Consider the following 57671-nt stretch of genomic DNA (forward strand, 5'->3'; position numbering starts at 1 on the left):
CGATCAACCGTGTTACTAAAGTGACAAAAGGGGGACGTACATTCAGTTTCGCTGCTATCGTAGTGGTAGGAAATGAAGATGGTATAGTAGGCTGGGGTCTTGGTAAAGCTGGTGAAGTAACGACAGCTATAGCTAAAGGAGTTGAAGCTGCTAAGAAAAACCTTATCAAAGTTCCGGTACTTAAAGGAACAGTACCTCACGAGCAAGTTGCCCGTTTTGGAGGATCTGAAGTACTTATTCGTCCGGCTGCTCCCGGTACAGGGGTGAAAGCAGGGGGTGCGATGCGTGCCGTGCTAGAGAGTGTAGGTGTAACAGACGTATTGGCAAAATCGAAAGGTTCGTCAAACCCTCACAACCTTGTGAAGGCTACTATCGAAGCTTTAGGCGAGCTGAGAGATGCATACACTGTAGCTCAGAACAGAGGTATTTCTATGGAAAAAGTGTTTAAAGGTTAATTTGCAAAGAAAATTATTATGGCAAAGATTAAAGTTAAACAAGTTAAGAGCAGAATCAAGTGTCCGAAAGACCAAAAATTAACTTTAGACGCTCTTGGGCTGAAAAAGTTGAACCGTGTAGTAGAACATGAAGATACACCTGCTATCAGAGGGATGATCAACAAAGTACACCATTTGGTTACTATTGTAGAGTAATTTAGTTTATAAGATAAAAAATATAAAAATATGAGTTTATCAAATTTGAGACCTGCTGAAGGATCAACTAAAACCGGAAAAAGAATCGGACGTGGTACGGGTTCAGGATTAGGTGGCACTTCCACAAGAGGTCATAAAGGAGCTAAGTCCAGATCAGGTTATTCTAAGAAGATCGGATTTGAAGGAGGGCAGATGCCTATCCAACGCCGTTTGCCTAAATTCGGATTTAAAAACATAAACCGAGTAGAATACAAAGCTATCAATCTGGATGTATTGCAACGTTTGGCAGAAACTAAGAACCTTGCTAAAATCGATATTCAGACATTGATCGATGCAGGCTTTATTTCTTCCAATCAATTAGTGAAAATATTAGGAAACGGAGCCATCACTACAAAGGTAGATGTTGAAGCTCACGCTTTCTCAAAAACAGCAGAAGCTGCAATTCAAGCAATAGGTGGAACAGTAACTAAACTGAAGTAAGATGGGATTAGTAAAAACACTGGAAAATATATGGAAGATTGAGGATCTTAGAAAAAGACTCATGATTACCTTCTTTTTCGTGGTGATCTATCGCTTCGGAGTTCATATCGTTCTGCCAGGAGTAGACCCGGAAGCTCTTAATGCCCTTCAGGCTAAGACTTCAGGGGGTATTCTGGACATATTGAACATGTTCTCGGGAGGTGCATTTGCTAATGCATCAATTTTTGCATTGGGTATTATGCCTTATATCTCTGCTTCTATCGTTATGCAGTTGTTGGGTATGGCTGTGCCATATTTCCAAAAGCTACAACGTGAAGGAGAAAGCGGGCGTACCAAAATGAACCAGTACACACGTTATCTGACAGTAGCTATTCTCCTATTCCAGGGGCCGGCTTACCTGTTGGGTGCGTTGGGTGCAGCAGCTCCTACTTCATGGGAATTTCTTATTCCTTCAACCATTATTTTGGCCGGAGGTAGTATGTTTGTTCTTTGGTTAGGAGAGCGCATTACAGATAAAGGTATCGGAAACGGAGTCTCTTTCATCATTTTGGTGGGTATTATAGCCCGTCTGCCACATGCGCTTATCGGTGAATTTTCTTCACGTCTGGCAAGCCAGGGAGGCGGATTGGTAATGTTCCTTGCAGAGATTGTGTTCTTGTTACTTATTATTTGCGGTGCAATTCTGTTGGTACAAGGTACACGCCGTATACCAGTACAATATGCAAAAAGAGTTGTAGGAAACAAACAATATGGAGGTGCACGTCAGTATATACCATTGAAGGTTAATGCTGCTAACGTGATGCCGATCATCTTTGCTCAGGCAATTATGTTTGTGCCTATCTCTATTGCGGGATTCTCTACCGAAAAAGGCGGATTCTGGGGTTCATTTATGGATCATACCAGTGTAGCATACAATGTTGTGTTTGCATTCCTAATCATTGCTTTCACATGGTTCTACACAGCTGTGACTATAAACCCTGTGCAGATGGCTGATGAACTGAAACGTAATAACGGATTTATACCGGGTATCAAGCCTGGGAAGAAAACAGCAGATTATATCGATTCTATTATGTCTCGTATAACATTCCCAGGATCATTGTTCCTGGCTATGGTTGCTATTCTTCCTGCGTTTGCCAGCTACTTTGGTGTGAGTCGTGAATTTTCACAATTCTTTGGAGGAACATCATTGTTAATCCTTGTTGGGGTTGTGTTGGATACATTACAGCAGATCGAAAGTCACTTGTTGATGAGACATTATGACGGTTTATTGAAATCGGGAAGAATCAAAGGTCGTTCTGGTTCAATTGCAGCATATTAAGGAGGTTATAAATGATATTTCTGAAAACAGACGAAGAGATCGAATTGATGCGCGAAGCCAATCGCCTTGTAGGTATGACCTTGGGCGAAATGGCAAAGCATATAAAACCGGGTATCACTCCGGCTCAATTAGATAAAATTGCGAAAGAATTTATACAGGATCATGGAGCCAGACCTTCCTTCTTGGGATATAAGGGTGCTCCGGGCGCTGTGGATTTCCCGGGTGCGATTTGTGCTTCAGTTAATGAACAGGTTGTGCATGGATTTCCAACAGACTATGTTCTTAAAGACGGTGATATTATTTCTGTCGATTGTGGTACGGAGAAAAACGGATTTTGCGGCGATTCGGCCTACACATTTTGCGTAGGAGAAGTTGCCGAAGACGTGAAGGCTTTGCTCAGGGCAACGAAAGAAGCACTTTATAAAGGAATAGAAAAGGCAGTAGATGGTAATCGCATAGGCGATATCGGTGATGCCGTTCAGACATATTGTGAGAAGCGTGGTTATTCGGTCGTTCGTGAACTGGTAGGACATGGTATAGGGCGTAAGATGCATGAAGCACCTGAAGTTCCTAACTATGGCAGACGGGGTACAGGTCCCTTACTTAAAAAGGGGATGTGTATAGCAATAGAGCCGATGATTAACATGGGAAGCAAGAATGTTGTTTTCGAAAGCGATGGTTGGACTATCAGAACCCGTGATCGTAAACCTTCGGCCCACTTCGAGCATACTGTGGCTATTCGTCAGGGTAAAGCTGATATTTTATCAACATTTGAATTTGTAGAAGCTGTTTTAGGAAATAACGCAATTTAAAAACCTTTTATTATATATATGGCTAAACAGGCAGCAATAGAACAAGACGGAGTGATCGTAGAAGCACTATCAAACGCGATGTTTCGTGTCGAACTTGAAAACGGACATGAAATAACAGCGCACATCTCAGGAAAGATGCGTATGCACTATATCAAAATACTTCCGGGAGATAGAGTACGTGTGGAAATGTCACCCTATGATTTATCAAAAGGACGGATTTCATTCAGATACAAATAAAAAACAAACATATGAAAGTAAGAGCATCATTGAAGAAGCGTACTGCTGATTGCAAAATTGTCAGAAGAAAAGGACGCTTATACGTTATTAACAAAAAAAATCCTAAGTACAAACAACGTCAGGGATAATTTATTAATTTTGCAAATTAATCGAAAAAATATATGGCAATAAGAATAGTTGGTGTCGATTTACCACAAAATAAAAGAGGCGAAATAGCCTTGACATACATTTATGGTATCGGACGTAGTTCTGCTAACAAAATCCTTGCTGAAGCAGGAATAGACAAAGATGTCAAAGTAAAAGACTGGAATGATGATCAGGCAGGTAAAGTGCGTGAAATCATCGCTGCCCAGTTTAAAGTAGAAGGGGACTTGCGTTCGGAAGTACAGCTTAATATCAAGCGATTGATGGATATAGGCTGTTACAGAGGTATCCGTCACCGTATTGGTCTACCTTTGAGAGGTCAGAGTACTAAAAATAATGCCCGTACACGTAAGGGTAGAAAGAAAACTGTTGCTAACAAGAAAAAAGCTACAAAATAATTAATTTGATATGGCAAAGAAAACAGTCGCAGCGAAAAAGAGAAACGTTAAAGTGGATGCTACAGGACAAGCTCATGTACATTCTTCTTTCAACAATATCATTATTTCGATTACAAACAGCGATGGCCAGGTAATCAGCTGGTCTTCGGCAGGGAAAATGGGATTCAGAAGTTCGAAGAAGAACACCCCGTACGCAGCTCAAATGGCAGCATCAGATTGTGCTAAAGTTGCATTTGACTTAGGATTGAGAAAAGTAAAAGTGTATGTAAAAGGACCGGGCAACGGACGTGAGTCTGCTATCCGTACTATCCATGCAGCAGGAATAGAAGTGACAGAAATCGTTGACGTTACTCCACTTCCTCACAATGGATGTCGTCCTCCAAAACACAGAAGAGTTTAATCAAAATTTTAAATTTGGAACTTAAATTGTGATTTTGATTGCAAGTTAACCCTCTCTGTAATCGCGGCTGCACAATTTCAGCTTTCATCAATTATTAATTAGAAAAGAAATGGCAAGATATACTGGACCAAAATCAAAAATCGCCCGTAAATTCGGAGAGCCAATATTCGGACCTGACAAAGTTCTTTCTAAAAAGAACTATCCTCCCGGACAACACGGAAACGGAAGGAAGAAAAAATCGTCGGAGTACGGTATTCAATTACGTGAAAAGCAAAAAGCAAAATACACATATGGTGTGCTTGAAAGACAATTCCGTAATATGTTTGACAAAGCACTTTCATCACGTGGTATCACAGGTGAAGTGTTGCTTCAAATGTTGGAATCAAGATTGGATAACATCGTTTTCCGTCTTGGAATAGCACCTACGAGAGCAGCTGCCCGTCAGCTTGTATCTCACCGTCACATAACTGTTGACGGCTCAGTCGTGAATATTCCGTCTTATACAATCAAACCGGGACAATTGATCGCAGTTCGTGAGAAATCAAAATCTCTCGAAGTAGTAAGCGAAGCATTGTCTGGGTTTAACCATAGCAAATACCCTTGGATCGAATGGGATGCAGCATCTATGACAGGTAAGTTTCTTCACCTGCCAGAGAGAGCAGATATCCCTGAAAACATTAAAGAGCAGTTGATCGTAGAGTTGTATTCTAAAAATTAATTAAATTCATGGCTATATTAGCATTTCAAAAACCGGATAAAGTATTGATGTTAGAAGCGGACGATTTCTTCGGAAAATTCGAATTTCGTCCCTTAGAACCCGGATATGGTATTACCGTTGGTAATGCTTTACGCCGTATTCTGCTTTCATCTCTTGAAGGTTTTGCTATCACTTCTATAAAAATCGACGGTGTTGAACATGAATTTGCCACCGTACCGGGAGTTATAGAAGATGTTACAAATATCATTCTGAATCTGAAACAAGTACGTTTCAAGCAGATAGTAGAAGAGATCGAAAACGAGAAGGTGAGTATTACAGTCTCAGGTGCCGAAGTATTCAAAGCTGGAGATATTGGAAAGCATCTGTCAGGATTTGAAGTATTGAACCCTGACTTGGAAATCTGTCATTTAGACAAGAACGCAAGCTTCCAAATCGAATTGAATATTAACAAAGGCCGTGGATACGTACCTGCTGATGAAAATCGCAATCTGTCCGACGATGTTAATGTTATAGCTATTGATTCTATTTATACTCCCATCCGTAATGTGAAATACTCGATAGAAAATTATCGTGTAGAACAAAAAACGGACTATGAGAAACTTGTTATAGAAATAGCAACCGACGGATCTATTCATCCAAAGGATGCATTGAAAGAAGCTGCAAAGATTCTTATCCACCACTTTATGTTGTTCTCTGATGAGAAGATTCTCCTTGAACAAAGCGAAGTAGATGGAAACGAAGAATTCGATGAAGAAATTCTGCATATGCGTCAGCTGCTTAAGACTAAGTTATCTGATATGAACCTTTCGGTTCGTGCCCTTAACTGTTTGAAGTCGGCAGAGGTAGAAACGCTGGGCGAATTAGTGCAATTCAATAAGAATGATCTTCTTAAATTCAGAAACTTTGGTAAGAAATCACTTACCGAACTTGATGAACTATTGGATAGCCTGAGCCTGTCTTTCGGTATGGATATTTCTAAATATAAATTAGATAAAGATTAGTAAGCGACATGAGACATAATAAAAAATTTAATCATTTAGGGCGTACCAGCTCACACAGAAATGCCATGCTGGCTAATATGTGTGTATCTCTGATCATGAGCCCTAATAAACGTATCTTTACGACCGTGGCCAAAGCGAAAGCTTTGAAGAAGGTTATAGAGCCGATGATTACAAAATCGAAAGAAGATACAACACATTCGAGACGTCTGGTTTTCCAGGATCTTAAAATAAACAGCGATCAGACTAAAGCTGCCATAACTGAGTTGTTCCAGAACATATCTCAGAAAGTAGCTGACCGTCCGGGAGGATATACCCGTATCATCAAAACAGGTAATCGTTTGGGTGATAATGCATCTATGTGTTTTATCGAATTGGTAGACTATAACGAAAACATGTTGAAGGAGAAGAAAGCTGCATCGAAAGGTAGAACCCGTAGATCTAAGAAAGCTGCTGACCAACCTGAAGGCGCTGCGGCTCCTAAAGCAAAAGCGAAGGATGTAGTTGCTCCTGAAGCACCGGTTGTGGAAGAAGTAGAAGCATTAGAAGCTGCTCCGGGATCTTTGCCTGTAGTAGATGAAGTGGCTCCTGAAGCTCCTGCTACAGAAGAGAAGCCAAAGACTGAAGAATAAGAGGTTAATACTCTTGTTTATATAATAAAAAAAGTATCCTGATCAGGATACTTTTTTTTGCTTAATAAAAGCTAGCTCTTTTGTCGAATTATTGTTTTTAGAACATCACATAAGTAGCGAATGTGAATGTGAAGCCAAGTAGTTTGTAAAACTCTGTGTAAGGTTGGGAAGTCTGTCTATTCGCTAGTAGATATTTTTACTACTCTACAATTATAAGATGGCTAAATATGTAAAACGTTGCATAACGAATTAAAAAAAAATGAATAAATATTGCAAAGTTCTAATGTGTATTATCTAATTATTTATTAATGAGTATTTTGTGTGTTGTAAAAAATAATCATTTTATTGAAAATTTTACAGAAATACTTTCTCCGCTTTCATCAACAGCTATCAAACGGTGCTCTCCCTTAGCCGGACTATATTCCATTTTGTGGAATCCTTTCGTCTCTCCGATATATTGTCCATCCAGATGCCAAAATACCCGGTTTTGCGAAGAACGGTGAGCCAGTTCGAATATTAATTGGCCGGGAGTGCCATCCAATTGCTTGGGTAAGCTAATGATTGCATTCGGGAAAGGATAGATAAACTCCATCAATCTTATATCAGAGTCTTCCCTGCATTCGGGTGAATATGCAGGCAACGGACGGTATGCCGGGTGTTGCTCTTTGTAATACCATTCCCACGACGGAGGCAATATAAACCATGAAGTATGGATAATGCCTCTTTTACCTGCGCATTCGTCGTATACCTGATACTTCATATCTTCGGACAGATGTACCAATTTGTGGTAAGGGCAAACCGCACCGTTCAGTCCTTTTTTGCTTACCCATACCGTATCGGTTTCTGTATCGGGACAGTTCATGCTTTTCAGGCAGCCGCTTTCGTGGCATATTTCAACTCTTACAAGATCATTTTCCGGTCTGGCAAACCAGCGGCTTTGCGGCAGGACGTTGAATATATCGAACATCACCATACCTGCTGTGCGCGCACCTGTAAGTCCCGGACGGCCTTCTCCGTCGGAGTTTCCCACCCATACGCCCACAACGTATTTGGGGCTGATACCTACTGCCCACCCATCGCGGAAACCAAAACTGGTTCCCGTTTTCCAAGCTATTTTTTGTATAGAAGGGATAGAGCGCCAGTCTATCTCCTCGGGGCGGTTTACGTTTGTCAGAGCTTCGAAGGTTTGCCAGATAGCTCCTGCTGAAAATAATGGAGCAGGACTTCGATCTCCCTTTTCGTTATTATTCTCATTAAAAATATATGAGGGTTGCTTCATATCATAATACCGGCCTTCCTGGTTGAATATATTGAGCTGTTGGGCCATTTGCAGATACATGGTGCTGATGTCCCATAACTTGCCTTCTGCGCCTCCTAAAATGAGCGATAGGCCATAGTTGTCAGCAGTCCGACTGAGTGTGGTCATTCCTGCCCGTTTTAGGAGGTTGTAGAATTTAGGGACGCTATATTTGCGTAGCGAAACTACAAACGGTACATTGAGCGAACGGGCAAGCGCCTCAGAAGCATGTGCAGCTCCATCGTATTGCAGGCTGAAATTCTTTGGCGCAAAGCCATTCAGATTGATCGGTACATCGGGTAAGAGCTGATCAGGTAGTAGTTCGCCTTCCTGTAGCATCGCACAATATAGAAATGGTTTCAGTATACTCCCTGTACTACGTGGAGCCTGTATCACATCTACCTGATTAGCCGATGTGCTTTTTTCGAAGTCTACATTGCCGCAATAGGCCACTACCTCATTCTTTTCTACGTCGAATACTATAGCTGCTATATTCTTTATCCCGTTTTGTGAAAATTCGGCGTTCCACCGGCTGAGAACAGATTCGATACGTTCTTGTTGCGATTTGTCGATAGTAGCTGTTATATGCTTCCCTCCCTGTTCTTTATACAGGCGGGTAACAAGATGTGGCGCTACCTGTGGCAGGGGATGTGGCTGGAAGGGCAGGGGTTCGGATATCGCCAGCTCGTAATCCACCTTATCCAGTATTTCCCGTTGGTACAACAGCTCCAACAACCTGTTTCTTTTAGTAAGCAATTTGTCTCTGTTTTTACCAAAGTGCATCAGGGTAGGAGAGTTGGGCAGTACAGCAAGGGTGGCTGCTTCTGCCCAGGACAAAGTCGCCGCCTGATGTCCGAAATATCGCCACGACGCAGCCTCTATACCTACTACATTTCCACCCATAGGAGCATGTGAGGCGTACAGGTTAAGTATTTCGTTTTTCGAATATGAGAATTCGAGGCGGGTGGCGAGGATCATCTCAATGAATTTTTCGCCAAAGGTTCGGCTTTCTTTACGTGAGAGACGGATAGTCTGCATGGTTATAGTACTGGCACCGCTTACAATCCGTCCGCTACTGATGTTCTGTTTTATAGCACGGGCCAGAGCTAATGGATTTACGCCCCAGTGACGGTTGAAATGCCTGTCTTCGAATTCTATCAGACAGGTCTTGTATTTATCAGGTATGGAATCGGACGTGGGGAATCGCCATTGCTGGTCGTTGGCGATACGTGCGCCCAATAACTCTTCGTGCTTGTCCGAAACCACCGTGCTGTATGGTACATGGAACAGTGGCGATGGCAGACAGAATATATACCATACAAGTAAGACAAGGCACAGAGGAATACCGATTTGGTATTTCTTCTTTGCTCTCTTGTATCGTTCCCATTGGCGGATAAGGAAAGATTTTATAATTTGTAGGTATTGCCTTGCCATTCTTTCTATCTTTTTTCGATTCTTCTAATTTGTTAAAAGTTGACAAACTTGACACATTTTGTACAATTTGGAAGCTGTTATTTTTTTTAATTGTTAATTCAAAACTTTACAAAGTTGACACTTTTTACACTATATTTAATTGTTACTTTTTCTGTTCATTATTGTCTAATTTCCACTGATTATATTATAGATAAAGTTAAGTAAGAATATTACGATTGTAGAACATTCATTTTTTTATCTAACCTATTTAGAGTTAATATTCTGCAAATTCCATATACTTTACTGTAAATGTACAAAAGAAAAGAAAAAGATAAAATGTTTTCTTACTTTTGTATATTCATCAGATTTTGCGGATGGGAAAGGAGTCTTCAAGCTTTAGTATTTGGAAAATACTTGTGCCTACATTTATAGGCATGGGGGTTATCATCTATATGTTCAGCCGTGAATTTAATCTGGATGATCTCAGACAAATCACAATTACGGAACATACTATTTTCTGGATTTTTGTTGCTTTCTGTTTTATGTTGGGGCGCGATACCGGCTTTGTAATCCGTTACCGTTACCTTACCGAAAAGCAATTGTCGTGGAAACAATGTATCAAAGTTACCCTATTAGCCGAGTTTGGAACAGCTGTCACCCCTTCCGTAGTAGGGGGGTCGAGTATGGCTGTGCTATTTTTGGCAAAAGAGAAAATACCGGTCGGGCGCAGTACGGCAATGGTATTTGTGACTTTGCTGCTCGATGAGATGTTTTTCGTAGTCACCTTCCCTATGCTTCTGATATTTATCCCTTTCCATACCTTGTTTGCCGACAATACCGCTTTGGGCTCGGGGGTGTTGGTGCTTTTCATTGTTGCTTACATTATCAAGATGCTTCTGTGCACGTTACTGATAGTGGGGTTATTCTTCAAACCTCAGGCTATTCGTTGGCTGATAATAAAGATATTCAGGCTACCCTTTCTTCGTCGTTGGCACAAAAGTGCGGTTAAAGCCGGAGATGATCTTATTGTAAGCTCAAGGGAGATAAGAGGAAAGGCTTTTTCATACTGGTTTCCGCTGATAATGGCTACTATCTTGTCGTGGAGTTCACGTTATCTGGTAGTGAATGCTATTTTTATGGCATTCTTTCAGGTGCATGACAATCTGTTGATTTTTGCCCGTCAGTTTGTTATGTGGGTTGTTATGGTAGTTAGTCCTACACCCGGAGGAAGCGGGTTTACGGAATTTATATTCAAACAGTACCTGAGCGAATTTATACCATTGGCAGGTGTAGTACCTGTTATAATCCTGCTGTGGCGGCTACTTACTTACTACAATTACCTGTTTGTAGGTGCTGTAATTGTACCGGGATGGGTGAAGAAATCGTTTGGAAAGAAAGAGGATTGATTATATGAGCAACAGAAGGAACAGATCGACCAGAGGAATATTTACACTATGTTTAATAGCTGCATTGCTTTATATATCTTACCAGCGATTCTGGTATACGGAAGAAGAAAAAATAACGATGTTTTATGAAGATAACAGATTCTCTTTCGAATTGCTAAAAGATAAGATATCGACATCAAGTGAAGATGAAGATCTCAGAATAATAGACTCGTTGAAAAAGAAATTATCGGTGCGAAGATATTGGATAACATATGATACGGAGGATACTGCTATAATTCATTTGAATGTTGATTTTGAGAATTATATTCCTCCATTCGAATATCGATATTGTGTAAAAGGCCTTGAAGAATCAGAAAATAAAGAAGGTCCGACCTTAAAGAAATTGAATGATAACTGGGGTATATTCAGATGATATGAAAAAGAGTCTTTGTATATTATTTTCCTTGCTTTTCTTTATCGGCAGTCTCACTGGGCAGACTGTTGATACTATTGAGGTATTCAGTAAAAAGATGGAAAGGGATATAAAGAATCTGGTCATTCTTCCTGCCGGATATAACAGGCAGGACACCATAAAATATCCGGTACTCTATCTTCTTCATGGTGTACAGGCCGATCATACCTCATGGACGAAGGTTATAAGGAAAGAATTGCCTGATGACGTAACCAAATATAATATGATAATCGTATGCCCCAACGGGGAAAATAGCTGGTATCTCGATAGTTCGGTAAACCCTGCTTCACAATTCGAAACATACATAACAAAGGAACTGGTAGAGTCGATAGACAATAAATACAAAACAATACCCTCATCCTTGGCTCGTGCCATATCGGGATTCAGTATGGGCGGTTACGGGGCTTTGCGTCTGGCTATCCTTCATCCCGGTGTTTTCGGTGCATGTGGGTCTATGAGTGGCGCTGTGGATTTCCGTCCCTTCCCAAAGGTATATAAACTGAGTAGCCAGTTGGGTGGTTATGCCACAAATAAAAAACGATGGGATGAAAATGTTATTATCAACATGACTAATAAACTAAAGCCAAAAACTTTATCTATAATTATCGACTGTGGATTTGAAGATCAATTTCTGTATGTAAACGGACAGCTCCATCAGTCAATGCTAAATAAAGGTATTCAGCATGAATATATTGTAGAATCCGGAGGACATGACCGTAAATACTGGAACAAAGCTATTGTAAAACAACTACAGTTTTTCTTCGGCTTTTTTAATAAGAGTAACTGATAAACCGAATAACTAAATAATCTAACAAAAATGAAAAAACTATTTACAACTTTAACTTTGCTGGTAGCTATAGCCTGCCTGCCATTGTTTTCGCAAACAGTAGATACCATTCAGGTATTCAGTCCTAAGATGAATAAGACTATCAAAAATGTAGTCGTTCTGCCGGAAGGATATGACAAGAGTAATCCCGCGAAGTACCCGGTTCTTTACCTTTTGCATGGCTATGGAGGACGATATGACACGTGGGTAAACGGTACTAAAAAGAGTTTGCCTCAGGATGCTACGCGTTGGCAGATGATCGTGGTTTGCCCCGACGGGCAGAATAGCTGGTACTGGGATAGCCCTGTTGATCCGTCAATGCAATTTGAAACATATGTAAGCTCCGAGTTGATTAAGTATATAGATGAACATTACAATACTGTAGCTTCGCCAAAAGGGCGCGCTGTAACGGGTTTCAGTATGGGTGGTCATGGCGGCCTGTGGCTTGGAATCAATCATAATGATGTGTTTGGTGCATGCGGTTCTATGAGTGGAGGGGTAGATATCCGTCCTTTTCCCAACAATTGGGAAATGAAAAGCTGGCTTGGAAAATATAAAGAGAATGAAGAGCAATGGAATGAACATACTGTTATAGACCAATTGTATAAGATAGAGCCGAACTCACTGGCCATTATAATAGACTGTGGCGTGAATGACTTTTTTTATAATGTAAATGAAGAACTGCACAAGAAAATGTTGTATATGAATATTCCTCACGATTATATTGTACGTCCGGGAGCACATACACATGACTACTGGAACAATGCCGTGGATTATCAAATGATGTTTTTTTCAAAATTCTTTGGACGGAAATAACTATCTTTGAGCTTTAATCATATCAAATCGCTAAAGATTGGGATGAAAGATGTAATTATAGTCGACAGGCAGGATATCACACGTATTGGGATAGAAACCCTTATAAGTGATACCAACAAGGCATCATCTGTTCAGGTCGCCGACAGTAAGGGCGATCTGGTAAAGATGCTTACAACTACCCCCGATGCCGTTGTGATACTGGATTATACACTCTCCGATTTTGGGAGTGTGGACGAACTGCTAAATGTAGGCTACAGATTTTCTCAGTCCCGTTGGCTGTTGTTTTCCGAAGAGTTGAGTTATGACTTTCTCCGTCGCCTGATTATGAGCAGTGAGTCGTTTAGTGTCGTCCTGAAGTCATGCGAACTGGATGAGATAAATATGGGCTTGCTGCATATATTCCGTGGCGAACGTTTTATCTGCGGACGTGTTACGAATCAGCTTTTGCAAAGCCAGAAGCCTGTGACCGAATCGCTGGATCATATTCTTACTGTTACAGAGAAAGAAATACTCAAGGAGATAGCATTAGGACGGACTACGAAAGAAATAGCATCTAACCGCAATCTTAGCTTTCATACGATCATCACCCACCGAAAGAATATTTTCCGTAAACTGGAGGTAAACAATGTGCATGAGGCTATTAAGTATGCTATGCGTGCCGGACTGGTAGACCTCGCCGAATATTATATCTAGTCAAAGGAAAGATAAGGTGTAAGCCTTTTGATATCATCGTCACTAAATTCTTCAAGCAAGCGCAGGCGTTTTAGTGATTCTATCCTGCCTTTCCTTTCTCTGATGTCCACAATGATTTTAGCTTGCTTATAATCTATATAGGGATGTCTGATCAATTCGTTGAAGTCTGCCGAGTTGACTTTCATCTTCTTTACTTGGGGTATAAGTGTAATGTAAGGCATAATTTTGTCATACAATTCATTATCCAGTCCCCAGACCTCTTTCAGTTGTGTGATATCAGCAAAGCCTCCTAACAGGTTGCGATACTTGACTATCCGGTTTGCGAATCCGGTTCCTATCCCGGGTATCTTTTTCAGCGATGTGGTGTCGGCAGTATTAAGTTCTACAGTTCTCCCTGTCTCTAATTTTTTCTGATAGGGATAGTCCGATGCTTTATCTTTATTTTGCTCAGAGGGAGTAGAAACTGTATTACTATATAGAGTATCAGTATTTGTTATTACTCGTACTCCGGAAGGTTTAGCCTCTTCTTTATCTGCTTTTTGTTGTGGTCTGGTAAAAATATATATCCCTCCCGTAAGGGTGATAAGGACAAGCAGTAATATAATGGCGACTCTGTCCCGTTTCTGAAAGTATAAGTAGTCTTTCCAGTTCATCAAGGTTATTTATGTGTTGGAACACCAAAAGTAATAAAAAAAGTCTACGGATATGGCTCCCGTAGACTTTCCTTAAATTTTATATATCGGATATATTATAACCCTCTTTCGCTCAGATATCTCTCAGCTTCTATCGCCGCCTGACATCCTGTACCTGCGGCAGTAATAGCCTGGCGATAGTGCGAATCGGCTACGTCACCCGCTGCGAATACCCCCTCTATACATGTTTTAGGTGTACCAGGTTCGGTAAGGATATAACCTACAGAGTCGAGGTTAAGTTGGTCTTTAAATATATCTGTATTCGGTTTGTGACCAATGGCAAGGAAGAATCCGTCGATCTTGATATCAAATTTTTCTTCGTTTGCTTCTCCCTGATGTTTTACTATATGGGCTCCTTCAACACCGTTTTCACCGAATAGTCCTACAGCATTACACTCAAACAAAATTTCTATCTTAGGATTCTGCATTGCCCTGTCCTGCATTACTTTCGATGCGCGGAGATAAGGCTTGCGTACAATCAGATAGACTTTTTCTGCCAGTCCGGCCAAATATATAGCTTCTTCGCAGGCTGTGTCTCCTCCACCTACTACGGCTACCACTTTCTTGCGGTAGAAGAATCCGTCGCATGTTGCGCAGGCAGAAACTCCCATTCCTGCATATTTTGTTTCATCAGGTAATCCGAGATATTTAGCACTGGCTCCGGTAGCGATAATTACACTATCGGTTTCTATCACTTTTTCTCCATCGATAGTTACTTTACGGGGGTAACTGGTGAAATCTACAGATGTGGCAATTCCAAAACGAATATCGGCGCCAAAACGTGTAGCCTGCTTTTTCAGGTCTTCCATCAGTTCGGGGCCTGTGATACCCTCCGGATAACCGGGAAAATTCTCCACTTCGGTAGTTGTGGTCAACTGTCCTCCGGGTTGTATTCCTTCGTAAAGTACAGGTGATAGGTTTGCTCTTGATGCATAAATAGCAGCAGTATATCCTGCGGGACCTGAACCGATAATCAGGCAACGTACTTTTTCGTTCATGTTGTGAGATTTATATGTTTTGTTTATATTTAATGCAAATGTATAGAAAATATTTATTGACTCAAAGCTTATCTATATCATATTTTTTATAGTATGATAAACAGAATCTATTTATCTTAAATCGACAATTTCGGCTCTGGGAAAGTCCTTTTTATGGAACTGGAATACATCATCGTTCAAGTTGCTCCCCGCTTGGTAATTCTTAATAGTAAGTATGTTTTCTATACCGACTTTATCGGTGACTGTGATCTTTGAGAAGATATTACTTGCTTTATCTATTAATACGGCTATTTTAGTAAAATCTCCACCCTTTTTCTGAGGTATCAGTTCTACCTCATATAATGATTTGCCGTTCATCCTTTTTTCTCCTTTATACGACAGGTTAAATCCTTTTTTATATATATTGAATAACACCGAAGGGCTGATTGCCTGCAATTCTTCACCTGTAGGATTACTTATGTTCACCTCTTCGGTATCTTTTATATATACCCATTGGGTTGTTCCATCAAACCATGTAATGGCATCAGGGATTTCTATCCTGAATTTATTACCCTTCATAAAAGCTTTGCCATCATAACTGTGCATTGACTGAGCTTTTGTGTCTTTCGAATCCAGTGTGAAAGTTGCTGTAACAGCGCCTGCTTTATTATATGTTTCCGATGCTTTGTCTAATATCTCACGGGCATTTTGTGCAGATAATCCTACTGTGAATGTGATAAGGATAAATAATGCGAATAATTTGATTTTCATATCTCGTTCTGTTTAGTATACAAATATAGACAATTAATAAACAGAAAAGTTTAAATATAGCGGAAAGCAATTAGGAATTGTTTCTGAACAATTTTATACTACAATGATTCAACTACCGATTGGAATTATCTTCTAATTAAATGCACTCAACTTCTGTTCCAGGCTATACTCATCGGCAATCAGTACATCACGGGCTTTGCTGCCTTGTGTAGGGCCTACGATACCTGCAGCTTCAAGCTGGTCCATAAGGCGTCCGGCACGGTTGTATCCGATAGAGAATTTCCGCTGAATAAGTGAGGTTGAACCTTGTTGGTGTACGACTATCAGGCGTGCAGCTTCATCAAAGAGCGGATCACGGTCGTTAAGATCTATATTGCCTATTTTATCTTCTCCGCCTTCACCCACATATTCAGGTAATTCGAAAGCATGTGAATATCCTTGCTGGTTACCGATATACTGGGCTATTCCTTCTACCTCCGGAGTGTCTACAAAGGCGCATTGGATACGGACCAGATCACTACCTTGTGAAAAGAGTAAGTCTCCACGTCCTATCAGCTGGTTTGCACCGGACATATCCAGAATAGTACGCGAGTCTATCTGTGATGTAACACGGAAAGCCATGCGGGCAGGGAAGTTGGCCTTTATTGTACCCGTGATGATGTTTGTTGTCGGGCGCTGGGTGGCAATGACCATATGCATACCTACTGCACGAGCTTTCTGTGCTATACGGGCGATAGGCATTTCTATTTCTTTTCCGGCGGTCATAATCAGGTCGCCAAACTCGTCTATAATGATAACCAGGTATGGCAGGAAGCGGTGACCTTTCAACGGGTTCAAACGGCGCTTACGGAATTTTTCGTTATATTCTTTTATGTTACGCACTCCGGCATTCATCAACAATTCGTAGCGGTCGTCCATCTCCTTTGTCAGAGAGTTAAGGGTCTGGGTTACTTTGCTCACATCTGTGATAATGGCTTTTTCTGCATCAGGCAATTTTGCCAGATAGTGCTTCTCTATTGTAGAGTAAATGTTGAATTCCACCATTTTAGGGTCTACTAATACCATTTTCATCTCGGCCGGATGTTTCTTGTAAAGCAATGATGTGATGATGGCATTCAGCCCTACCGATTTTCCTTGTCCTGTAGCTCCGGCAACCAGTAAGTGCGGCATCTTGCAGAGGTCGAACATGAATATCTCATTAGTAATGGTTTTACCCAAAGCAACAGGCAGATCGTATGCGCATTCCTGAAACCTGCGGGAGGCAATCACCGACTGCATGGATACGATTTGCGGGTCTTTGTTTGGTACTTCTATCCCGATTGTGCCTTTACCCGGCATTGGTGCAATGATGCGAATACCTAAGGCTGATAAACTCAGGGCTATATCGTCTTCCAGATTACGGATTTTCGAAATTCGGACTCCGGCTTTCGGTACTATTTCATATAATGTGATTGTAGGTCCTACGGTTGCTTTGATAGAAGTGATTTCTATGCCATAATTTTGCAGGGTAGTTATAATCTTGCTCTTATTGGCATTCTGTTCTTCCATGTCCACTCCTTTGCCTGTGGTGTCATATATTTTCAGCAGTTCGGTAGATGGAAAATGGAAGTTGGACAGGTCTTTCGTCGGGTCGTAGTCCTCCATCTCTTCACCTTCGGGCAACATATCGGTATCTCCATCGAGGGCCGGTAAAACAGGTTCTGCTGGTTTTGGAGGATGTGTCTCTGTATTTCTTACTGGCTGAATAAATTCTTCATCTTTCGGTACAACAATCTCGAAGTCCTGATCTATTTTTACAGTTGTCGCAGTCTTTTTTGGTTTTGTATTTTCTATTGTGCGTATTTCGGAATCTTCGTCAAGGATATCTCTATTGTCTTCATCTTCAGTAGCCTTGTCCTCTTTTTTTCTTTTAAAGAAGCTAAACCAGCTTTTCTTTTCTTTCACAGGTTCTTCTTCCTCTATTTCTTCTTCATAGAAATTTTCAAGTTCAGGATCTATATCCTGTGCTGAATTATTTTTCAACGGATTTTTGAACAGCCCCCGGAAAAACTCCATAGATGCCTTTTTAGTAATAATGAGGAATATAATCAGTAATAAGACGATAATCATCAGTACGCCGGGTATTCCCAGTGCGGCTTCCAGGGTTTGTTCAATGTATTGCCCGTGTGCTCCGCCCCATATAATATGGCTGTCGGGGAAAATCCGGGATAAGGTAAAGGCACTTGTTATAGAACCCCAGATCATGGCGAAAGCCATAAGCAGGAATGTACGGATGGCGGATATGTTTATTACCCGCATCATTTTTAGTCCCATCAGTATAAAATAGACAGGGATCAGTAATGAAAAAATCCCGAACCACTGGTTTATAAATTTCTCTGCTATAAAAGCGCCGGCAACACCTGTCCAGTTGGATATCTGTTGCTTATGGGATATGAGGTCGAAGAAATATCTGTTTACAACCTTGCTTTGGTCGGCGGCTCCGGTAACGAAGAATGATACCTGCCCCAATAATATATATGCTCCGATAAATGCAAGGCATACGCCTAACAGGAATCTGGTGCGTTCTTTTTTTATAAACTCTAAAAATTGAGCGCCTTTACTAGGGGTTTTCTTTTTCTGGACTGTTTTTTTAGCCATATGGTGAAGTGAGACGAATACTCTTTATCTCTTTAATTTTTTGTAATAATATAGAACACAAATATAACGCTTTTTTAGAAAGGAACGACGCAGCCTTTTTTTATCTTTTGTAAAAGAATTTAAAATTAAAAGAATACAAAATTTATAATATCTGGTACTTTTTTATTAAAAAAGCGAATTTAAATTAAACCTTTTCTAATTAATAGAGTCAGACATGTCAGGTAAATAAAAATTAGATATAAGGAAATAATGAAAAGGAATATTCCCCTGCTTCTCTTTTTGTGCATGTTTTTTCAATTGAGTGTACAATCCCAGACGATAAATATAACAGGGACCGTATTTGATGACGGTACCAAAGAAGAAATTGAATTGGCGAGCATCCGTGTGCTGAATGTAAAGGATAGTGCTTATGTGACAGGTGCCGCTACGAATGCAACAGGAAAATTCAGTGTAGCTGTAAAACCGGGGAACTATCTGGTTCATGTTTCGTTTCTTGGCTATCTGGAGCAATATTTTGCTGTAAATACAAGGACGAAAACCGCAATAGGAAATGTATATCTGAAAGAAGACGGTATTTTGTTGAGTGAGGCCACAGTAGAAGCCAAAGCTCCTGAAATAATTATAAAGGGGGATACTGCAGAATATAATGCTGCGGCATATAAGGTACAGGAAAGTGCGGTGTTGGGCGATCTTATAAAGAAAATACCCGGAGCAGAGATAGATTCGGATGGTAAAATAACCGTAAACGGAAAAGATATATCCAAGATTCTTGTAGATGGAAAAGAGTTTTTTAGTGAAGATCCTAAGACCGCATCCGAGAATTTACCGGCCAAAATGGTAGAGAAATTACAGGTACTGGATCAAAAATCAGATATGGCCCTACTTACAGGCTTCGATGATGGTGAAGAGCAAACTGTGATAAATCTGGTAGTAAAGCCCGGAATGAAAGAAGGAGTGATGGGTACGGTATCGGGGGGATATGGAAATAAAGACCGATACGAAGCTAATGGATTTGTCAATGTGGCCAGAGGGGACAACCGTCTTTCGGCTCTGGGCAATTTCAATAATAATAACAATGCCGGCGGTGGCGGTGGCGGCGGACGTGGCTGGGGAAACAACAGAGGACTCACCGAAACAACAATGGGAGGAGTGAATGTTGCCATGGAGCCTTCCAAGAAATTTAAGTATGACGGTGATGCCCAGTACAGGGGTACTGATAATAATGTGGAAACGACAAGCAACACGACATATACAAGCAGTGATATGATTGAAAATAGGACTTCGTCGCAGAACAACAATAATAAGAACATGAATGGCAGGTTCAAGTTTGAATGGGCACCCGACAGCTTGACTAATATCATATTTCGCCCCAACCTTTCATATTCGAAATCGAATCAGTTTTCTATGAGTGAGTCGGAGCGTACAACTGCTTCCAGCGAAAAAGATAACTTCCGCGCTAACTCGGAATCGTCATCCGATGGGCATACCCTTCGGTTGGATGGAAATTTATTGGTAAACAGAAAATTGAATAGTAAAGGGAGATCTGTTACAGTAGAACTGTCCGGCGGATTGTCAGATGGGGATACAGATGGTATCACTTATTCAATAACGGATTATTATAATGCAGGCGAATCGAGAATACAGGATCAGATCTATAACCAAAAAAATAATAGTTACAACTGGCGTGCACGGTTATCTTATCTGGAGCCTATCGGACGTAATAATTTCCTGGAACTGGCCTATAACATAAGAAATACTCATTCCGAAACGGATAAAAAAACATATGAGAAGGATGCTTCGGGAAAATATACGGTTATAGCAGAAGATTATACCCGTAATACAAAAAATGATTTCCTTAATCAGAATATATCGTTAAACTTTCAGGCCCGCCGTCAGAAGTATAATTATACTGTTGGCGTGGGGTTGGAGCCATCGCGTTCCCAAACTTCCGTTACACAGCCAAATATGGAGGAAAATAGAGACAGGGCAAGGAATTTTGTGAATTTTGCTCCGCGTCTGGAACTAAATTATTTGTGGGATAAACGCCATAACCTCCGGATAAGATATAATGGACAAACCAGTCAGGCATCAACAGATCAGCTCTATGATGGTATCATCTCACAGAGTGCAACCGATACTACTCGGGGTAATCCTAATCTGAAACCAAGTTTCGAACACAGGTTGAATATACGTTATCAAAAATACATCCCGGAAAAAGCATCGTCGATAATGAGTTTTGCAGATGTGAGATATACGACGAATGCCATAGCAAGTATTACACGTATCGGAGAGGGTAATAGCCGGAATACTACTTATGAGAATATCGATGGAAATATGACGGGACGGCTCATGTTTATGTACAACACTCCGTTGAGGAACAAGCGCTTTTCTATTAATACACGTACATTCGGTAACTATAACCGTGATAATACATTCATATCGGATCGTGACGGGGGAGACCCTCAAAAGAATACGGCCAATACATATAGTATCAGTGAAGGTCTTGGGTTAAAGTTTAACTCTGATAAATTTCAATTCAATATCAGAGGTAATATTTCTTACGAGAATACCAGAAATTCCTTGTCATCTACACAGAATGAATCGCTTAAAAATCAGGAGATTTATAATTATGGCGGAGGGGGTGATTTTTCCTGGTATCTGCCATATAATTTTGTCCTTGAAAGCGATTTGAACTATTCATCCAATTCGGGATATACCGGAGGCTATCAGGAAAATTCATGGATATGGAATGCTTCTCTGGCCAAAGAGTTTAATATAAAGATTAAGAAAGAATCAGGAGCTGTCAGCCTTCCGGCGACTTTACGCTTTAAGATATATGATATACTTCAGGATCAGAGCAACATCTCCCGTAGTTCGAATGCCAACAATATAACTTATAGTACTTATAATACTATTAGCAGTTATTTCATGGTGGGGCTTACTATTCGTTTCCAATCCTTTAAAGGCGGGGCGAAGAGCAGCGATATGGAAGGTCCTGGTGGAGGACGCCGATTTGGTCCCGGTGGAGGTAGAGGTCCCGGTGGCCCGATGTTCTAACTATATAATCAAATCCGTAACAAATGTTGCGGATTTTTTAGTTATAATATTTTTCTATTGCATATATATAATACCTATATGTAGGTATTGTTATTTCTGTATATACCTAGTAATGGTGATTGCCCGGAAAGTCCGTTTTTTTTAGCTTTGCACCTCAACTAAAAAGCTATTTATCATTATACCGCAAATTAATGCGTAACAGTTATTCGTTAACAGTCAGTAAGTTTGGTTTATTGATTGTAACCGTATTATATCTGGGATCTATCAATTTCTTTCATCATATCCATAAGATTGATGATACTATGATCCTCCATTCGCATCCCTATAAAAAAGGGTGTGATGGTAAACCGGCGCATACGCATACAAAAACAGAATTACAATTAATACAGCATTTATCAGCATTTGAAGTAATAGACTTATCGGCATCTATTGTCGACTTAAGTATTCCTTTTGTTAAACCGGTCGTACTTCTTGCATATTCGAGTGCTGTACTTCATTTTCAGTATCATAGCGGATGTTTTCTTCTGCGTCCCCCTCCTTTTTTATAATCCGGCATCCGGAACCAGACTTTACTTTTACAGATACTGATTAATTTAAAAATAAAAGATGAAAAAACATATAATAGTATTATTTATGCTAATACTGTCTGCAGGAGTAATGCAGGCTAATCTGGTGCGTACCGACGCCAATATTTTCGGACATGTGGTTAATAGTAAGACGGGGCAACATATTTCGTATATTAATATTATCCTTAAAAATACAACAATAGGGGTTGCTACAGATGCAACCGGACATTATACGTTGAAGAACTTGCCCGAAGGAACATTTACGGTGGTTGCTGAAGGTATCGGGTTCAAGCCTCAGGAAAAAGAAGTGGAACTAAAGCGGGGGAAATCGATAGAGGTGAACTTTGAAATAGAAGAAGATGCACTGAATCTTAACGAAGTTGTTGTTACAGCAGGCCGTACTTCTCAAAAAAGGACTGAAGCCCCTGTGATAGTAAACACTATCAGTACCAAGATGCTGGAAACAACTCAGTCGGTCGTATTAGGAGAAGGTTTGAATTACTGCACAGGGCTACGTTATGAAAACGACTGTCAGAATTGTGGCTTTTCCCAAATACGTATGAATGGCATGGAAGGTCCTTATTCCCAGATACTGATAAACAGCCGTCCTATATTTAGCGGGCTTGCCGGAGTTTATGGTTTGGAACTGATTCCGGCTAATATGCTGGAACGTATAGAAGTTGTACGTGGCGGAGGCTCGGTACTTTATGGGTCGAATGCTATTGCCGGAACAATCAATCTGATACTGAAAGACCCGAAAACGAATTCGTTTGAAGCCGGATTTAATACCTCTCTGATTGGTACAGGTATAAGTGGCTCTAATGGCCCGGCAGCCGATTATAATGCAACAATGAATGCAACTCTGGTTACAGAAGATCATAAGACCGGAATTTCGGTATTCGGCAATATGCGTGACCGTAAAATGTTTGATGCGAATGATGATAGTTTTTCCGAAATAGCACCAATGAAAAACACTGTTATTGGTACCCGTATATTTCATCGTCCCGGATACAGGAACAAAATAAGCCTCGACTTCTTTAATATCCGTGAACAGCGCAAAGGAGGGAATAAACAGGACTATCCTGATCATGAACGTGATATCTCGGAATCGGTGAAGCATGATATGGTGACAGGGGCATTGACCTATGAGCAATATCTGCGGGAGAGTGACCTGCTTACTGTATTTGCCTCGGGACAATATCTGGACAGAGACTCATACTATGGGGCTAACCAATCGTTAAGCGACTATGGTAATACAAAAGATAAAACATTTAATATAGGTGCTCAATATAAGGCTTCGGTAAATGATATTTCAACTCTCATAGGAGGAGTAGAACACACAGGTTCGCATCTGACTGATAAGAAGCTGGGATATCCTGAATACAAGGTGAATGATGACGGTGAAATAGAAACAACGCATGTTCCTAATCGTATCGTGTCCGACCAGTCACTTTCTACTACAGGTGCTTTTGCTCAATATGAGATAAAGGTAGGAAAAGCAAAGTTTCTGGCCGGAGCACGTATAGAACATTATTCTATCAACGATAAACAAACAGATAGTGACAAATCGGGGACTGTGCTTGTACCTCGGGCAAGTGTAATGTATGACCTTACAGATTATCTGCAAACCCGTCTCGGTTTTTCGAGAGGTTACCGTGCTCCGCAAATATTCGATGAGGATCTTCATATCGAGACATCGGGTTCGCGTCAGGTGATAAATAAGAATGATCCGGACCTGAAACAGGAAAACAGTTCCAGTTTTACTTTGTCTTTCGATTTCAATAAAAAGTTGGGAGGGATCAATACCAATATCCTGATAGAAGGCTTTTACAATAAATTGCATAACCCCTTCAGGAATGAAATAGGTGAACCGGATGAGAATGGTACAGTGATATATACCCGTATCAATTCAAAAGATGGGGCGTCGGTACAAGGTTTGAATCTGGAACTGAAGGTAATGCCATCGGATAAGCTGAGTGTGAGTGCCGGATTTACGATTCAATCCAGTAAGTATAAGACAGCTGAGGAGACCTTTGGAGAAAAGAACTTTTTCAGAACGCCGGATACATATGGTTTCTTTACTGTGGATTGGGAGTTTGCACGCAATTTTGGTGTGTCTGCAACAGGTAATTATACAGGTAGGATGTTGGTTCCATATTTTGGAGTTGATTTGCCGGAGGGAGAGGCCCGTGATGCCGGGGAACTGCGCAAGTCAAAAACATTTTTCGACGCAGGTCTTAAGTTTCATTACGATATGAGAATAACAGGTGGTGTGACAGTTGAATGGTTTGCCGGCATGAAGAATATATTCAATTCTTATCAAAAAGACTTTGATAAAGGTATCGACCGGGATCCTTCTTATATTTACGGACCAAGTTTGCCTCGCACTGTGTTTCTCGGATTTAAAATAGGTAATTTACTATAATCAATCGTATATATTTAAATGAAAATAAGGTTGCTAATTGTTGGCAACCTTATTTTTTATTTTCTAGAGGATTTATTTCTGAGTAAGTAGCTCGTCTTTGATCTTGTTATCTACTGTTTCTTGCTTTATTGATAGGAACTCGTTGCTATCATTATATATGTATGTGTAAATGCTTGATTTATTAGCCCAGTCTTTTTGCTTGTTATTCCATTTCGTGATGGTTATAACACTCGCTTTGTCAGACTTGTTATATCTGTATTCAAACTTAGCAAGGTTTATCCATCCGCCTTTATCATTCCATTTTTGTATTGTTCTTTCCAGAAGTCTGCCTTTTTCGTCATAGAAGTAAGAGGTTTTCTTGAAAGGGATGGAAGTTTTGTCATCAAGCGTAACATATTCTTTCTTTACGCCTAATTCATTATTTTCCATATTACTGTAAGTTATTACGTCTTTGGCATTAAGATTCATTATTGAAACTAATACTGCGAATACTGAAGTTAAAATAGTTGTTTTCATAATTGTATGTTTTATAGTTATAATTTGTATCTCTTGTTCACAATATAATATACCAATTCTGTGCCAAAATCTTTAGATTGCTGATATATAAAATGTTATATGATTGGTTGTTTTTTGTACTGTAAATATTTTTTACATAAGTGTCCATTTTTGATACAATTCAGTTTTTCTATCTGTCAGGGAAATAAGTAAGGCTACCTTCTCAGGCAGCCTTACATTGTTGTTGTTTTAATCCTAACTTATTTTTGGGTAATGAAGTTATTATCGTTATTCGCCCTGTTTTGTATATTGATTTGTTCTAAAGAGAGAAGTTCATCATTTTCATCATATATGTGGGCAATGAAAGATGATTTGCCTGCCCAGTTGCTTGTTTCTTTATTCCATTCGGTGTAAGTCAAACCTGATACTTTGTTTGCGCTTGTGTATTGGTATTCATATTTAGCAGTGTTTACCCATCCCGTTTCATTGTTCCATACACTTACGGTTTTTTCAGTTATATTACCCTTTCTGTCATAAAGGTAGCACCCTTTGCTTTCGGGTTTCGAAGTTTCTTTGTTTATGGTAACATATTCTTTCTTTACACCTGATTCATTATTTTCTACATTGCTGTAGGTTATTACATTTTTAGCACTTAAGTTCATTGTTGAAACTAATACTGCGAATACTGAAGTTATAATAGTTGTTCTCATAGTTGTATTATTTATTGGTTGTTGTAATTACTATTGTTATCTGGATATATTATGCTGTATATTTATTTTTGAGAGATTAAGTTGTAAGCGGTCTTATTCTCTACCTGAATTTGTTTTGTAGTCAGAAATTCGTCTTTGTCGTTATATATATGAACGGTAATATCGGATTTTTCAGACCATCGTTCATTGTTTTTGTCCCATTTTGTATATGCTACATAGGCTACCTTGTTCGCGTCTCCATATTGATAAGAATATGTTGCTGCATTTTCCCATCCGGTATTCTCATTCCATACGCTTACTGTCTTTTCTACGATATTGCCGTTTTGGTCGTAGTGGTAGTATTCTTTGCTTTCGGGCTTTGAAGTTTCTTTATTGATAGAAACATATTCTTTCTTCACTCCAAACTCTCCGTTTTCTACATTACTGTATGTTGTTACATTTCTGGCATTAAGATTCATTGTTGAAACTAATACTGCAAATACTGAAGTTAGGATTGTTGCTTTCATAATTGTATGTTTTAAGTTATTTGTTTATTATTCTATTAGTGTATTAGATTACTAGTACACTGCAAATCTAAGATGTATTTTTGAGTTGACAAAACTTTTCGGTCACTTTTTTTTAGAAAAATGAAAAATATTTCACAAAATACTCACAAACAGATCGTTGTGTTTTGATTTTTTGTTCAGGGCTTAAATGTTAGGTAGATCGCCAGTGAAAAATAGGGGGGAGTCTTCTTATGGGCTGATAATATATTGATACAAATTGGTGTTTGAGTTATAATGATATTCAAAGATTCTTTATCTCTCTTTAATTATATATCAAAAGGGCAGACACACTCCGTCCTCCCGTTCTTTTGAATATCGGTTGGATCAGTGTGAATTATAATTTCTTATAGATTATAACATCCTGTAATGGATGTCGAAGGTTCTTTAAAATTAGTATACAGATTGCATTATCATTGCAAGCCCTGTATTTCCTGATTGCGGGCTTGTACTTCCAAAGGGGGAATTTGTCGTTGCAATTGCTCCTGTTTCTTTTCCAAGTCGGTGATTTCTGTTGTCATAGTACGTCTTGCTTCCTGCGAAGATTTGCCGTAAGCGCTTCTCAGGTTATCCAGCTTTTCAGATATAGATCTCAAATCTGATTTCATCTGTACTACCCGGAAATATGTGTCGCGAGCGGTTTTATTTTTAAAGTCGGCAAGTTTGTAATATGTATTTTCGTCATTGATTACAAATTCAAAGTCACGTACTACTTTGACCTCCTCTTTAGGCGCTTTTCGGGCAAGAGCGATTAGTTGCGAATAATTTTGTCCTTTCAGCCATGTATCTTTTATAGATGTGATACGAGCCCTGCCGGCCATATATTTTTCATCCTCGCTTTCTACGATTTTCACGGTCTTGTTCGGGATAAAGGTATAGATACATACTCTGCCTTCGGGTTGGAACCTGTCGGAGGCAAACCATCCTACCCCTTTCTCTTCATCCACCACCATCATATAATCATTGTAAAGTGAGTTAAATGGCATATTCAGGCGTTCGGGAGCAAGATAGGTATCGTTATTCATATTGTATCGCGAAACAAACAGGTCATATCCACCCAGGCTGTCGTAATCCTTTGCTGCGAAATAAATAGTAACCCCGTCGGCCATCACATAAGGATAATTAAGGTCGCCTGTCAGGTTGAAGTTGGTCGCCGAGAGTTTCTTCTCATTGCCATACTTGTCCAATAATTTCTCCATTGAATATAAAGTATACGAACCGTTCTTCTCAGGTTGCGCATAGTATATTTTTGTTTCCTTTTCGTTAAAATAGACAGTAGACTCTACCCGTTTGTTGGAAGTAAAAACCTTATCAAAATAATCGAGGCGTCCCGAACTGTGGCTCAGCTTGTAGGCTGACAGGAAGCTCGCTTTATCGACTACCACACTGTCTATTATCTGTATATCTTCAGTGTTGGAAACCACACGGTTCAGACGCGACATCTCTTTGCGCTTCTCTTCGAGGCGGGCACGCGCATCATCATCTTTCTTTTTCAGCATAGATTCATACTTATTGAAAGCTTCTGTAGCTTCGGTAAACCTGAACTCATCAGTGTACAGTTGTCCCAGATAATAGAACGAATCCTGTATCCTTTTTTGTGATGCAAGTAACAGGCTTTTTTCTGCCTGTACTCGGTCGCCTCCTGTTTCGAACAGGCATACTCCGTACCAGTGGTTAATATTAGCGTCGTTGGGCTTAGCCGCATATTCCGTTTCGAATACCGGCAGAGCCTTTGCGTATTCCCCTTTCAGGTAGAGATCTTTTGCTTCCGCCAATGTTTGGGAAAACGCAGCAGATAAGCAACAGAAGGAAAGCACTATATAAATAAATACCGATTTCATAAATTGACTACTGATTATTAATGGTTTCAAAGATAAGAATTTAAAATTATAAGATATTATAAGTGATGTATAGAATTTAACAACGTGTTCTGAAACTATATCCTGTTTTCATCACTTTAATTGCCGAAATAATAAATAGATATGTAATCTTTGTTATCAAAATTTGAGTTACTTTTGCGTCGCAAAATATTAACGCTATACAATTATGAATCTTGCCGGCTTATATACTATATTATTGTTGATCGTATCTAATGTATTTATGACCTTCGCCTGGTACGGGCATCTGAAAATGAAAGAATACTCTTGGTTTGCCGCACTCCCGCTTTTGGGTGTGATACTTATCAGTTGGGGTATCGCATTTTTCGAATACTGTTTTCAGGTTCCGGCAAACCGTTTGGGCTTCCAGGGTAATGGAGGGCCTTTTTCTCTGATGCAGCTCAAAATTATACAGGAAGTTATTACCCTTACTGTTTTCGTTCTTTTCAGCACACTGGCGTTTAAGACCGAAACTTTCAGATGGAACCATATACTGGCTTTTGTCTTCCTTATTGCGGCGGTATATCTTGTTTTTAAGAAGTAGAATCAATCCGATCTCTTATTACGCAGGATAGACAGCACAACCACAACACCCATAATACCGGAGACAACGAACCCGAGAAATCCCAGTATAGATACTCCCCATGCAGTGGGCGGCATACCCGCCAGCACCAGTATGGCCGATCCGATTGTCGATGCCGATATAATCATGGCCACTACCAGATGACTGATTGTATTCCGTATATCGTTAAGGCCTCGTAGCTTGTGCGTAATCTCCAGTTCATTATTATTCACCTTCTGTACTAGTGAGTGGATATCTTCAGGCAATTCTTCGAGCCTGTCGCCCATATCATACAGCTTATCCAGTACTTTATTTGTGAGGTGCTTAGGTGTAAGCCTTTGTTTCATCAGCTTTATGCCATAAGGCTTTACATTTTCTATAATATTAGTCTCTATGCCAAGTTCGCGGCCAATACCTTCGAGAAGAATAATTCCTCTTACCAGCAGGTAGATATATTCAGGCAGGATTGTCTGGTTCTCATTCAGCAGTTTTGAAACGGTTTTTGCCAGTTCCGCCAGATTTAATTCTTTTACGGAAACATTATCCATAATATAGAGCAGCTCATATAGATCCCGTTCCAGCTGCGCCTCGTTCTTTATACTATACTTTACAGCGACTTTCTTTATAACCCTGATAAGCCGTTTTACATCTTTGCGTAAAGCATATATGACGAAATCGCCAAGATATTCTTTATCCTTCGGCAACATCTTGCCAACCGAACCGTAATCTATAAAGGCTATCTGCCCTGTAGGTAAAACGAAGATATTTCCGGAATGAGGGTCGGCATGAAAAAATCCATAGTCGATAATTTGCTTCAGATATAAATCCACAACCGTTTCGGCTATTAGTTTCATATCCAGTCCGCTCTGCAGAATTGTCTCCTTGTCCGATATTTTTATCCCCTCAATAAATTCCATACACAAGATATTGCTGTTGGAAAGTTCCTTATAAGTAAAGGGTATATAGATAGCGTCGTTTCCCTTAAAATTATTCCTGAACTTTTCTATATTAGCCAACTCCTGAGTAAAAGACAATTCGGCGATCACGGATTTCTCGAATGTACACACAATATTGTATAAACCGACTTTGCGTGCGGCATCATAATACTTTTCAAAGATGCGCGCCAGATCTTTCATTATAAGGATATCGGCCTCTATCTTCTCCCTGATTCCTTTTCTCTTTACCTTGATCACCACTTTTTTCTGTTCTTTTTTCAGTACTGCGGTATATACTTGCGAAAGCGATGCCGCGGCAATGGGGTCGGAGTCGATAAATTCAAATATATCGTCGGGTTCTAAAGACAATTCTTCTTTTAATATTTCATATATGTTTATATCTTTCACCTGTACCTGATCTTGTAGTTTCTGTAGCTCTATGGTCAATTCTTCGGGTAACAGGTCGTCACGGTTACTCATCAATTGTCCCAATTTTATATAGGCCGGGCCTAATTCCTCCAGTACCATCCTTATCCGTTCATAGATACTAAGCGAAAAACTCTCCTTTCGCTTTTCGCTATGCTCTATATATGCATCAGGGATCAGCTTTTTAATGTCGGTTTGTGTGACAAGCGTCTCGAACCCGTATTTTGAAAGGATGGCTGCTACTTGCGCAGTTCTTTTTATTTTTTTTATATTATCCATAAATAGAGAAAGTTAGACTGGTGAGAATACAGCCTCTAAGTTAATAAGTTATTTTTTAGAAAGCGGTTTCTTTTAAAAAGGAATAAGGTCAAAAATGTGAAAACAGGGAATTGTATTCTTTAGCCGTATAGTGCTAAAATCTGACACATCTGACACTTTTTTCGTTTTTTTGTTTTGTCATGTTCAATTGTCCACTCAATAAAGGTAACACATGTAACACCTTTTGCTATTTTTCGTAGGGGTACCCTTGTGGGTACCTGCCTTTTCCAATACCGGGCAACCACAAGGGATTGCCCCTACAGCTTCCGAAAAGGTAACAAAGGTTACACCTTTTTCTCTATTTTCTATCTGTCGACTTTTACCATCGTCTCATCGGATTTGTAATCCGATGATTGTATAACCGCGGATTTTAAATCCGCTATTAATAACTTTTGGATTACAAATCCAAAAGAACAAAGGGATAATCTCTGACCCGTATAAAAGACAAAAGGTAACACATGTAACAACTTTTACAGTAAACAGTCAACAGTTAACAACTTGTATCTTGTATCTCGTTTACTTGTATCTTTTTTCAAAAGGTAACAACCAACGGCCACAGGGGCGAAGCGTATGTAAAGCTTACACAAAGAGCAATTAATAATTAGCTTTTACCCTCTCTGTAGCCTCCCATGAGGCAGGATTGTTAAGTTCTAATTTTTTATACTCTCTGCGTCATGTTGAACGGAGTGAAACATCTCGTTTCTCAGGGTCGAGATCCTTCGTTCCACTCAGGATGACAGCAGAAAATAACAGAACAAAGTAGAGAACTTAACAGTCCTGCCCTTCGGGGAGAATTGAATTGCAAATCGACGGAGTTAAAACCGGCAGAGCGAAGCGGTGCTAATGGATGGGCCAATCAATACTTCAAAGAACTACAAGCTAGCAGCTAAACTAAAGGTTAATAGCTTACTATATAGATAAACTATTTCAAAAAAAATAAATTTCGAGGGTTTACCCTAAAAAGGAATTATATTTGCACCCAAATTAAAATCTATGAAAAAAGATATACTTTGGAAAGTAAACCGTTTCGATGAGTTTATGATAAACGAATTATATGACATACTACATCTTCGGTGCAAGATATTCGTCGTAGAGCAGGATGCCCCTTACCTTGATGTAGATTACAAAGATCAAAAAGCTTTGCATCTGCATGGTTATGTTGATAATAAGCTGGTTGCCTATTGTCGCATATTCAAAGCAGGCGATTATTTCGACGAGGCCAGTATCGGGCGGGTAATCGTAGCAGAGGAATACAGAAAATACGGTTATGGAAAAGACCTGATGAAAAAGGCTATCGAACTGGAGGAATCTGTATTTGGTGAAACAAAGATCACAATATCCGGGCAATTGTATCTGAAAAAGTTCTACGAGAGTCACGGTTTCAGGCAAACAAGCGAGATGTATCTCGAAGACGGCATACCGCATATAGAAATGAAGAAACAATAAAATCCTTGCCAAAAATATTGGAATTTAATATTTTATCCCTAAATTTGCAGCCCGAAAATAGAAAGGAGGTTTAATGATCTTTTGAACAGAACATAATTAGTTTATAGTCAGATGCTGCTTGCAGAGCAGTGTTCAGAAGATTGTTATACAAAAGCCGCCTATTATAAAAACAAATGAGGAAAGCATGCCTCACTAATTAAATTGCATTAAACAAAACAAAAAATAAATAAAAAATAAAACGACAATTATGATCATTGTACCATTAAAAGAAGGCGAAAATATTGAAAAAGCCTTGAAGAAATTTAAAAGAAAATACGAAAAAACAGGTGTAGTAAAAGAACTTAGAAGACGTCAGGAGTTCCGTAAGCCATCAGTGGTGAAAAGAGAGCAAAGATTGCACGCTGTATACGTTCAGGCAATGCACCGTTCGGAAGAATAAAATACTATTGTCTTTTCCGCATAAAATTATTAACTTCGTCATTCAGGATTCAAATTCGGACAGATGATGTTACTAATTGACAAATATAGCAGATATCTCCGTTATGAAAAGAACTTCTCTTTACATACGGAGATTTCTTATTCTACAGATCTTCATCAGTTTGTAGGATTCCTGCAAGAACATTTTCCGGAAGTGGATGTGAAAAGCGTAGACAGCGACATTGTCCGCATGTGGATTGTATCGCTTATGGAGGCAAAGATCGCTGCGCGGTCAGTAAACCGTAAGTTGAGTACGCTTAAATCGTTCTACAAATATTTGTTACGTATAGGCGAAGTTCCGGCAAACCCGGTAAAGAAAATTACCGGACCCAAAACACCAAAGCCCATTCCTTCGTTTGTGAACAATGGAGATATGGAGAAAGTGTTGGAGGAATCAAACTTCGACAACACATTCGAATCGCTCCGTAATCATATAATGATCGAATTGTTCTATGTTACAGGTATTCGCCGGGCAGAGTTGATCGGGCTGAAAGATATTGATGTCGATTTCAGTGCCGAAACAATACAGGTGACGGGCAAGCGCAACAAACAACGCCTTATCCCTTTCAGTGATGGGATGAAAACGATACTCGAAGGGTACCTGAATGCAAGGAATCGGGAAGTGGGAAACTTATCCGGTTACTTATTTGTTAAGAATGATGGGCAGCAGCTCTACCCAATGCTTGTGCACAGGATCGTGACGGAAAATCTGAAGCAAATACCGACTCTTTCAAAAACGAGTCCCCATGTGCTTCGCCATTCATTTGCAACCGGCATGCTAAACAATGGAGCGGATATAAATGCGGTAAAAGAATTATTAGGGCATTCAAGCCTTGCGGCTACAGAAATATATACACACACTTCATTCGAAGAATTAAAGAAAATTTATAACAAGGCTCATCCGAGAGCCTAAAAGTAAAGGAGGAAACATTATGAACATTGCAATTCAGTCAGTGCACTTTGATGCAAGCACACAATTAAAAGAGTTTATAGAAAAGAAATTATCGAAACTGGATAAATTTTCTGACCTGATTGTAGATGCTGAAGTAATACTTAAAGTAGTAAAACCGGAAGTTGCGAACAATAAAGAAGCATCAGTAAAATTAAATATAAAAAGCGGGGAGCTCTTTGCAAATAAGACTGCCGACTCATTCGAAGAGGCCGTTATGCAAAATATAGAAGCCCTCGAAAAACAGATACTCAAAGTAAAGGAGAAAACGCAAGCCAAATAATAACAAACATTTATCGATCCGCTTTCTATTCAACGGATAGACGAATATGTACCAAAAGAAAGAACTCGGGAAAAATAAATACATAAAGTATTGTTATTCTAAAAAATAATTTCTAATTTTGTCGCCGTTTCGCTATTAAAAGTCGTAATGGCGGCAAAATTTGTTGTTATGCCTCTTTAGCTCAGTTGGCCAGAGCACGTGATTTGTAATCTCGGGGTCGTTGGTTCGAATCCGACAAGAGGCTCAAGGTATAGAAAAAGAAGTTCTTGTAAACTTGAAATAACTTAAGAGTTTATTGATAAAGCTTCCCGGTTCTCTTCAATAAAAAGGTCAACTCCTTATAATGATATAAGGTAAATTGAAGAGAAAGTTCTTTACTGTTTATGCCAATGTAGCTCAGTGGTAGAGCACTTCCTTGGTAAGGAAGAGGTCACGGGTTCAAGTCCCGTCATGGGCTCTGGTTTATTTTAGTGAATTTATTCAATAGAATTAAATATATACATTTAACTAAATAATAGAAGATTAATTATGGCAAAAGAACATTTTAACCGGGCGAAACCGCACGTAAATATCGGTACAATCGGTCACGTTGACCACGGTAAAACTACTTTGACTGCTGCTATCACTAAAGTATTGGCTGACAAAGGTCTTTCTCAAGCTCGTTCGTTCGATTCAATCGACAACGCTCCTGAAGAAAAAGAACGTGGTATTACTATCAACACTTCTCACGTTGAATATGAAACAGCTAACCGTCACTACGCTCACGTTGACTGTCCCGGACACGCCGACTACGTAAAGAACATGGTTACTGGTGCTGCTCAGATGGACGGTGCTATCATCGTAGTTGCTGCTACTGATGGTCCGATGCCTCAAACTCGCGAACACATCCTACTTGCACGTCAGGTAAACGTGCCTAAGTTGGTTGTTTTCATGAACAAATGCGATATCGTTGAAGACGAAGAAATGCTAGAACTAGTTGAACTTGAAATGAGAGAACTTCTTTCATTCTATGAGTTCGACGGCGACAATACTCCAGTTATCCGCGGATCTGCTCTAGGTGCACTTAACGGTGTTGAGCCTTGGGTTAGCCAGGTGATGGAACTAATGAATGCTGTGGATACTTGGATTCCACTTCCTCCACGCGATGTAGACAAACCATTCTTGATGCCGGTTGAAGACGTGTTCTCTATCACAGGTCGTGGTACAGTAGCAACAGGTCGTATCGAAACTGGTAAAATCAAAACTGGTGAAGAAATTCAAATCATCGGTCTTGGAGCAGAAGCTAAAAAATCAGTTGTTACAGGAGTAGAAATGTTCCGTAAGATCCTTGACGACGGACAAGCTGGTGACAACGTAGGTCTATTGCTTCGTGGTATCGACAAAGAAGAAATCAAACGTGGTATGGTAATTTGTCACCCAGGTAAGATTACTCCTCACACTAACTTCAAAGCTGAGGTTTATATCCTTAAGAAAGAAGAAGGTGGACGTCACACTCCATTCCACAACAAATATCGTCCTCAGTTCTACCTGCGTACTCTTGACGTTACTGGCGAAATCACTCTTCCTGAAGGAACAGACATGGTTATGCCTGGTGACAACGTGACTATCAACGTAGAACTTATCTACCCAGTTGCTTGTAACGTAGGTCTACGTTTCGCTATCCGCGAAGGTGGTCGTACAGTAGGTGCTGGTCAGATTACAGAAATTATTGCATAAGCAATTCCAATCTATATACTAAAGTCGGTTTGCGATATAACCGACTTTAATTTACGGGCGTAGTTCAGTGGTAGAGCGTTGGTCTCCAAAACCAAATGTCGGGAGTTCGAATCTCTCCGCCCGTGCTAAAAAACTCAAGAAGAGTGATGAAAAAAATAATTAATTACATTAAAGATTCTTATAACGAGCTTGTATACAAGGTTTCTTGGCCTACTCGTGCAGAACTGACCAACAGTGCGGTAATTGTCATGATTGCTTCCATAATAATGGCACTAATCGTTTGGGGTATCGATTCTGCATTCGAGTCTATTGTCAAGTTTTTCTATAGTCTTTAATCCTTATCAAAAGCTATGACTGAAATCGAAAAGAAATGGTATGTTTTGCGTGCCGTTAGTGGAAAAGAAAATAAAGTCAAAGAGTATCTTGAAGCTGAGATAAAGAAATCAGACTTAGGAAAGTATATCTCTCAAGTTCTTATCCCTACAGAGAAGACTTATATCATGCGTAACGGAAAGAAGGTTCTGAAAGAAAGAGCTTATCTTCCCGGCTACATTTTGATCGAAGCTGCCCTCATAGGGGAAGTTATCCATGAATTACGTAACATAAATTACGTAGCCGGTTTTTTACCGAATACAACCAACCCTCAGCCCTTGAGCCAGTCCGAAGTGAACAGGATACTGGGTACTATGGACGAACTGGATGAGCAGGAAGTAGGCATGGATGTTCAATACATTGTCGGAGAAAATGTAAAAGTGACCAATGGTCCTTTCTCAGGATTTTCGGGAATCATTGAAGAAGTGAACACTGAGAAAAAGAAACTGAAAGTAATGGTAAAGATATTCGGGCGGAAAACTCCACTCGAGTTGAATTACATGCAAGTCGAAAAAGAGCAGTAAGATTGGTTACGCAACTCTGAATGCTTTAATCTTAAGTTTTAACAAAACTAAAAATTAGAAACAAAAATGGCTAAAGAAATTGCTGGACAATTAAAATTACAAATTAAAGGCGGTGCAGCAAATCCATCTCCTCCTGTAGGACCTGCTCTAGGTTCTAAAGGTATCAACATCATGGATTTCTGTAAGCAATTTAATGCCAGAACTCAAGACAAGGCAGGTAAAATATTACCAGTGGTAATTACTTACTATGTTGACAAGTCTTTCGATTTTGTTGTAAAACAACCACCTGTAGCAATCCAGCTATTGGAAGCTTCTAAGGTGAAGAGCGGATCGGCAGAACCAAATCGTAAGAAAGTAGCTGAAATTACCTGGGATCAGGTAAAAGCTATTGCTGAAGATAAGATGGTCGACCTTAACTGTTTTACAATCGAATCAGCCATGAGAATGGTTGCTGGTACAGCAAGAAGTATGGGTATTACTGTAAAAGGGGCTTTCCCTGATGTTCAATAATTAAACTTCAATTGAGAAATGGGTAAACTTACTAAAAATCAAAAGTTAGCTTTCAGCAAGATTGAAGCAGGGAAACTATATACATTAACCGAAGCATCAGCTCTTGTAAAAGAGGTTACTACAACTAAATTCGACGCTTCTGTCGATTTGGATGTACGCCTAGGTGTAGACCCACGTAAAGCTAACCAGATGGTGAGAGGCGTTGTGTCTCTTCCTCATGGAACAGGAAAACAAGTTAGAGTTTTGGTATTATGTTCTCCGGACGCTGAGGCTGCTGCTAAAGAAGCAGGTGCCGACTATGTTGGATTGGACGAGTATATCGAAAAAATAAAAGGTGGTTGGACTGATATCGATGTTATCATCACTCAGCCTGCTATCATGGGTAAAGTTGGTGCTCTGGGACGTGTTTTAGGACCTCGTGGTCTGATGCCTAACCCTAAGAGCGGAACTGTAACTGTAGATGTTGCAAAAGCTGTGACAGAGGTTAAATCAGGTAAGATTGACTTTAAAGTAGACAAAGCTGGTATCATTCACGCTTCTATCGGTAAAGTATCTTTCACTCCTGAGCAAATCAAAGATAACGCGAAAGAATTTATTGCTACGCTTATCAAATTGAAACCAACTGCAGCAAAAGGAACTTATGTGAAGAGTGTTTGTCTTTCAAGTACTATGAGCCCGGGTGTAAAAATAGACCCTAAATCAGTAGAAAATTAATAAAAAATTGACTGAAAATTATGAGAAAGGAAGATAAAAGCACTATCATAGAAACTATAGCAGCAACAATCAAAGGATACGATCATTTCTATCTTACCGACATTGCTTCTCTAAATTCTGCTAAAACAAGCGAGTTGAGAAGAGAATGTGCTAAGCAGGAGATCAAACTGATGGTTGTAAAGAATACGCTGTTGCAAAAAGCTCTGGAAAGCCTTGAAGGTGATTACGCTGAGTTGGATGCTGCATTGAAAGGAAATACTGCTATCATGTTTTCTAATTCGGCTAATGCTCCGGCTAAGCTGATTGCTAAATATAAAAAAGAAGGAATACCTTCGCTTAAGGCAGCTTATGTTCAAGAAAGCTTCTATATCGGTTCAGAAAATCTGAGCGCACTGGAAAATATCAAGAGCAAAAACGAACTTATCGGCGATGTTATTGCAGCCCTTCAATCCCCTGCCAAGAATGTTATTTCGGCCCTTCAATCGGGTGGAAATACTATCCATGGCGTCTTAGAAACATTATCTAAGAGATAAATTTTAAACAAAAGAATAATAAACAATTTTAATTTATACAAAAATGGCAGATATCAAAGCTATTGCAGAACAACTAGTAAATTTGACAGTAAAAGAAGTAAGCGAATTAGCTGAAATTCTAAAAACTGAATATGGTATTGAACCAGCCGCTGCTGCTGTTGCAGTTGCTGCAGGACCAGCTGCTGCTGCTGAAGTAGTAGAAGAAAAAACATCTTTTGATGTAATCTTGAAATCAGCAGGAGCTAACAAACTACAAGTTGTTAAAGCTGTAAAAGAACTTACAGGACTTGGTTTGAAAGAGGCTAAAGATCTAGTAGATGGTGCTCCTGGTGAACTTAAAAAAGGAGTAACTAAAGATGAAGCTGACGCATTGAAAAAACAATTAGAAGAAGCTGGAGCCGAAGTTGAACTTAAGTAAAGATAAGTCCTGAGAAAGGATATTTGGTTAGGAACCTTCCTCGAAGAAGGTTCTTAACCTTTTTGCGTCAAAAGTAATAAGTTCAATAAAATAGGTTATCCATGTCTTCAACAACAAATCAAAGAGTCAATTTCGCTTCAATCAAAAATCCGCTTCCTTACCCGGATTTCCTTGAAGTACAGTTAAAGTCATTCCGCGACTTTCTGCAACTTGATACCCCTCCTGAAAGAAGGAAAAACGAAGGCCTATACAAAGTTTTTGCTGAAAACTTTCCTATAGCCGATACACGAAACAACTTTGTATTAGAGTTTTTGGACTACTTCATCGACCCTCCCCGCTATACCATTGATGAGTGTATCGACAGAGGATTGACATATAGTGTTCCATTGAAAGCTAAGCTAAAACTTTATTGTACAGACCCAGACCACGAAGATTTTGATACAGTTATCCAGGATGTATATCTGGGACTGATTCCATATATGACTGAGAAAGGTACCTTTGTCATCAACGGAGCAGAACGTGTAGTCGTGTCTCAGTTGCACCGTTCACCCGGTGTGTTCTTCGGACAAACGATGCATGCAAATGGTACAAAGCTTTATTCGGCGCGTATCATTCCGTTCAAAGGTTCTTGGATCGAGTTTGCTACCGACATCAACAATGTCATGTATGCATACATCGACCGTAAGAAAAAATTACCGGTAACTACACTGCTTCGTGCTATCGGATTCGAAAGTGATAGAGATATCCTTGAGATTTTCGACCTGGCCGAAGAGGTTAAAGTTACAAAACAAAATATCAAGAAGGTGCTTGGCCGCAAGCTTGCAGCCAGACTATTGAGAACCTGGATGGAAGACTTTGTGGATGAAGATACCGGTGAGGTGACTTCAATCGAGCGTAACGAAGTTATTCTTGAACGCGAAACAGTACTGGACAAAGACCATCTTGATCTGATTATAGATTCGAACATAGCTTCTATCTTATTGCATAAGGATACGCAAAATATTTCTGATTTTGCCATTATCTACAATACCTTGCAAAAAGACCCGAGTAACTCGGAAATAGATGCAGTCCGTCATATATACAGACAGCTTCGTAGCGCTGAACCGGCTGACGATACCAGTGCTCGCGAGGTCATTAATAACTTGTTCTTCTCTGAAAAACGATACGACTTAGGTGAAGTAGGACGTTACAGGCTGAACAAGAAATTAGGTTTGACTACAAGTACAGATATCCGTGTATTAACGAAAGAAGATATTATTGAAATAATCAAGTTCCTTATCGAACTGATCAATTCAAAAGCTATCGTCGATGATATCGACCACTTGAGCAACCGTCGTGTTCGTACTGTTGGTGAGCAACTTTTCAACCAGTTTGGAGTTGGTCTTAACCGTATGGCACGTATCATTCGTGAAAGAATGAATGTACGCGACAATGAAGTCTTTACGCCGATCGATCTGATCAATGCGAAAACAATCTCATCTGTAGTAAATACATTCTTCGGTACGAATGCACTGTCTCAGTTTATGGATCAAACCAATCCATTGGCTGAAATCACTCACAAACGTCGTATGTCCGCACTGGGACCAGGTGGTCTTTCGCGCGAAAGAGCAGGTTTCGAGGTGCGTGACGTTCACTATACTCACTACGGACGTCTTTGTCCGATCGAGACTCCTGAAGGTCCGAATATCGGTCTGATCTCATCTCTTTGTGTATATGCTAAGATCAACGATTTAGGGTTTATCGAAACTCCATATCGTAAAGTCGCAGACAGCAAAGTAGACCTTTCATCAAACGGTATTGTTTATCTTGCTGCCGAAGAGGAAGAAGATAAACTTATTGCACAGGGTAATGCTCCGTTGAATGACGATGGAACGTTTATCCTTAAACGTGTGAAAGCTCGTCAGGATGCCGACTATCCGGTTATTGCACCGGAAGAAGTTGAATTGATGGACGTATCTCCTACTCAGATTGCATCTATCGCAGCTTCTTTGATTCCGTTCCTTGAGCATGACGATGCCAACCGTGCACTGATGGGATCGAACATGATGCGCCAGGCTGTACCATTGATGCGTACCGAAGCTCCTATCGTAGGTACGGGTATTGAAGGACAGCTTATCCGCGACTCACGTACACAGATCGTTGCAGAAGGTGCCGGAGAAGTAGTATATGTGGACGCAAGTACTATAAAAATCAAATATGACCGTACTGCTGACGAAGATTTTGTGAACTTCGACGACGCAGTAAAAACATATAATATCCCTAAATTCAGGAAAACAAACCAGAATACAACAATCGACCTTCGTCCTATTTGCCGCAAGGGAGAGAGAGTTGTTCTTGGACAAATCCTGACAGAAGGATACTCTACCGAAAAGGGAGAACTAGCTATAGGAAAGAACCTGAAAGTGGCGTTCATGCCATGGAAGGGATATAACTTTGAGGATGCTATCGTGCTAAACGAGCGTATCGTACGCGAAGATGTATTTACTTCTGTACACGTAGAAGAATTCGTACTCGAAGTACGCGATACTAAGCGTGGTGTAGAAGAATTGACTTCCGATATTCCGAACGTAAGTGAAGAAGCTACAAAAGACCTTGACGAGAGAGGTATCATCCGTATCGGAGCCCGCGTAAGTCCGGGAGATATTCTGATAGGTAAGATTACTCCCAAAGGAGAATCTGACCCTTCTCCTGAAGAGAAACTTCTACGTGCCATCTTTGGTGACAAAGCAGGTGATGTAAAAGATGCTTCTTTGAAAGCGTCCCCATCTCTGAAAGGAGTTGTTGTAGGTACAAACCTATTCTCTAAGGCGTCGAAAAAAGGAAAGACCAAACTTTCGAGCAAAGCCTTGCTTCCTAAGCTGGATGAAGAGTATGAAGAAAAAATAGCTAAAGTAAAATCAGTATTGGTAGACAAGCTATTGATCTTAACCGATGGCAAAACATCTCAGGGTGTAAAAGACTATCTTAATGTAGATATCATTGCCAAAGGTTCTAAATTTACGAAGAGTGCACTGGACAATATCGATTACGAGTCAATACAGGTGAGCAACTGGACTGCAGATGAACACAAAAATGAATTGATAAAAGATGTAATTGTTAACTTCCTGCGCAAATATAAAGAGCTTGACGCTGAACTGAAACGTAAACGTTTCGACCTTACTATCGGGGATGAACTTCCTTCCGGTATTGTTCAGATCGCAAAAGTTTATGTGGCTAAAAAGCGTAAAGTACAGGTAGGGGATAAGATGGCGGGACGTCACGGTAATAAAGGTATCGTGTCTCGTATCGTTCGTCAGGAAGATATGCCATTCTTACCGGACGGAACACCGGTTGATATTGTCTTGAATCCACTAGGGGTGCCTTCGCGTATGAACCTTGGTCAGATATTCGAGACAGTATTAGGTTGGGCTGGAAGAGAGCTTGGTGTGAAATTTGCCACTCCTATCTTCGACGGAGCAAGCCTTGACGATATGAACGCATGGACAGACAAAGCCGGAGTTCCTCGTTATGGTAAAGTTCGTTTATTCGATGGTGGTACAGGAGACCGTTTCGACCAGCATGCAACTGTAGGTATTATCTACATGCTAAAACTGGGTCACATGGTTGAAGACAAGATGCACGCCCGTTCTATCGGACCATACTCTCTTATTACGCAACAGCCTCTTGGAGGTAAAGCTCAATTCGGGGGTCAGCGTTTCGGAGAGATGGAGGTTTGGGCACTTGAAGCATTCGGTGCGGCTTACATCTTGAGAGAAATCCTGACTATCAAGTCTGACGACGTTGTCGGCCGTTCTAAAGCTTACGAAGCTATCGTGAAAGGCGAGCCAATGCCACAGCCGGGAATACCTGAGTCTTTGAACGTATTGCTTCACGAAATGCGTGGTCTGGGATTAAGCGTATCGCTTGACTAAATTATAAAAAGCCGTTAGCTGATGACTCAGTTGTTAGCTAACGGACTCTAAATACTCTAACAAAAAGGCTATAAGCAACAGCTAATAGCTAACAGCTTTTAAAGAAAGAAAAGTATATGGCTTTTAGAAAAGAAAATAAAGTAAAGAGTAGCTTTTCAAAAATAACCGTGAGCCTTGCCTCTCCCGAAGAAATTCTGGAAGCATCGAGCGGGGAAGTTTTGAAACCCGAAACTATCAACTACCGTACTTACAAACCAGAACGTGACGGACTTTTCTGCGAACGTATATTCGGACCTGTAAAGGACTACGAATGTCATTGTGGTAAATACAAAAGAATCCGCTACAAAGGTATTGTCTGCGACCGTTGCGGTGTTGAAGTAACAGAAAAGAAAGTTCGCCGCGAACGTACAGGGCATATCCACTTGGTGGTTCCGGTAGCTCATATCTGGTACTTCCGTTCTCTACCTAACAAGATGGGTTATCTGCTAGGTATCCCTACTAAGAAACTGGATTCAATCATTTACTACGAACGTTATGTAGTGATCCAATCCGGTATCGCAGTAGAAGAAGGAGTAGCAGAAAAAGACCTTCTTACAGAAGATGAATATCTGAATATATTGGATAAACTCCCTAAAGAAAATCAGCTGTTGGACGATACCGATCCTAACAAGTTTATTGCTAAAATGGGAGCAGAGGCAGTTTATGATTTATTGTCACGTATCAATCTGGATTCGTTGGCTAACAACCTCCGTCACAAAGCCAGTACAGATACATCTCAACAACGTAAGAATGAAGCGTTGAAACAACTTCAGGTTGTAGAAGCGTTCCGTGGATCGAAAGGCAAGAATAAACCTGAATGGATGATCGTTAAGATCGTTCCTGTTATTCCGCCGGAACTTCGTCCTCTTGTTCCGTTAGATGGTGGTCGTTTTGCTACATCCGACCTGAATGACTTGTATCGTCGTGTTATTATCCGTAACAACCGTCTGAAAAGACTTATCGATATCAAAGCGCCGGAAGTAATCTTGCGTAATGAAAAACGTATGCTTCAGGAAGCTGTCGATTCATTATTCGATAACTCACGTAAGTCAAGTGCGGTTAAAACAGACGCTAACCGTCCGTTGAAGTCACTTTCCGACAGTTTGAAAGGTAAACAAGGACGTTTCCGTCAAAACTTGTTGGGTAAACGTGTCGACTATTCAGCTCGTTCGGTAATTGTCGTTGGTCCTGAATTGAAGATGCACGAGTGCGGTATTCCTCAGGATATGGCAGCCGAGCTGTACAAACCGTTTATCATCCGTAAGTTGATCGAACGCGGTATCGTTAAGACCGTAAAATCAGCGAAGAAAATAGTAGACCGCAAGGAACCTGTTGTTTGGGATATCCTCGAACACGTAATGAAAGGACATCCTGTGTTGCTCAACCGTGCCCCTACACTTCACCGTTTAGGTATACAGGCATTCCAGCCAAAAATGATCGGAGGTAAAGCAATTCAGCTACACCCACTATCGTGTACGGCGTTCAATGCTGACTTCGACGGTGACCAGATGGCCGTTCACTTACCACTAGGTAATGAAGCTATCCTCGAAGCTCAGATGTTGATGCTTGCATCTCACAATATCCTTAACCCTGCGAATGGTGCACCTATTACTGTACCTTCTCAGGACATGGTTCTCGGATTATATTATATTACTAAGATACGCAAGGGAGCTAAAGGCGAAGGCCTTATATTCTACGGCCCGGAAGAAGCAATCATCGCTTATAATGAAGGAAAAGTAGATATTCATGCCCTTATTAAAGTATATGTAAATGATCTGGATGAAACAGGAAACGTTGCCAAACTGATGCGCGAAACTACTGTCGGACGTGTTCTTGTTAACGAGAAGACACCGGTAGAAGTAGGTTTTATCAATGAAGTACTTTCTAAGAAATCGCTTCGTGATATCATCGGTAACGTGATCAAAATAGCCGGAGTTGCCAAAACAGCACAGTTCCTTGATGATATAAAAGACTTAGGATATACAATGGCATTCCGTGGAGGTTTGTCGTTTAATCTTGAGGATGTAATTATACCGGAAGAAAAAGATGAATTGGTTCTTCAGGGTTATGACGAAGTTGAGCAGATAATGAATAACTACAATATGGGATTCATTACCTACAACGAACGTTACAACCAGATTATCGATACATGGACTCACGTTAACTCCAGACTGTCAAATATTCTGATGAAACAGTTATCGGAAGACAATCAGGGATTCAACTCTGTATATATGATGTTGGATTCAGGAGCCCGTGGATCGAAAGAGCAGATCCGTCAGTTGTCAGGTATGCGTGGATTGATGGCAAAACCTCAGAAGAGTGGAGCTGAAGGAGCTCAGATTATTGAGAATCCGATCCTTTCCAACTTTAAAGAAGGTTTGTCAGTGTTAGAGTACTTTATCTCTACCCACGGTGCGCGTAAAGGTCTTGCGGATACAGCTTTGAAAACAGCCGATGCCGGATACTTAACACGTCGTCTGGTTGACGTTTCTCAAGATGTGATCATCAATGAAGAAGACTGTGGAACACTTCGCGGACTTGTTTGTACAGAGTTGAAGAACAACGAAGAAGTTGTGGCTTCTCTTTACGAACGTATCTTAGGCCGTGTATCTGTTCACGATATACAGCATCCGTTGACTGGCGAGTTAATCGTTAAATCGGGTGAAGAAATCAAAGAAGATACTGCAGCCAAAATTCAAAACTCTCCTATCGAAAGTGTTGAAATACGCTCGGTGCTTACTTGTGAATCCAAAAAAGGTGTTTGTGGAAAATGTTACGGACGTAACCTTGCCACAGGGCGTATGGTTCAGCGTGGTGAGGCAGTCGGTGTAATCGCTGCACAGTCAATCGGTGAGCCGGGTACACAGCTGACACTTCGTACATTCCACGTTGGGGGTATCGCATCTAATATTGCTACCGAAAGTAGTATTGTTGCAAAATATGACGGAGTATTGGAAATCGACGATCTACGTATAGTAGAAGCGATTGATGAAACCGGTAAAAAGACACAAATCGTAGTTAGCCGTTTGGTTGAACTTCGATTGGTTGACCCGAATACTAAAATTGTCCTTCTCACTCACAATATACCTTATGGTTCCAAACTTTATTTCAAAGACGGAGCTAAAGTGAAGAAAGATGACCTTATCTGCGAATGGGATCCATTTAACGCAGTTATCATTTCTGAAGCCACAGGACGTATCAAATTTGAAAATGTTATTGAGAATGTAACATACAAAGTTGAATCGGACGAACAAACTGGTTTGAAAGAAAAGATTATCGTTGAATCACGCGATAAAACCAAAGCACCAGAGGCTCATATCCTTGACGAAAAAGGGAATATGATGAAGATGTACAGCTTACCATTAGGTGCTCACATTGTAAAAGATGATAATGACACAATCAAAGCCGGAGATGTACTTGTTAAGATTCCTCGTGCCGTAGGTAAAGCAGGTGATATCACGGGAGGTTTGCCTCGTGTGACCGAGTTGTTCGAGGCTCGTAATCCTTCCAACCCTGCTGTGGTATCTGAAATCGACGGGGAAATCTCATTTGGTAAGATCAAACGTGGTAACAGAGAGGTTATAGTTACATCTAAACTTGGAGAAGTGAAGAAGTACCTTGTTCCTCTTTCGAAACAAATCCTTGTTCAGGAAAATGACTTCGTTAGAGCGGGTATGCCGTTATCAGACGGAGCAACTACTCCTTCGGACATCCTGGCTATTATGGGACCAACCGCCGTTCAGGAATACATTGTAAACGAAGTACAGGATGTATATCGTTTGCAAGGTGTGAAGATCAATGATAAACACTTCGAAGTGATTGTGCGTCAGATGATGCGCAAGGTAGAAGTGATCGATCCGGGTGATACCCGCTTCCTTGAACAACAGGTTATCGACAAGTATGATGTAATGGAAGAAAATGATAGAATCTGGGGTAAGAAAGTAGTATTGGATGCCGGTGATTCTGCCACATTCGAGCCGGGACAGATTGTAACTGCACGCAAACTGAGAGATGAGAACTCTATGCTAAAACGTAGAGACCTTCGTCCGGTAGAAGTGCGTGATGCAATCCCTGCTACTGCCAATCAGATACTTCAAGGTATTACACGTGCAGCCCTTCAAACTCAAAGCTTTATGTCGGCCGCTTCGTTCCAGGAAACTACAAAAGTACTGAACGATGCCGCTATCAATGCGAAAGTGGACAGACTGGAAGGTTTGAAAGAGAACGTAATCTGTGGACACTTGCTTCCTGCAGGTACAGGTCAGCGTGAATTCGAAAAACTTGTAGTTGGTACCAAAGAAGACTTTGACAGGATTGCTGCTACAAGAAAGACTGTTGTAGATTTTGACGCCGTAGAATAATTAATTATTCTTTTATATAGTTAGAAGGAGGGGTGATGTAATGTCACTCCTCTTTTTTTGTTATACAAACTTTAAGCATATCTATTCTGTTTCGTCCCTTCTTTTAAATTAGTTAAGAACTAGAATCCTGTTAAGTCTTTGTCTATACTATTGACCTTTATTTCCTATCAGTCTCTAAAAACTAATATTATGCTATATAACGGTAATATTCAGATGGATTATAAAGCTAGTACATAGATCTTATTTTTTTGTATAAAGTGATCTATAGTAATAAACTGTCAGTCGTCAGTTGATAGCTTATAACTCATTGATTTAAAAACCGACAAAGTCAAATATTGGCCTTATATTTTCAGGATTGGACAGGAGAAGGATGAAGATAGGCTAAAAAGTGTCATATGTATTGCTTTTTCAAGATAGTTGCTTGTTTTCCCTGTTATAGAGTTTTTAGAATGAAAAAATGACATTAAAGGGTGTTTGATTAAGTCATATTGATTCATATTTGGTTATTTTCTAGTTATTATTGTTAAATATTGCGTTTTTTTATAAATATTTGTACATAAATGAAAATTTATTGTACATTTGTCGACTATAAAAATACGATGTGTCATTATGGGTGAATATTTGCATTTTAAAAATCATTTTGAGCTATTTCTGATCATTGTTATTTCACAATGAAAGCAACATTGCAAATATTAAATCATTTTAAAACAATCGTGTGTGTAGTACTAATCTAAAAAGAGTGTGTGTAATATGAAAAAAAGGTTGTTATTGATTTTATCCTGCTTATTTCTAAGTATTGGATACATTGCGGCACAAACAACAAAGATCACAGGAACTGTTGTTGATGATCTGGGAGAGCCCGCCATAGGCGTATCTGTGGTAGTGAAAGGTACTACTATCGGTACTGTGACTGATGTCGAAGGAGTGTTCTCTATTAATCTTCCCGAAGGAAAAACAACATTAGTATTCTCCCTGATAGGGATGAAATCGAAAGAAGTAACTGCTAGTGCAGAAATGAGAGTGGTATTGGAACAGGATGCCAAGGTAATGAATGAAGTTGTGGTAACAGCAATGGGTATACAACGCGATCAGAAGATATTAGGATATGCTGCTACTCAAATCAAATCGGATGAAATATCTGCAGCGAAATCCGGATCTGTAATGAGCGGACTCAGCGGTAAGGTGGCCGGGGTTAATATTTCCACAGCAGGACCTGCCGGGACTTCACAAAAGGTGCTGATTCGTGGTATATCTTCATTTAATGGTAATAATCCTTTGTATATTGTTGATGGTGTGCCAATTACTAACGAACGGTCAGGGACTGACTATGTCGACTTTGGTAATAGCGCCAATGACATTAACTCGGAAGACGTAGAATCCGTAACTGTATTGAAAGGTGCATCAGCAACTGCACTTTACGGTTCGCGTGCTGCTAATGGTGTTATAATGATAACAACCAAAAGAGCGAAAAATGAAAAGCTCACTATATCTTATGACGGTGCATTTACTGCATCAAATGTTCTCCGTGTTATGCAGACCCAAGACCTATATGGACAAGGCTGGGGTGCTTGGGACAGAGCAGAGAACGGTTCGTGGGGGCCACGCCTCGATGGAACTACCCATGAGTGGGGATCAGACCAGTTGGATCCGGTAATGACAAAGCCTTTTTCATATGTGAAAGATAACCTTCGTAACTTTTACAAAACCGGTTCTGAATTAAATAACGTTTTATCGGTACGTTACGGTACAGACAAACTCGGACTTTACGCTTCTTATGGAAATGTAACCAGTAATGGTACCCTGCCTAATAACGGGGATACATATTCACGTAATACAATTTCTTTGCGCGGAAATGCAAAATGGGATAAGTTCTCAGTAGATGTGTCTATCAACTATGCACGTAAAGATATACGCCGGACACAAGAGATGGAGATGGAGCTTTTGCAACATGCAGTTGATGTGGACTATTCAGCAATGAAAGATTACAATGATGAACGTTACAATCTTGATAACTATTATACTTTCTATGCAACTAACCCCTATTGGATGATTGATAACAACTATTATCAATATCAGGACAACCACACATACGGTAAAGTTGAAGCCTCTTATCAGTTATTAAGCGGACTAAAAGCAACTGCACGACTTGGTGGGGACTTCCTGAATTTCGATAGAGAAAACTTTAATGCAAAAAACTCTTTCACTCCGGGTTCTTATAGCGACTTAGGTGGAGCTACAGCACAAAACGGATACTATTCCAATTATAGATTTAACAGAGACCAGTTGGATGCGACAGCATTCCTTACAGCTGACTATAAAATATCCGATTTCACTCTAGGCGGTACTGCCGGATGGAACTTGAATAAGCGTACATACGAGTATACCGGAGGTTATGTAAACGGCCTGGGTGTTCCTGGCTGGTATAATCTTCAGAATACAGGTTCTGCAGCATATGCCGATCAGTATAACGAAGACCGTCGTCTGATAGGTGTATTCGCTCAGGCGGAAATTGGCTATAAAAACCTTGTATATCTCAATCTGTCGGGACGTAAGGACTATTCTTCTACACTTCCTAAAGGTGAAAACAGCTATCTTTATGGAGGAGCCAACCTCTCACTTATCCTTACCGAACTTTTGCCGACACTGAAAAATTACAAAGTAGATTTTCTAAAGGTGCGTACTGCTATAGGACAAACCGGTAATGACGCAGGGGTTTACAGAACTTCTTCATGGTTTGAGCCGGTAGCAGGATCTAACTCTACATATTATTACACTTGGTTGCCTATCAACGGAGTACTGGGATTGACTGAATACAACAGGCTTCCAAGTCAGACATTGAAACCTGAAATTACGACTGAATATGAATTCGGCTTACAAGGTAGTTTCTTCGACAATCGTGTCCGTTTCGATTTTGCTTACTATAATAAACAAAGTAAAAACCAGATTATTTCAGCGACACTAGCTCCTGAGACCGGATACACATCCGAAACTCGCAATGTTGGTCGTTTAGAAAATAAAGGGGTCGAAATAGCAGCCGGATTTACACCTGTACGCACAAAAGACTGGGAATGGGATGTAAATGGCACATTTACTAAAAATACCGGTAAAGTACGTGAGCTTTGGGATGGTTTACAAGAATATACTATTGTTTCATGGCGTGGTATAGAGTATAAGATGAAAGTAGGAGAAAAAATCGGAACCTTCCAGGTACCTGACGTTGACCGTGTGAAAGATGCGAGTAGTCCTTACAATGGATATGCAATAGTTAATAATAACGGATTCCTTACACAGTCTACCAGCGATAAGAAGGTTATTGGCTCATCTCAGCCGGATTTTATCCTGGGATTGAGTACTTCCGTTAAATTTAAAGATTTCAGACTAACTGTAGTAGGAGACTGGCATAAGGGAGGATGGATGGCATCTAATACATCTTATATCACTCACTTCAATGGTAACTCTACACAAACCGTATTTAATGAACGTAATTCTTTCATTTATCCGAATTCGGTGAAAGTAGTGAACGGACAATATGTGGAAAATAATATTCCGTTGATGTCAAACCAATTTAACTACTATGGTAACTATTCATATACTCCAACAGTAAGAGACGAGATGATCATACCTAAAGATTTCTTTAAGATCAGGGAAGTAACACTTTCTTACGATGTGCCGAAGAAATTCTTAAGTTCTACTCCTTTAAGTAAAGTTGTATTAAGTTTTATCGGTCGTAATCTATTCTTGTTTACACCTAAGAAAAATAATTATGTAGATCCGGAAGTGGCAAACATGGGTAATGACTTAAATTCCGAATTCGGTGAAATATCCAGTGCAGCTTCATATCGTACTTTTGGTGGTGCCATAAAGGTTGAATTTTAAATAGAAAAATGATGAAAAAGAAGAATTTAATATACATAATCCTGTTAGTGCTTGCAACAAGCATATCGTTTACATCGTGCGATGATTATCTTGATGTAAATGAGAACTCAAATTATCCTGCCGAGGCTAATCTCGAAAGCTTATTGCCGGCTGCTGGAGCTAGTACGGTTGCCCAGTTAGGATTGAACGGACAACTTATGGGCGACGTATGGTGCCAGTATGTTACTCAGGGAAACTCTACGAATCAGTACAATACAACTGTAAATTACAATCTGACTCAAGAGTCATATAACGCTTTTTGGACCAATGCTTACGCTAATACCCTGAAAGACCTGAAAATTATGATTCCTGTAGCAGAAGAAAAAGGAGCATGGAACTATTGGTTGATAGGTAAAGTTCTCACGGCATATAATTTTCATATACTTACCGATTTGTATGGTGACATACCATTCACTGAAGCTTTGGATATAAAAAAGTATCCGGCGCCAAAATACGATGACAGTAAAACAGTTGTATATCCGGCTATTATTGCTTTATTAGATGAAGCAATAGCTAAAGGCCCTCAGGCTAAGGCTTCTGGTAATCCTATAATAGATACTAAAGATTTCTTTTTTAGAGGAGATATCGATAATTGGGTTTCTTTTGCAAAAAGCTTGAAGCTAAAAATATACATGCGTGATTTTGAAGCTAACAAGACAGAAATAGAAGCTCTTATCAGTGCAGGTGGACTATTGACAAAGAACTGTGCTTTCAGTGTATTTGAAAATGCTACTAACAAAGGAAATCCTTTGTATGAGTATAACATTCGACAACTAAATACAAAAGAAAATATAAGAGCTTGTCATACCTTCACTGAATTTCTGTTAGCGACAAACGACCCGCGTATTGAAAAAATGTACGAATTAACAGCGACAGCAGCAGATGCCATTGCAAATGGAGAAACACTTACTTACAGAGAGATGTATGGAGGTCTGCCTTGCGGAACAAAACCTTCTACGACTGCAGGAGCTGCAGATGCTGTACCTCTTGTAAATTCATCAAGATACAAACAGACTTTTGCTGACAGTGTTTATCTGATGAATGCAGCGGAAGTTAGCTTCCAGGTAGCAGAAGCCCAAGCCAGATTAGGCAAGACAAGTGAAGCAAAAGCAGCTTATGAAGAAGGGGTACGCCGCGCTTTCGATCGCTGGGGATATGATGCGACCGATTTCATAAAAGCCGGAGGCCCTTATGCATTCAATGCATCTTCTCTGGACGCCATGTTGAAAAGTATTCTTACTCAAAAATGGGTGGCTGGAGCAAAGGCTAACTCTTGGGATTCATGGATGGATCGCAACCGTACAGGTATTCCGGCAATCAGTGATGCGGAAAAAGTTCGTGAAAGCAATACTACTCCGGGACTTGCAGAGGGATATGAATTAGGAACTTTAGTAAGCCCGGGAACAACCGTACTTCAGCGTAGAGAAATACCTCGTCGTCTGCCTGTACCTAATGTTTCTGCTCTGTACAATCCTAATGCTCCGGCAACTAAACCTACACAGGAACCTCTGTGGTGGCAGGTTGCAAATGGCAAGTAAAATGAAACATCAATTCCAATTTTAGTACTTAATAAAATAAAATATGAAACAAATAAAATATATTCCATTCTTATTCTTACTGCTTCTGGGATTCTTTTCCTGTGATACATACGGAGATTATGAAATTGAATATTCTTCCATTCACCCCTTAGGCGGTAAATACAGAGTGATAGTAACAGATGAAGCGGGAACGCAGGTATACAAAAACTATTGTGAGATTTCCAATACAATAGATGGTTCTACTACTCAGTGCTGGTTGCGCATAGGAAGTTATTCCCTTAGTGGAGCAAATGCCTACTCAATCAATGGGAAAATCAATTGTGATTTGAATTCCCTTACTTTTTCAGGAACTAATATTGAAAATCTGGCAGGTAATGTAGCCTCTTCTACAAATACATTTACCCTTACAGGCGGAAAGATTACGTTAAAAGGTGCTACTGCTCCGTCAGGTACTGTGGCAGATGCTATATCTTTCACTTTCACAAATTCCCGGTTCCCAGGAAAGACCTACAAGGCCGAAGGCTACCGTTTCACTGGTTGGGATGAAGACTAAAAGTAGCTGATCAATAATAAATTGTAAAATCAAAAAGCCCGGAGTTTTTATTGCCCCGGGCTTTATACTAAAAAGGGGAAACTATGTCCGTATCCATCCCCCTCACCCTCAAATGGACGGGCATCATACAAACACTATAATGCAGTGATGTATCAATCTTGGAAGGGACTGACAGCTTATCTTAAGCCAGTCTCTTTCCCCTTTTTATTTTCTTATTATAGAGTATTTATGTTCTACGCTTATAATGCCTTTACATACAATCCGTTCTTCAAAGGCAGGCATCCTGACCATTCCCACTGATTCCATTAATCTGATGGAAGCTATATTTTCCGAGTCGGTTATTCCATAAATTTCATTTACTCCGGTTATCTTAGAAGAATAATCTAAGAGTAGTTCCAATGTCTCTTTTGCAAAGCCACGGTTCTGATATTCCGGTGAAATGTTGCATCCGATTTCGGCCCCATCATCTTCTATCTTTAGAGCACAGTCTCCAATAAGTTTTCCGGTATTCTTACAGATAATGGCCAGCCCGATCCATTCTCCTCTTTTTTCAAAATCGGGATTGCTGTTTCGATTTACAAAGTCCAGTGTTTGTTCTTTAGTAAACGGCTCCCAATATTGATATTTTGCAACTTCTGCAAGTGAGCGATAAGAGAAAACAGCATCGGCATCAGTTATTGCTATAGGTCTGAGTAAGACCCGTTCCGAGAGGATCAAATTTGATATCTTTTTATTCATATTTGAACCCTAAGTTATTCAGGATGACCGTCTCATTATTCAAAGTATTTGTAATAGTATAGGCAAAGTATTCCCGACGCAACGGATATTCATTCCTCAATTTTTTGAAAATATCAGGAGAAGCCTTTAAACGCGCAAAATCAGCCAATACGTTATATGTGTTCAGGATTGCCTCGTAAATCCGATTATCGCTATTTGAATACTGGTTGAGGTCTATAACAGGATTTACAGGGGCGGGTTCTTTAATCAACGAGATAGGCTGTTTATCCAATCCGTAATAACTCGCAATTGATTCCAGAGACATACGCGTCGCATTTGCTTTTCCGTCGGCAGAATAACCTGCTATATGAGGAGTGGCGATGTCCACCAGATTGAGATATTCCAAATCGATCTGAGGTTCGTTTTCCCAACAATCGATAATAGCGCCCGATATCTTATTCTCCTTAATTGCGTCCTTGATAGCTATGGTATCTATTATTGCGCCACGTGCCGAATTGATTATTATAGGTTTTTTCTTCAGCAAAGAGAAGAATTCTTTATCTGCCAGATGATATGTCCTATATTCACCTTCTTTTATCAGAGGAGTATGGAATGTAATTATATCCGCCTCATCCATTATCGTTTGCAGGCTAACAAAGCTATTGTCTTTTTCCTGTGCCTGTCTTGGAGGGTCGTTCAGAAGAACTTTCATCCCTAATATTTCACAGGCTTTTGCGACCTTCTTTCCTACATTACCTACTCCGACAATGCCTATTGTTTTACCCTTTAAATCGAAGCTTTTCTTTCGGGCAATTGTAATCAGGGAAGACACCACATACTGCATCACAGAACCGGAATTACACCCGGGAGCATTTTTCCAGATAATACCATGTGCGTCACAATACGCTGTATCTATATGGTCATAACCGATAGTAGCGGAGCAAATCAACTTTACATTACTATCTTTCAATATACTCTCTCCAAAATGGGTCACTGTACGGACAATCAATGTGTCCGCATCTTTTATCGTATCCTGTGTAAAAGCTGAACCATCAAGATAAGTTACATCTCCAAAATGTTCAGCAATACCTTTCAGATATGGTATATTTTTATCAGCTATTATTTTCATTTGTCAGTTTATGAAATATATTTTCTATCGGGTCTATTTCTGCTATTTCATGGTCTGCAATAAGCCGGCCTTTATCCAGCAGAATAAATCTGGTGCAGATATCCTTTACCTCATGCAGGATATGTGTTGAAAACAACACGACTTTATTTATAGATAAATCTATAAGCAGATTATTCAGGCTTTCGCGTTGGTTAGGGTCCAGTCCGCTGGTTGCCTCGTCCAGAATCAGGAATAAAGGGTCGTTAACCAAAGCCTGTGCAATCCCTACCCGCTGCCTGTTCCCTTTAGATAGGTTTTTTATCTTTTTCTTATACTCTTTTTGCAGACCTGTTTGTTCCATCACTTCCGATATACTTTCTTTATCTGCATAGTATATTCCGGCCACATAACTGAGATATTCCTTTACATACATATCTTCATATAAAGGATTATCTTCGGAAAGATAGCCTGTTTGCCGCTTTATCTCCAAAGTATTCTCAAAAAGGTTTTTCCCGGAAAAGCTTATCTGTCCGTTATCCGGGCGGATGATTCCTGCCAGAATTTTCATCAGGGTAGACTTTCCGGCTCCGTTAACACCCAGCAGCCCGATAATCTCCCCTTTATTCATAGAGAAGCTTACATCCGATAATGCTATCTGATCTCCATAGTTTTTCGATATATGTTCTACTTGTATCAAAGGCTTCTGTTTTAATAATTAAGGGTATAAAAATAACAAATCTCCCTGACATTCATCAGGGAGATTTGCCTTATTTGTATTAAAATCGTTATGATCTTGCTCTCAGCTCTTTATCAAGTGTATAGATGCCGAATCCGTTATCTTTGATCATTTTCAGAGCATCGATATATCCTTGTGCTGTTGATTCTTCTTCTACCTGCTCGTTTACAAACCATTGCAGCATGCTTTCTGTGGCATAGTCCTTTTCTTCACGGGCTATAGTAACCAGATTGTTAATCATGGCTGTAACTTTTTGCTCATGTACCAAAGTATCTTCAAATGCTGCCAACGGAGATTGCCATGATTGGGCAACTTTTGTGATTGGTTTCAGTTCTACTTTTCCACCTCTTTCAATTACATAATTGAAAAGCTTCATAGCATGTTCCTGTTCTTCGTCGAACTGGTTTTTGAACCAATGAGCGAAACCCGGCTTACCATCTGCGGCAAAATGTGCTGACATAGATAGGTAAAGATATGCAGACCAGAATTCTGCATTGATTTGCGCATTTAATGCGGCTTCTAATTTTTTACTTAACATAATAATGATATTTTTGATGATAGTTATTGTTCTGAACAATTAAGATACAATATTACAAATATAATATTAACTCATCAAAAAATATAGATATTTGTTAATAGGATATTGATAATAACTATAAAGCGGGCTGTCTCAAATACTATAACAAAATATAGATAATTATATTTCTAAAAAATATCAAAAACAATCATTAATGTTTATCGTTTAATTAAGTGAAGAATAGCATTTAATGTAACATTATCTAATAATAACCTGCTTTGTTATTGTAGATACAAAAGTAATAAATAGGTCCGCGACCTTAAATGTATGCTTCAAAAGTTAAAAACTTATCGGCAAATACATTTATCTTTGTACGCATTTATACAAAACTGAACCGAGCCAATAGAATATAAATGAAGAAATACTGGCAAATACTGAAAAAATATTCTCTCAGCCTTATTATCAGCCCTTTCCTTGTACTGATAACGGTAATGAGCGAAACCATACAGCCTCTGTATATGGCTGACATAATCGACAATGGTGTAATGCCGAAGGATCTGTCGGTAATAACCGGTGTCGGCATCAAGATGGTTGCAGTGTCTCTGATAGGATTGATAGTCAGTATCATTAACGTATATGTGTCGTCCCGCGCATCCATCGGGTTTGGCACAGACCTGAGATCAAATCTTTTCAACAAAATACAGCAGCTTTCATTTACTGAAATAGACCGTTTCAATTCGGCATCATTAATTACCCGGCTTACCAACGATATATCACGCATCCAGCAGGTAATACTGATGGGGATGCGGCTGATGCTGCGCTCTCCGCTGATGCTGGTGATGGCTATATTCTTTGTAATCAAGATCAATACCGATTTGGCTTTAATACTTATCGGGGCAGTGCCAGTTCTGGGAATCAGTGTATTCCTCATCCTCCGTAAAGGCTTCCCATTGTTTATGAAGGTACAACAGAAAGTCGATAACCTGAATGCCGTGGTAAGGGAGAACCTGATTAATATCCGTGTGGTGAAATCCTTTGTCAGAGAAGATTTTGAGAGCAAAAAGTTTACCCGTAGCAGCGAAGATCTGCGTGATATGGTTATCAGGGCATCCAATATTGTTGTTACGATGTTCCCTGTCATGCAACTGATAATGAATGTATCTACCATCGTCATACTTTGGGTAGGCGGGGGAAAGGTTATATCCGGTGAACTGAAGGTGGGAGAATTGATCTCATTCGTGAACTATCTGGTGCAAATATTGATGGCTCTGATGCTGCTTTCGATGGTAATAATGGGAATTGCTCGAGCCTCGGCTTCATCGGAACGCATACTGGAGGTACTCGATACAGAGCCTTCATTGGCTGATACTAAAGAAGGCTTGCTGAATAAACACAAGGTGACTAAAGGAGAGGTCACATTCCGCAATGTCTATTTCCGTTATAGCGGAGGAGAGAACGATGTCCTTAAAGACATCAGCTTCCATGCCCATCAGGGGGAAACCATAGCGGTGGTAGGAGCAACAGGTGCGGCAAAAAGTTCAATGCTCCAGCTTATTCCCCGGTTATACGACACTACAGGGGGCGAAGTGTTAATAGACGGGATAAACGTGAAAGACTATAGTCTAGATGAACTTCACTCGGAGATAGGCATGGTA

The 57671-nt window shown here is 40.0% G+C and carries 52 protein-coding genes and 3 tRNA genes (2 of these 55 cut by a window edge); 41 read left to right on the top strand and 14 right to left on the bottom strand.

Features of this window, described 5'->3' with window-relative positions; translation table 11 throughout:
* The 12 genes from rpsE to rplQ form a co-directional block, all read left to right on the top strand.
* Positions 1-455, top strand: partial view of a 30S ribosomal protein S5 gene (gene rpsE / locus QZL88_RS12920; RefSeq protein ID WP_006800244.1) — the 3' portion only. It extends 64 nt beyond the left edge of the window; 455 of the gene's 519 nt are visible here — the last part of the coding sequence; the start codon falls outside the window, past its left edge; it ends in the stop codon at positions 453-455.
* Between the two features lie 18 nt (positions 456-473).
* Positions 474-650, top strand: coding sequence for a 50S ribosomal protein L30 (gene rpmD, locus QZL88_RS12925; protein WP_006800243.1), 177 nt, complete (start codon positions 474-476; stop codon positions 648-650).
* 30 nt (positions 651-680) lie between these two features.
* Complete coding sequence (gene rplO, locus QZL88_RS12930) at positions 681-1130, top strand: 50S ribosomal protein L15 (protein WP_296941753.1); 450 nt, start codon at positions 681-683, stop codon at positions 1128-1130.
* A gap of 1 nt (position 1131) precedes the next feature.
* Complete coding sequence (gene secY, locus QZL88_RS12935; RefSeq protein ID WP_006800241.1) at positions 1132-2448, top strand: preprotein translocase subunit SecY; 1317 nt, start codon at positions 1132-1134, stop codon at positions 2446-2448.
* An 11-nt stretch (positions 2449-2459) separates the two neighbouring features.
* Positions 2460-3260, top strand: coding sequence for a type I methionyl aminopeptidase (gene map / locus QZL88_RS12940; protein WP_296941755.1), 801 nt, complete (start codon positions 2460-2462; stop codon positions 3258-3260).
* A gap of 18 nt (positions 3261-3278) precedes the next feature.
* The gene (infA, locus tag QZL88_RS12945; RefSeq protein ID WP_006800239.1) at positions 3279-3497 is read left to right on the top strand and encodes a translation initiation factor IF-1; all 219 of its coding nucleotides are present in this window, start codon (positions 3279-3281) and stop codon (positions 3495-3497) included.
* An 11-nt stretch (positions 3498-3508) separates the two neighbouring features.
* On the top strand, positions 3509-3625 hold the full coding sequence (ykgO, locus tag QZL88_RS12950) for a type B 50S ribosomal protein L36 (protein WP_006800238.1): 117 nt from the start codon (positions 3509-3511) through the stop codon (positions 3623-3625).
* Between the two features lie 33 nt (positions 3626-3658).
* On the top strand, positions 3659-4039 hold the full coding sequence (gene rpsM / locus QZL88_RS12955) for a 30S ribosomal protein S13 (RefSeq protein WP_006800237.1): 381 nt from the start codon (positions 3659-3661) through the stop codon (positions 4037-4039).
* Positions 4040-4049: 10 nt separating this feature from the next.
* Complete coding sequence (rpsK, locus tag QZL88_RS12960; protein WP_006800236.1) at positions 4050-4439, top strand: 30S ribosomal protein S11; 390 nt, start codon at positions 4050-4052, stop codon at positions 4437-4439.
* Positions 4440-4548: 109 nt separating this feature from the next.
* Positions 4549-5157: a 30S ribosomal protein S4 gene (gene rpsD, locus QZL88_RS12965; RefSeq protein ID WP_006800235.1), complete on the top strand. Its 609-nt coding sequence runs from the start codon at positions 4549-4551 to the stop codon at positions 5155-5157.
* A gap of 8 nt (positions 5158-5165) precedes the next feature.
* Entirely contained in the window at positions 5166-6158 is a 993-nt protein-coding gene (locus tag QZL88_RS12970; protein WP_006800234.1) for a DNA-directed RNA polymerase subunit alpha, read from the top strand.
* Between the two features lie 8 nt (positions 6159-6166).
* Positions 6167-6787: a 50S ribosomal protein L17 gene (gene rplQ / locus QZL88_RS12975; RefSeq protein ID WP_296941761.1), complete on the top strand. Its 621-nt coding sequence runs from the start codon at positions 6167-6169 to the stop codon at positions 6785-6787.
* 337 nt (positions 6788-7124) lie between these two features.
* On the opposite strand, the gene pbpC is transcribed toward rplQ, so the two are convergent.
* A complete protein-coding gene (pbpC, locus tag QZL88_RS12980; RefSeq protein WP_296941763.1) occupies positions 7125-9518 on the bottom strand; it encodes a penicillin-binding protein 1C in 2394 nt (797 codons plus the stop codon).
* A 395-nt stretch (positions 9519-9913) separates the two neighbouring features.
* Here pbpC and QZL88_RS12985 point away from each other — a divergent pair, with 395 nt between their 5' ends.
* The 5 genes from QZL88_RS12985 to QZL88_RS13005 are packed head-to-tail and all read left to right on the top strand — an operon-like array spanning position 9914 to position 13689.
* Positions 9914-10903, top strand: a complete 990-nt coding sequence (locus QZL88_RS12985) for a lysylphosphatidylglycerol synthase transmembrane domain-containing protein (protein WP_296941765.1) — start codon at positions 9914-9916, stop codon at positions 10901-10903.
* Between the two features lie 4 nt (positions 10904-10907).
* Positions 10908-11315: a hypothetical protein gene (locus QZL88_RS12990; protein ID WP_296941766.1), complete on the top strand. Its 408-nt coding sequence runs from the start codon at positions 10908-10910 to the stop codon at positions 11313-11315.
* A 1-nt stretch (position 11316) separates the two neighbouring features.
* Positions 11317-12141 (top strand): alpha/beta hydrolase family protein, encoded by an 825-nt coding sequence (locus tag QZL88_RS12995; RefSeq protein WP_296941767.1) that lies wholly within the window; start codon positions 11317-11319, stop codon positions 12139-12141.
* Between the two features lie 30 nt (positions 12142-12171).
* Complete coding sequence (locus QZL88_RS13000; protein ID WP_296941768.1) at positions 12172-12996, top strand: alpha/beta hydrolase family protein; 825 nt, start codon at positions 12172-12174, stop codon at positions 12994-12996.
* A gap of 42 nt (positions 12997-13038) precedes the next feature.
* Entirely contained in the window at positions 13039-13689 is a 651-nt protein-coding gene (locus QZL88_RS13005) for a response regulator transcription factor (RefSeq protein ID WP_296941770.1), read from the top strand.
* Here the strand turns inward: QZL88_RS13005 and QZL88_RS13010 are convergent.
* The 4 genes from QZL88_RS13010 to QZL88_RS13025 all read right to left on the bottom strand — a co-directional run bounded on the left by QZL88_RS13010 (position 13686) and on the right by QZL88_RS13025 (position 18766).
* Complete coding sequence (locus QZL88_RS13010) at positions 13686-14342, bottom strand: helix-hairpin-helix domain-containing protein (RefSeq protein WP_296941772.1); 657 nt, start codon at positions 14340-14342, stop codon at positions 13686-13688. The two genes, QZL88_RS13005 and QZL88_RS13010, sit on opposite strands and share 4 nt — an antisense overlap.
* A gap of 95 nt (positions 14343-14437) precedes the next feature.
* Positions 14438-15379, bottom strand: a complete 942-nt coding sequence (gene trxB / locus QZL88_RS13015) for a thioredoxin-disulfide reductase (RefSeq protein WP_296941774.1) — start codon at positions 15377-15379, stop codon at positions 14438-14440.
* Between the two features lie 111 nt (positions 15380-15490).
* Entirely contained in the window at positions 15491-16129 is a 639-nt protein-coding gene (locus QZL88_RS13020; protein WP_296941775.1) for a LolA-like putative outer membrane lipoprotein chaperone, read from the bottom strand.
* 132 nt (positions 16130-16261) lie between these two features.
* Positions 16262-18766, bottom strand: coding sequence for a DNA translocase FtsK (locus QZL88_RS13025; protein WP_296941777.1), 2505 nt, complete (start codon positions 18764-18766; stop codon positions 16262-16264).
* Between the two features lie 249 nt (positions 18767-19015).
* Here QZL88_RS13025 and QZL88_RS13030 point away from each other — a divergent pair, with 249 nt between their 5' ends.
* From QZL88_RS13030 to QZL88_RS13040, 3 genes are all read left to right on the top strand, one after another.
* Positions 19016-21823: a TonB-dependent receptor gene (locus QZL88_RS13030; protein ID WP_296941779.1), complete on the top strand. Its 2808-nt coding sequence runs from the start codon at positions 19016-19018 to the stop codon at positions 21821-21823.
* 191 nt (positions 21824-22014) lie between these two features.
* Positions 22015-22371 carry a hypothetical protein gene (locus QZL88_RS13035; protein ID WP_296941781.1) on the top strand — a complete coding sequence of 119 codons (357 nt, stop codon included), beginning with the start codon at positions 22015-22017 and terminating at the stop codon, positions 22369-22371.
* A 58-nt stretch (positions 22372-22429) separates the two neighbouring features.
* Positions 22430-24814, top strand: a complete 2385-nt coding sequence (locus QZL88_RS13040) for a TonB-dependent receptor (RefSeq protein ID WP_296941783.1) — start codon at positions 22430-22432, stop codon at positions 24812-24814.
* Between the two features lie 72 nt (positions 24815-24886).
* On the opposite strand, the gene QZL88_RS13045 is transcribed toward QZL88_RS13040, so the two are convergent.
* The 4 genes from QZL88_RS13045 to QZL88_RS13060 all read right to left on the bottom strand — a co-directional run bounded on the left by QZL88_RS13045 (position 24887) and on the right by QZL88_RS13060 (position 28402).
* Positions 24887-25330 carry a DUF3836 domain-containing protein gene (locus tag QZL88_RS13045; RefSeq protein ID WP_296941785.1) on the bottom strand — a complete coding sequence of 148 codons (444 nt, stop codon included), beginning with the start codon at positions 25328-25330 and terminating at the stop codon, positions 24887-24889.
* Positions 25331-25569: 239 nt separating this feature from the next.
* Entirely contained in the window at positions 25570-26019 is a 450-nt protein-coding gene (locus QZL88_RS13050; protein ID WP_296941787.1) for a DUF3836 domain-containing protein, read from the bottom strand.
* 62 nt (positions 26020-26081) lie between these two features.
* A complete protein-coding gene (locus QZL88_RS13055; protein ID WP_296941789.1) occupies positions 26082-26525 on the bottom strand; it encodes a DUF3836 domain-containing protein in 444 nt (147 codons plus the stop codon).
* Between the two features lie 449 nt (positions 26526-26974).
* Positions 26975-28402, bottom strand: coding sequence for a tetratricopeptide repeat protein (locus QZL88_RS13060; protein WP_296941793.1), 1428 nt, complete (start codon positions 28400-28402; stop codon positions 26975-26977).
* Between the two features lie 205 nt (positions 28403-28607).
* On the opposite strand from QZL88_RS13060, the gene QZL88_RS13065 reads away from it, so the two are divergent.
* Positions 28608-28982, top strand: coding sequence for a DMT family protein (locus QZL88_RS13065; protein ID WP_006800214.1), 375 nt, complete (start codon positions 28608-28610; stop codon positions 28980-28982).
* Positions 28983-28984: 2 nt separating this feature from the next.
* Here QZL88_RS13065 and QZL88_RS13070 read toward each other — a convergent pair whose 3' ends face one another.
* Entirely contained in the window at positions 28985-30640 is a 1656-nt protein-coding gene (locus QZL88_RS13070) for an AarF/UbiB family protein (RefSeq protein ID WP_296941797.1), read from the bottom strand.
* A 1032-nt stretch (positions 30641-31672) separates the two neighbouring features.
* Here QZL88_RS13070 and QZL88_RS13075 point away from each other — a divergent pair.
* The 19 genes from QZL88_RS13075 (at position 31673) to QZL88_RS13165 (ending at position 52938) form a co-directional block, all read left to right on the top strand.
* Entirely contained in the window at positions 31673-32125 is a 453-nt protein-coding gene (locus QZL88_RS13075; protein ID WP_296941799.1) for a GNAT family N-acetyltransferase, read from the top strand.
* Positions 32126-32372: 247 nt separating this feature from the next.
* Entirely contained in the window at positions 32373-32564 is a 192-nt protein-coding gene (gene rpsU, locus QZL88_RS13080) for a 30S ribosomal protein S21 (protein WP_006800211.1), read from the top strand.
* A gap of 63 nt (positions 32565-32627) precedes the next feature.
* Entirely contained in the window at positions 32628-33515 is an 888-nt protein-coding gene (locus QZL88_RS13085) for a tyrosine-type recombinase/integrase (protein WP_296941801.1), read from the top strand.
* Positions 33516-33534: 19 nt separating this feature from the next.
* Positions 33535-33834: a ribosome-associated translation inhibitor RaiA gene (gene raiA, locus QZL88_RS13090; RefSeq protein ID WP_291107043.1), complete on the top strand. Its 300-nt coding sequence runs from the start codon at positions 33535-33537 to the stop codon at positions 33832-33834.
* Positions 33835-34004: 170 nt separating this feature from the next.
* A tRNA-Thr gene (locus QZL88_RS13095) sits at positions 34005-34078 on the top strand.
* Between the two features lie 141 nt (positions 34079-34219).
* A tRNA-Thr gene (locus tag QZL88_RS13100) sits at positions 34220-34291 on the top strand.
* Between the two features lie 71 nt (positions 34292-34362).
* Positions 34363-35550, top strand: a complete 1188-nt coding sequence (gene tuf, locus QZL88_RS13105) for an elongation factor Tu (RefSeq protein ID WP_194224447.1) — start codon at positions 34363-34365, stop codon at positions 35548-35550.
* A 53-nt stretch (positions 35551-35603) separates the two neighbouring features.
* Positions 35604-35675, top strand: a tRNA-Trp gene (locus QZL88_RS13110).
* A gap of 21 nt (positions 35676-35696) precedes the next feature.
* The gene (secE, locus tag QZL88_RS13115) at positions 35697-35885 is read left to right on the top strand and encodes a preprotein translocase subunit SecE (RefSeq protein WP_006800207.1); all 189 of its coding nucleotides are present in this window, start codon (positions 35697-35699) and stop codon (positions 35883-35885) included.
* Between the two features lie 15 nt (positions 35886-35900).
* Entirely contained in the window at positions 35901-36446 is a 546-nt protein-coding gene (gene nusG / locus QZL88_RS13120) for a transcription termination/antitermination protein NusG (protein WP_006800206.1), read from the top strand.
* A gap of 66 nt (positions 36447-36512) precedes the next feature.
* On the top strand, positions 36513-36956 hold the full coding sequence (rplK, locus tag QZL88_RS13125) for a 50S ribosomal protein L11 (RefSeq protein ID WP_296941808.1): 444 nt from the start codon (positions 36513-36515) through the stop codon (positions 36954-36956).
* Positions 36957-36974: 18 nt separating this feature from the next.
* On the top strand, positions 36975-37670 hold the full coding sequence (gene rplA / locus QZL88_RS13130; RefSeq protein ID WP_006800204.1) for a 50S ribosomal protein L1: 696 nt from the start codon (positions 36975-36977) through the stop codon (positions 37668-37670).
* A gap of 20 nt (positions 37671-37690) precedes the next feature.
* On the top strand, positions 37691-38203 hold the full coding sequence (gene rplJ / locus QZL88_RS13135) for a 50S ribosomal protein L10 (RefSeq protein ID WP_296941811.1): 513 nt from the start codon (positions 37691-37693) through the stop codon (positions 38201-38203).
* A gap of 43 nt (positions 38204-38246) precedes the next feature.
* A complete protein-coding gene (gene rplL, locus QZL88_RS13140; protein ID WP_006800202.1) occupies positions 38247-38621 on the top strand; it encodes a 50S ribosomal protein L7/L12 in 375 nt (124 codons plus the stop codon).
* Between the two features lie 101 nt (positions 38622-38722).
* Positions 38723-42532 carry a DNA-directed RNA polymerase subunit beta gene (gene rpoB / locus QZL88_RS13145; protein ID WP_296941813.1) on the top strand — a complete coding sequence of 1270 codons (3810 nt, stop codon included), beginning with the start codon at positions 38723-38725 and terminating at the stop codon, positions 42530-42532.
* A 116-nt stretch (positions 42533-42648) separates the two neighbouring features.
* The gene (gene rpoC / locus QZL88_RS13150; RefSeq protein WP_296941815.1) at positions 42649-46932 is read left to right on the top strand and encodes a DNA-directed RNA polymerase subunit beta'; all 4284 of its coding nucleotides are present in this window, start codon (positions 42649-42651) and stop codon (positions 46930-46932) included.
* A gap of 750 nt (positions 46933-47682) precedes the next feature.
* Entirely contained in the window at positions 47683-50808 is a 3126-nt protein-coding gene (locus tag QZL88_RS13155; protein WP_296941818.1) for a SusC/RagA family TonB-linked outer membrane protein, read from the top strand.
* An 11-nt stretch (positions 50809-50819) separates the two neighbouring features.
* Positions 50820-52385 (top strand): SusD/RagB family nutrient-binding outer membrane lipoprotein, encoded by a 1566-nt coding sequence (locus tag QZL88_RS13160; protein WP_296941820.1) that lies wholly within the window; start codon positions 50820-50822, stop codon positions 52383-52385.
* Positions 52386-52428: 43 nt separating this feature from the next.
* Positions 52429-52938, top strand: coding sequence for a lipid-binding protein (locus QZL88_RS13165; RefSeq protein WP_296941822.1), 510 nt, complete (start codon positions 52429-52431; stop codon positions 52936-52938).
* 204 nt (positions 52939-53142) lie between these two features.
* Here QZL88_RS13165 and QZL88_RS13170 read toward each other — a convergent pair whose 3' ends face one another.
* From QZL88_RS13170 to QZL88_RS13185, 4 genes are all read right to left on the bottom strand, one after another.
* A complete protein-coding gene (locus QZL88_RS13170) occupies positions 53143-53676 on the bottom strand; it encodes a GNAT family N-acetyltransferase (RefSeq protein WP_296941824.1) in 534 nt (177 codons plus the stop codon).
* Positions 53669-54784, bottom strand: coding sequence for a 4-phosphoerythronate dehydrogenase PdxB (gene pdxB / locus QZL88_RS13175; RefSeq protein ID WP_296941826.1), 1116 nt, complete (start codon positions 54782-54784; stop codon positions 53669-53671). The genes QZL88_RS13170 and pdxB overlap by 8 nt, the downstream gene beginning before the upstream one ends.
* Positions 54768-55460, bottom strand: a complete 693-nt coding sequence (locus QZL88_RS13180) for an ATP-binding cassette domain-containing protein (protein ID WP_296941828.1) — start codon at positions 55458-55460, stop codon at positions 54768-54770. The genes pdxB and QZL88_RS13180 overlap by 17 nt, the downstream gene beginning before the upstream one ends.
* 88 nt (positions 55461-55548) lie before the next feature.
* On the bottom strand, positions 55549-56037 hold the full coding sequence (locus QZL88_RS13185) for a ferritin (RefSeq protein ID WP_296941830.1): 489 nt from the start codon (positions 56035-56037) through the stop codon (positions 55549-55551).
* A 392-nt stretch (positions 56038-56429) separates the two neighbouring features.
* Between QZL88_RS13185 and QZL88_RS13190 the strand changes: the two genes are divergently transcribed.
* On the top strand, positions 56430-57671 hold the 5' portion of the coding sequence (locus QZL88_RS13190) for an ABC transporter ATP-binding protein (RefSeq protein ID WP_296941832.1). 483 nt of this gene lie beyond the right edge of the window; only the first 1242 of its 1725 coding nucleotides appear in the window; its start codon is at positions 56430-56432; its stop codon lies beyond the right edge, outside the window.

This window comes from uncultured Dysgonomonas sp., from assembly GCF_900079725.1.
Lineage (GTDB): Bacteria > Bacteroidota > Bacteroidia > Bacteroidales > Dysgonomonadaceae > Dysgonomonas.

What these genes read in the sequence shown, in the direction of transcription:
- trxB (WP_296941774.1), bottom strand. Translation starts at nt 15,379, where the DNA reads ATGAACGAAAAAGTACGTTGCCTGATTATCGGTTCAGGTCCCGCAGGA.
- rpsU (WP_006800211.1), top strand. Translation starts at nt 32,373, where the DNA reads ATGATCATTGTACCATTAAAAGAAGGCGAAAATATTGAAAAAGCCTTG.
- QZL88_RS12970 (WP_006800234.1), top strand. Translation starts at nt 5,166, where the DNA reads ATGGCTATATTAGCATTTCAAAAACCGGATAAAGTATTGATGTTAGAA.
- QZL88_RS13060 (WP_296941793.1), bottom strand. Translation starts at nt 28,402, where the DNA reads ATGAAATCGGTATTTATTTATATAGTGCTTTCCTTCTGTTGCTTATCT.
- QZL88_RS12990 (WP_296941766.1), top strand. Translation starts at nt 10,908, where the DNA reads ATGAGCAACAGAAGGAACAGATCGACCAGAGGAATATTTACACTATGT.
- QZL88_RS13055 (WP_296941789.1), bottom strand. Translation starts at nt 26,525, where the DNA reads ATGAAAGCAACAATCCTAACTTCAGTATTTGCAGTATTAGTTTCAACA.
- QZL88_RS13045 (WP_296941785.1), bottom strand. Translation starts at nt 25,330, where the DNA reads ATGAAAACAACTATTTTAACTTCAGTATTCGCAGTATTAGTTTCAATA.
- QZL88_RS13000 (WP_296941768.1), top strand. Translation starts at nt 12,172, where the DNA reads ATGAAAAAACTATTTACAACTTTAACTTTGCTGGTAGCTATAGCCTGC.
- rplO (WP_296941753.1), top strand. Translation starts at nt 681, where the DNA reads ATGAGTTTATCAAATTTGAGACCTGCTGAAGGATCAACTAAAACCGGA.
- QZL88_RS13020 (WP_296941775.1), bottom strand. Translation starts at nt 16,129, where the DNA reads ATGAAAATCAAATTATTCGCATTATTTATCCTTATCACATTCACAGTA.
- QZL88_RS13170 (WP_296941824.1), bottom strand. Translation starts at nt 53,676, where the DNA reads ATGAATAAAAAGATATCAAATTTGATCCTCTCGGAACGGGTCTTACTC.
- infA (WP_006800239.1), top strand. Translation starts at nt 3,279, where the DNA reads ATGGCTAAACAGGCAGCAATAGAACAAGACGGAGTGATCGTAGAAGCA.
- QZL88_RS13040 (WP_296941783.1), top strand. Translation starts at nt 22,430, where the DNA reads ATGAAAAAACATATAATAGTATTATTTATGCTAATACTGTCTGCAGGA.
- rplL (WP_006800202.1), top strand. Translation starts at nt 38,247, where the DNA reads ATGGCAGATATCAAAGCTATTGCAGAACAACTAGTAAATTTGACAGTA.
- QZL88_RS13160 (WP_296941820.1), top strand. Translation starts at nt 50,820, where the DNA reads ATGAAAAAGAAGAATTTAATATACATAATCCTGTTAGTGCTTGCAACA.
- QZL88_RS13165 (WP_296941822.1), top strand. Translation starts at nt 52,429, where the DNA reads ATGAAACAAATAAAATATATTCCATTCTTATTCTTACTGCTTCTGGGA.
- secY (WP_006800241.1), top strand. Translation starts at nt 1,132, where the DNA reads ATGGGATTAGTAAAAACACTGGAAAATATATGGAAGATTGAGGATCTT.
- rpmD (WP_006800243.1), top strand. Translation starts at nt 474, where the DNA reads ATGGCAAAGATTAAAGTTAAACAAGTTAAGAGCAGAATCAAGTGTCCG.
- QZL88_RS13010 (WP_296941772.1), bottom strand. Translation starts at nt 14,342, where the DNA reads ATGAACTGGAAAGACTACTTATACTTTCAGAAACGGGACAGAGTCGCC.
- QZL88_RS13185 (WP_296941830.1), bottom strand. Translation starts at nt 56,037, where the DNA reads ATGTTAAGTAAAAAATTAGAAGCCGCATTAAATGCGCAAATCAATGCA.
- tuf (WP_194224447.1), top strand. Translation starts at nt 34,363, where the DNA reads ATGGCAAAAGAACATTTTAACCGGGCGAAACCGCACGTAAATATCGGT.
- rplQ (WP_296941761.1), top strand. Translation starts at nt 6,167, where the DNA reads ATGAGACATAATAAAAAATTTAATCATTTAGGGCGTACCAGCTCACAC.
- map (WP_296941755.1), top strand. Translation starts at nt 2,460, where the DNA reads ATGATATTTCTGAAAACAGACGAAGAGATCGAATTGATGCGCGAAGCC.
- secE (WP_006800207.1), top strand. Translation starts at nt 35,697, where the DNA reads ATGAAAAAAATAATTAATTACATTAAAGATTCTTATAACGAGCTTGTA.
- QZL88_RS13075 (WP_296941799.1), top strand. Translation starts at nt 31,673, where the DNA reads ATGAAAAAAGATATACTTTGGAAAGTAAACCGTTTCGATGAGTTTATG.
- rplK (WP_296941808.1), top strand. Translation starts at nt 36,513, where the DNA reads ATGGCTAAAGAAATTGCTGGACAATTAAAATTACAAATTAAAGGCGGT.
- QZL88_RS13005 (WP_296941770.1), top strand. Translation starts at nt 13,039, where the DNA reads ATGAAAGATGTAATTATAGTCGACAGGCAGGATATCACACGTATTGGG.
- rpoC (WP_296941815.1), top strand. Translation starts at nt 42,649, where the DNA reads ATGGCTTTTAGAAAAGAAAATAAAGTAAAGAGTAGCTTTTCAAAAATA.
- rpoB (WP_296941813.1), top strand. Translation starts at nt 38,723, where the DNA reads ATGTCTTCAACAACAAATCAAAGAGTCAATTTCGCTTCAATCAAAAAT.
- rpsK (WP_006800236.1), top strand. Translation starts at nt 4,050, where the DNA reads ATGGCAAAGAAAACAGTCGCAGCGAAAAAGAGAAACGTTAAAGTGGAT.
- pdxB (WP_296941826.1), bottom strand. Translation starts at nt 54,784, where the DNA reads ATGAAAATAATAGCTGATAAAAATATACCATATCTGAAAGGTATTGCT.
- QZL88_RS13155 (WP_296941818.1), top strand. Translation starts at nt 47,683, where the DNA reads ATGAAAAAAAGGTTGTTATTGATTTTATCCTGCTTATTTCTAAGTATT.
- QZL88_RS13030 (WP_296941779.1), top strand. Translation starts at nt 19,016, where the DNA reads ATGAAAAGGAATATTCCCCTGCTTCTCTTTTTGTGCATGTTTTTTCAA.
- QZL88_RS12995 (WP_296941767.1), top strand. Translation starts at nt 11,317, where the DNA reads ATGAAAAAGAGTCTTTGTATATTATTTTCCTTGCTTTTCTTTATCGGC.
- QZL88_RS13065 (WP_006800214.1), top strand. Translation starts at nt 28,608, where the DNA reads ATGAATCTTGCCGGCTTATATACTATATTATTGTTGATCGTATCTAAT.
- QZL88_RS13025 (WP_296941777.1), bottom strand. Translation starts at nt 18,766, where the DNA reads ATGGCTAAAAAAACAGTCCAGAAAAAGAAAACCCCTAGTAAAGGCGCT.
- pbpC (WP_296941763.1), bottom strand. Translation starts at nt 9,518, where the DNA reads ATGGCAAGGCAATACCTACAAATTATAAAATCTTTCCTTATCCGCCAA.
- ykgO (WP_006800238.1), top strand. Translation starts at nt 3,509, where the DNA reads ATGAAAGTAAGAGCATCATTGAAGAAGCGTACTGCTGATTGCAAAATT.
- QZL88_RS13050 (WP_296941787.1), bottom strand. Translation starts at nt 26,019, where the DNA reads ATGAGAACAACTATTATAACTTCAGTATTCGCAGTATTAGTTTCAACA.
- QZL88_RS13085 (WP_296941801.1), top strand. Translation starts at nt 32,628, where the DNA reads ATGATGTTACTAATTGACAAATATAGCAGATATCTCCGTTATGAAAAG.
- raiA (WP_291107043.1), top strand. Translation starts at nt 33,535, where the DNA reads ATGAACATTGCAATTCAGTCAGTGCACTTTGATGCAAGCACACAATTA.
- rpsD (WP_006800235.1), top strand. Translation starts at nt 4,549, where the DNA reads ATGGCAAGATATACTGGACCAAAATCAAAAATCGCCCGTAAATTCGGA.
- rpsM (WP_006800237.1), top strand. Translation starts at nt 3,659, where the DNA reads ATGGCAATAAGAATAGTTGGTGTCGATTTACCACAAAATAAAAGAGGC.
- nusG (WP_006800206.1), top strand. Translation starts at nt 35,901, where the DNA reads ATGACTGAAATCGAAAAGAAATGGTATGTTTTGCGTGCCGTTAGTGGA.
- rplJ (WP_296941811.1), top strand. Translation starts at nt 37,691, where the DNA reads ATGAGAAAGGAAGATAAAAGCACTATCATAGAAACTATAGCAGCAACA.
- QZL88_RS13070 (WP_296941797.1), bottom strand. Translation starts at nt 30,640, where the DNA reads ATGGATAATATAAAAAAAATAAAAAGAACTGCGCAAGTAGCAGCCATC.
- QZL88_RS13035 (WP_296941781.1), top strand. Translation starts at nt 22,015, where the DNA reads ATGCGTAACAGTTATTCGTTAACAGTCAGTAAGTTTGGTTTATTGATT.
- rplA (WP_006800204.1), top strand. Translation starts at nt 36,975, where the DNA reads ATGGGTAAACTTACTAAAAATCAAAAGTTAGCTTTCAGCAAGATTGAA.